The sequence below is a fragment of the Allobacillus salarius genome (genome assembly GCF_007559425.1).
Taxonomy (GTDB): Bacteria; Bacillota; Bacilli; order Bacillales; family Alkalibacillaceae; genus Allobacillus; species Allobacillus salarius.
In genome coordinates this window covers 1-57,671 of the sequence record NZ_VMHE01000007.1, presented here as the reverse complement: position 1 = coordinate 57,671, position 57,671 = coordinate 1, and the positions used below count along the sequence as shown (strand labels likewise).

Here is a 57,671-nt window from a genome sequence, read left to right as displayed (position 1 = left end):
GCGATTGCTTTACAAACTATTCCTTCCGTAAAACAGCTCGTAGATTTAGGATTGGGTTATTTAAGTTTATCGCGAAAAATGGAATCACTATCGGGTGGGGAAGCCCAACGTGTGAAAATTGCGCGTCATTTAGGGAGTAGTTTGAACAACATGACGTTTATTTTCGATGAACCGACTGCAGGTCTGCATCCCGAAGAAGTTGATTTGCTCATTCAAATGCTAAAACGAATTAAAGAGGAACACAACACAGTCATTGTGATCGAACATAATCTATCTGTCATTAAAATTGCCGATGAAATCATTGAAATGGGGCCAAGTGCTGGCGTGAATGGTGGGGAAGTGATTTTTCAAGGAAACAAAGAAGGCTTGGAAGAATCAAGAGCTGCAACGACGCTGCATAAAACACTCGTGATCAATCCAGAACCACGCCCATTTGAAGAAACTTTCACAATCAAACACGCGTCGATGAACAACTTGAAAGATCTCACAGTTGATATTCCGAAAAATGTGCTCGTTTCGGTTTGTGGCGTGTCTGGTTCCGGAAAAAGTTCGTTGATGCTTGAAGCTTTTCCTGAAAAGTACCCAGAAACAATCATGGTTGGACAAGCTCCGATTGGTATCTCCAGTCGCTCAACACTTGCAACGTACATGGGAATTATGGATGATATTCGGGCAATCTTTGCGCGCGAAACGGGGGAACCTGCTGGATTATTTAGTTTTAATTCGATAGGTGCCTGTCCGGTCTGTGATGGTAAAGGGATTACGAAGCCAGATGTAGCTTTCGCCGATCCCGTATCAGTGACTTGTGAAGCGTGTGGTGGAACGAGGTATTCGGATGAAGCTCTTTCACATACGTATAAAGGGAAAAATATCGTAGACGTATTGCAGCTAACGATTGAAGAAGCAAAAGACTTTTTCGATCGGCCAAAAATCATCCATCGCGTCAATACACTAAGAGAAGTCGGACTAGAATATTTAACGTTAGGACAGACGACGAGCTCATTAAGTGGTGGCGAAGTCCAGCGATTAAAATTGGCGAGCCATCTTAAAAAGGAAGGACAAATTTATATTCTAGATGAACCCTCGTTAGGATTACATGCACAAGACAACGACAAACTGTTCGCCGTGTTTCAAAAACTTGTAGAACGTGAAAACTCAGTCATCATTATCGAGCACAATGTCGACTTTATTGCCGCAAGTGACTGGGTCATTGAACTCGGACCAGGTGGAGGAAAACATGGGGGAGAAATCATATTTGAAGGAACTCCGGAACAGATGACCACAGCAGATACACTGACGGCAAAGTGGTTGAGAGATTGAGAAGTTATTTTTACCGAAAGAATCACAATAGTAGTGGAGTATTCTATATCACGGGTAGCGCGCGAAAATGGAGCTCTACCCGTGATTAGGAGAGGTCTAATCAAAGATAGCGTGCAAAAATCATGCCCTATCTGTGAATAGGAGTGGTCTAATCAAAGGTAGCGCTCAAAAATCATGCCCTATCTGTGAATAGAGGTGCTCTAATCAAAGATAGCGTGTAAAAATCACGCCCTACCTGTGATTAGGAGAGGTCTAATCAAAGATAGCGTGAAAAAACATGCTCTACCTGTGAATAGAAGTGCTCTAATCAAAGGTAGCGCGTAAAAGTCGTGCTCTATCTTCGAATAGAAGTGCAATGGGGAGCTTAAAAAATGCTTCCCCATTGTAAACATCCAAATCGCTTTATTTTCCAAACACTACATATCATGATCTGTTTTTTGTTTTTGACCTGAATGATTTTGCTGCTTCACTTTATGCGAGCCTTTCAAAGGTTCTCCATATGGCTGTTTCGGACTCTTCGGTAAATTTGGTTCTTTCTGCTGTTTCGGCCCTTTAGGTTTTCCGCTCATCGTTACCCTCCTTCACTTATTTATGGATAGCTTTTGACGACGTAATGAATCTATACACTGTAAAACCGATATTTTGAACCCTGATTTAGCTAGATCAATGTTTACAAATCCTTCTTGACGGTTAAATAAAAACTGTAAGCTTTCTAAAGCTTTTACTGATTTTAATTGCAACCAGAACATTGCACAACAAGGAGGATTTAATATGTCAGATAAAGGTTTTGAAGAGAACGTAAAAGGTTCATTGGATAAGGCGAAAGGTAAAGCGAAAGAGGAATATGGTGAAATGACAGACGATACTTCGAAAGAAATCGAAGGTAAAAAAGACCAAGTAAAAGGCGAAGCCAAAAAGAAATATGGCGATATGAAAGATAAATTCAGCGATAATGATGAAAAATAATCGTTAAGATGTAACAAAGCAACCTGTTGGTATACAGCAGGTTGTTTTTTATTTGGAAAAAAACGAGGCACTTCAAACATTAGCAATCCATCAGATAACTGAATAACAATTAACCTACATCAGTTTACAAAACCGCTACCCTCACGTAAAATGTCCTATGTACCAATCATCCTACAACTTTTATGGAGGAACAAAATGATTCAGAAAATAAATCGTTTGTCGTTGGTAGAACAGGTTGCTGAACAAATGGAGCAGTTAATTGAACAGAGACAGTGGAAGGTAGGAGAAAAACTTCCGCCTGAAATGGAACTAATGGAAAAGTTCGGCGTAAGTCGTAATACATTAAGGGAAGCCATTCGGGCATTAGTTCACGCTGGTTTATTGGAAACAAGGCAGGGGAGTGGCACGCTCGTTAGATCAACGAGTGTTTTAGGAGCTGCTTTAAAGCGTCATGTAAAAAAATCTACGATGCTGGAAACGCTTGAAGTGCGATTTGCGCTGGAAAAACAAGCTGCTAAAATGGCTGCCGAACATCGAACAGAAGAAGACTTGACGAAGCTTGAAGCAATTGTTTCCGAAACTAAAGTTGCTTCTGAAAAAAAAGACATAGATCAATTTATTACATCTGATATTGAATTTCATAAAGCGATCGTTCAAGCTTCTGGCAATCAGTTACTGATTGATTTGTATGAGCATATGACGGATTTATTATATTCATTTGTCCATGATTTCTTGGCTATGCAGCCTTCTTTTCAGTTGGAACAAGGACTTCACCTGAATGTATTGGATGCGATTCAGAAACAGGATCAAGCGTCTGCTGCAATGTATGTTGAGAATGATATGGAAGTATTAAAAGATTACATATCGAAGATGACGGAGGAGTAGTTTTGAGTAAGCAAACAGGAATACAAACAGACAACAATACTACAAAGGCCAGTTGGCTATTATTAATTGGTGTTATTTTAATCGGTTCAAACTTAAGGGTACCTATTACTTCAGTCGGGGCATTGATTACATTTATCCGTGACGATCTCGGAATTAGTAACTCTGTCGCAGGGTTAATTACAACGTTACCATTGCTCGCGTTTGCGGTGTTTTCACCATTTACACCGAGGATTGCAAGAAAAATTGGTATGGAATGGACAATTGGTTTGTCGATGATGTTGCTAATCGCCGGGATTGCGATTCGTTCAATTACAGGCATTGGTTTCTTATTTATAGGAACTTTATTTATTGGCTTGGCGATTGCCGTTGGGAACGTCTTAATACCAGCAATTATTAAGATGAGTTTTCCTTTTAAAATTGGGCTCATGACAGGTATATATGCTGTATTTATGAACATTTTCGGTGCTTTAGGTTCCGGGTTGAGTGTACCAGCTTCCTCGATTGGCAATATGGGATGGCAAGGTGCGCTAGGTGTATGGGGATTGCTTGCTGTCGTTGCCTTGCTCATATGGATTCCGCAGCTACGCAAAAAAGGTGATTCATCACCGAAAGTGAATGTACAAACGGAGCAAAAAACGAATTTATGGCGTTCTCCGTTAGCTTGGGCTGTTACGGTTTTTATGGGCGGACAGTCTTTGGCCTTTTACACATTAATCACGTGGATGCCAGATGTGTTGAATTCAATTGGTTATAACGCAAGCACAGCCGGTTGGATGGTCTTTCTGTTACAAGCAGCCATTATCCCGACAACACTTGTCATGCCAATGGTTGCAGAAAAAATGAAGAATCAGGTCGGTTTGGCAATTGGAGCTGCTGTCATGTTTATCATCGGATTTTCTGGATTGCTGCTCGGTAGTATGGTGTTTGTACCGATATCAGCCATTCTACTCGGGGTTGCTGGAGGAAGTTGCTTCAGTCTTTCCATGATGTTCTTTACGTTAAGAACAAGAGACGGGAAAGAAGCGGCCGAATTATCAGGAATGGCGCAATCATTTGGATACTTGCTAGCTGCAGTCGGCCCTGTCTTTGTCGGTACATTGTATGACATAAGTGGTAGCTGGACGATGCCGATCGCATTTTTAATCGTAATTTCAATCATCATTCTAATCGCAGGTGTTATTTCTGGTAAGGAAGGTTTAGTCTCTGATCGATCTAAACAACAACATAAAAGAGATTTAGCTGGAGTTAATTAATCTAAAACAACGCTTGGGTATCGATTGCCTAAGCGTTGTTTTTCTTATGGTTTTATTCTTTTGAGATGTATAGGGGAAAACTGGGATTCAAAACTGTGCTAAACTATTAATAGAGGTGTATGTAAAAAATACACGAGCTAGAACCATATTCAATCATTGCTATTCAGTTTACTCACGCTAGAAACATGCTAGTAACAACAAGAAAAGGGAGTTGGAAGCAAAATTGTTTAGGACAAAATCATTCAACACATTTAATCTTTCAGTGTTGATTCTTATCGCTTTGACATTGTTTGTTGCAGGTTGCCAATCTGAAAATTCGTCTACAGAAAAAGAGGAAGATCAGGAGATCAATTATAGTGAAGAAGTAAACCATACAATTATTGGTATAGAGCCGGGAGCAGGTATTACTGTTACAACTGAAAAAGCAATTGATGAATATGAAAGTTTAAAAGGTTGGACGCTCGAGCAATCATCGACCACCGCTATGACAGCAGCACTTGATGATGCTATAGAGAAGGAAGAACCAATCATTATCACAGGCTGGAACCCACATTGGATTTTTGCGAAGTATCCTAACATGAAGTATTTAGAAGACCCTGATAATGTTTATGGTGACGAAGAAGTGATTAAAACGCTTGCACGTAAAGGATTAAAAGAAGATATGCCGAATGCATATAAATTGATTGATCAATTTCAATGGGACATAGAAGATATGGAAGGAATAATGTATGAAACCCACCAAACGGGTGATGAATTAAAAGACGTCGCCAAACGTTGGGTAGAAGATAACCCAGATAAAGTAGCAGAGTGGACTGAAGGTGTTGAAAAAGCAGAAGGTAAATCCATAGAATTAACATCAACACAATGGGATTCTGAACTATCAGCGACTTATGTTGTAGCGGAAGTACTAGAAGAATATGGCTATGATGTTACTGTAACACCAGTCGATTTAGCGATTGTTTATGAATCTGTTGCAAACGGTGATGCTGATGCAACATTAGCGGTTTGGATGCCTATTACAACCAAAGCTTTCTATGACAAGCATGAAGGCAACTTTGATGACTTAGGTGAAAACCTGACCGGGGCTAAAATCGGTTTAGTCGTTCCAGAATATATGGATATCGATTCGATAGAAGATCTGGAGCCAGCAAAATAAAGAGCAATTAAATAAAACGACTTGATCTCTCTATAGAGGTCGAGTCGTTTTTTTGAATCGTGTTTTATTATGAAACTGCTTTTAATCCCGTTACGCCTATGATAATAATAATTAAACTGATAATACGTCCTAAGCTCTTTGATTCATTAAAGAAAATCATGTTTACAATTACTGCAGCCGCGGTTCCTATCCCAATCCAAACGGCGTAAGCTACACTGACCTGAAGGTAATTAAAGGATGTATAGAGAAATAGAAATGCGCCGCCGAAACCACCAAAAAAGAGCAGTGTATGAAAGAAAGTTTTTCGTTCACTGAATTTATTTAAACCGATAACCCCAACTAATTCGAGTATGGCTGCAAAAGATACATAAACCCACCCCATATTAAGCATCTCCTTTTTCAAGTTCTAATTTCGGCTCAGGTTTTTGATCTGCTAGGTTTAAAGCAATAACACCAATGACAAGAATACTGATGAATAAGCCCTTTTCCACACTGAACGATTCTCCAAAAATAAAGACATCCATTAGAGAAGTTCCAACTGCGCCGGCAGCTGCGAAAACAGCATATACCGTTCCTGTCGGTAATAACTCACATGCTTTTGAGAGAATAATAAAGTCTACGACAATGATAGGAATAATAATTGCCCAATGCCACCAAGCATCAGCCACGTTAAACCCGAAAATCCAAAACAATTCTAGTAAACTTGTTAAGCTGACATAAAACCAAGCTCTTTTCATAGAAATTTCCTTCCTTATAATTTTAATGACTGACTGTCATTCATTTTAAGATAAAATAAAAGGACGCTACGTGTTAGCGCCTAAAGCCTTGATTAGAAAGTGATATAATTCTTTTTGGTGTTCTTTGACAGCATTAGCATCTTGCTGATCATAGAGGTATGCTTGCTCTGCCGCTGATTCAATCGTTCCGACGATGATTTTAGCAGTATATTTCACATTTAGTTCCGGATCAATTACCTGGTATTTGATTCCGTTTCGTAATAGCTCTTCTATCCAATCATATAAAGGGGCATAAATAACTTCCCAATTACCTACATACTGCGTTTGCGTTAATCCAGTGTATAGTAGTTTCGTAAGCTCTTTATATGTTTCTGTTAAATCGAAAATGACATGAATCATTTCATTGATCTGCTGTTGAATTGGTCCACTACTTACTTTTTTATGGAGACCTTCTAGTATTTTGTTGACCATCACTTCAGCAATCGCAGGCATAACTGCTAACTTAGAAGAAAAGTACAAATAAAAAGTCCCTTGAGCAATACCCGCTTTCTTCACAATTTCTGAGATTGTTGTTTTCTCAATCCCTTTTTCAGAGAAAACTTCAATTGCTGATTGAATGATTCGTTCCTTTTTATCGATACGACTCACGTCCTTTTTTATTATGACTGACTGTCATTCATTTTAATTATATATCGTTTTTAAAAAAATTCAACCGGTAAGATCAGTTAGTTTTATCCATTAAACAAAGAAGATTGGGATAGGCTACTGTTTTATGCGGCATTATTCCGTGTTAATTCGTAGACCTTCAGTATTCATTTAGGTTTCTTCAGTGTTAATCTGTAGGTCTTCAGTGTTAATTCGCGTTTTTTCAGCATTAATTTACAAACCTTCAGTGTTCACCCACCCAGTATCAACGTTAAGTAACCTATCTATATAAAATTTAACATAAAAACAAGCACCGGAAGTAGCCAGTGCTTGTTTTAAAGATTGTTCAAAGCTCAGAATTACGTTTACTGTGCAGTTAATCCGCCATCGATTACAAATTCTGAACCTGTTGAATAGCTAGATTCATCAGAGGCTAAGAATAGAACCATGTTGGATACTTCTTCAGGCTGTGCGACACGCTTCAATGGAATGCTTATTGAAAACTCTTCCACTGCAGCTTTTGTATCTTCTTGAACAACCATTGGTGTAGCGATGACACCTGGATGTACAGAGTTTACGCGAATGCCCATTGGTGACAAGTTAAGAGCAGCTGCTTTCGTCATACCGCGAACAACGAACTTCGTATCTGTGTAACCGATTGCTCCTCCAACTAAGCCATTCATTGAAGAAATGTTAACAATAGAACCGCCACCTGCTTTTTTCATAGATGGTGCAGTTGCTTTCATTCCTAGGAATACAGATACTTGGTTAATTTCAACAGTACGCTTGTATTCTTCAAGTGTTAGGTCGAACAAGCTTTTTGCCATTGTAATTCCAGCGTTATTCACTAGCACGTTAACTGGGCCAAATGTTTCTTCTGTTTTTTCAATGACAGTCGCCCAATCTTCTTCAGACGTGACATTTTGTTTTACGAAGAGAGCGTTTTCGCCCAGTTCAGTTGCTAATGCCTCGCCCTTTTCTTCATTTAAATCTGTTAGTACGACTTTTGCTCCTTGCTCAATGAATAATTTTGCGTGAGCGGCACCCATACCTTGTGCTGCACCAGTAATGATTGCTACTTTATTTGCTAAACGACTCATAAGGTAATCCTCCCTGAATAATAGTGTGCAAGATTTCTTCGATGTCTTTACACTTTTCATTAAAAAAAATATGTAAGCTTGTTCAATTATTTTGCTCTGCTTAGATAAAGTGTTTTTAATCGAAAAATTCAGAGTGTATATCAAGGTGAGGTTCCTGTTTTTTTATAAAAAAAGTTATTCATAATTCATTGACTTATTCATTTGAAAATAAGATAATAATGTTTGAGATTGAGAATCATTATCAATAACATTCCGGGAGGGAACTATATACCATGTACAAAAAAGTAATGCTTTTTAGCTTTCTGTTATTATCTATGATTACATTAGCTGCTTGTGGTGGCGAATCCGCTGACGGGGGAGATGAGTCAGAGAAGGAAAAAGAAATAAACCTTTATACGAGTCGCCATTATGATATTGATGATGAACTTTATAAACAGTTTCAAGATGAAACGGGTATTAAAGTGAACGTCATTGAAGGTAGTGCTGATGAGCTAATCGAACGTATGAAACGTGAAGGTGAGCAAACAGCTGACTTATTCTACACAGCAGATGCTGGTCGTTTACATCGTGCGAAAGAGCAAGACTTACTACAGAGTGTAGAAAGTGATGTTCTAAGTGAAAATATTCCTGAAAAACTCACTGACGAGGACAACGAATGGTTCGGACTAACTAAACGTGCACGCGTGATTGTTTACCATAAAGACCGTGTTGATCCAAGTGAACTATCTACTTATGAAGATTTAACAGATTCAAAATGGGAAGATCGTATCCTTATCCGTTCTTCTGAGAATATTTATAACCAGTCTCTTGTTGCTTCATTTATCGAGTTGGACAGCCGTGAAGATGCTAAGAAATGGGCTGAAGGCATTGTCAATAACATGGCTCGTGAACCACAAGGTGGCGACCGAGACCAAGCTAAAGGTGTAGCAGCAGGTGAAGGCGATATTGCTGTTATGAACACTTACTATCTTGGTGGAATGTTAAATTCAGAGGATCAAGAAGAAGTGAAAGTAGCTGAACAATTAGGCGTATTCTTCCCGAACCAAGATACGACTGGAACGCACGTGAACGTTAGTGGTATCGGTGTGACGAAACATGCTAAAAACAAAGAAAATGCTGTTAGACTAGTTGAATTCCTTTCCTCTAAAGAGGTGCAGGAGCAATTTGCTAGCGCAAACTATGAGTATCCAGTGAATCCTGAAGTAGAACCAGCAGACACATTAAAAGAGTGGGGCGACTTCAAAGAACAGGATATCAACTTATCTAAACTCGGCGAAAATAATGCTGAAGCAGTGAAAATATTCAATGAAGTAAATTGGAAATAAGACAGTTGGTCAGGTTGTTTATAAAAAGCAGCCTGATTTAACTATTTTTCCTTACAAAATAGTGCAGTAAATTGTATGATGGGTGATGTGGTTGTTGAAAGGCGTGAATGTGTTGAATTGGTTTAGAAATATAAAAAGCAATTGGAACACTTGGACATTATTAAGCATCTTATTTATCGCTCTTATATTGCTACCAAGTTTATCTATCATCCTACAGTTTGCTGCAGAAACAAATGAAAACTGGATTCACATAAAAGAATATATGCTGAATACGTATATCGTTAATTCAGTCATACTTGTATTATTTGTTGGATTGTTCACAGCAATTATCGGTTCAAGCTTAGCTTGGATCATTTCCGCTTACGACTTTCCACTGCGAGGATTCTTTCAATGGGGACTAATATTACCCTTGGCAATCCCGCCGTATATTGGGGCTTATACGTATCATGGAATTCTTAATTATACAGGCGTGATTCAGACGACACTACGAAATCAGTGGGATATTACAGTGGATCAGCAATATTTTAATATTATGAACATGCCAGGTACAATTTTTATCTTTGTGATTTTTTTGTTTCCATATGTATTCACGATAACGAAAGCTTTTCTCGCCAGACAGTCGACAGCATTAATTGAGAATGCTCGAATACTTGGTACAAGTTCATGGCGAATTTATTTCCGTACGGTTTTACCTATTGCGAGAGCATCTATAGTAGCCGGTGTAAGCTTGGTAATCCTAGAAGTACTCAATGATTATGGTGTTGTTAAATATTACGGTATACAGACGTTTACAACGGCTATATTTCAAACGTGGTTTGGTTTAGGTGATCTTGATTCCGCTATTAAGTTATCGGGTACATTGATGCTTCTTATTTTAGGCTTGCTCATTTTGGAAAGATTACTACGTGGTCGTAAGCGGTTTAGTTTTACAACGACGAAAGTTAGATTACTGCAACCTGTGAAATTGCAAGGCAGACGCAAGTGGCTTGCCTTTGCGTATTGTATGTTTATTTTCGGCATTGCGTTTATCATTCCTTTTATTCAATTGATCTCTTGGGCGATTTTAACGTATGATCAAAGTTTTTCAGTAGAATTTTTACAAGTAATCGGTAATACTATAGGTGTTGCCTTCGTAGCAGCGGCGATTATTACGATTATGGCTGTTGTTATCAGTAATGTTTCAAGACTCAATCGAGGTTTGTTTGCCAAAGTATTCCCTAGAGTCACGATATTAGGGTATTCGATTCCAGGAGCAGTTATTGCTGTAGGAATTGTTTCTCTTTTCATCGGCTTAGATAAACGAATTTATGAATGGGGATTTACTTCTTCGTATATATTGAGTACTAGTATCGTCATGTTAATCTTCGCCTATATCGTGCGGTATTTAGCAGTGGCTTACAATTCAGTTGAATCCGGTTTTGAGCGTATCGGAACTCAGTTTACGGATGCATCACGAATACTCGGGAATAACGTGACAAAATCCTTTTTTAAGGTTGATGTCAAGCTAATTAGAGGCGCTATTTTTGGCGGGTTTATTTTAGCTTTTATTGATATTCTTAAGGAATTACCGTTAACATTGATTTTGCGGCCATTTAATTTTGAAACACTTGCGACGAACGCTTTTAATTATGCGACGAATGAAATGATTCACGAAGCGGCTTTGCCATCGATTTTAATTGTATGTATCAGTGCGATATCAATCTATGCATTCCATCATGTTTTAGAAAGGGAGTAATCCTATGTTTGTAAACATAAAAGACTTGTCTTTTAAATATCCGAATTCAACTGCTCATTGCCTTGAGTCATTTAACTTAACGATTCAAAAAGGTGACATCACAACGATTTTGGGAGAATCCGGAAGTGGAAAAAGTTCATTGTTACGCTTAATTGCTGGACTCGAAATGCCTGAACAGGGGAGTATCTCAGTCGATGATCAATTAATGGCCGGTCCATCGACATTTGTACAACCTGAAAAAAGAGGCATCGGGATGGTTTTCCAAGACTATGCATTGTTCCCTCACTTAAAAGTAGAAGACAATATTACATTTGGTTTGCATAAATGGTCTCGCAAAGAGAAAAAACAGCGCTTGAATGAAGTGATTGAGTTAGTAAACTTAAAAGGTTATGAGAAGCGGTACCCTTATGAACTAAGTGGAGGACAGCAACAGCGAGTTGCTTTAGCAAGGGCTCTCGCACCAAAACCGAAGTTACTGCTTTTCGATGAACCATTCAGTAACTTGGATGCTGACTTACAGCTGAAGATTAGGGAAGAGCTTCGTCGAATCTTAAAAGCAACGGGTGTCACCTCTATTTTTGTTACCCATGACCAAGACGACGCACAAGCGTTGGCGGATCAAATTGTCGTTTTAAGAGATGGTAAAATCATTGATTTAGGTACACCACGCGATATCTTTGGTACAGATTGTGATTTCTCCGATCGCATAGCTGTTAAACCAAGAGTTTTATCGAAGGTTTAATAACACTGCATAAAAAATAACGTTAGCGAGAAAATGATGAGCCACCTGTCTAAGATCAAAGTTCAAAAGTTCAGTTGGTCGATGTCGAGCAAGAGAGATTTATTGAGCAAGAAGAAATTCTAATCGATAACAAAGAAAATAGAAATAAAATCTACCGCTTACTACTCGAAAGATTTCAACAACAAGAGGATTCCTATTTATTTGAAGATTTTTTAAAGGAATGGACAGAAAATGAAGATAATCAATTTACAAATATGTTCTTTAAAGATCAGTCTGTTGTCTTTAAGTTTGATAAATATGAGGTGACTGCAGGTGCTGCCGGGTCTCCTGAAATCTCAATTCCTTTTCATAAAATGGAAGATATATTTACGGACGAATGGAAAGAAAAAATTGATTTTGATCATACGGAAAAGCCGGAGCCAAGCAAAGAAGATGAATCGGAAACACCGAAGCCAAGTAAAAAGGATGATCCGGGTAAAGAATCAAAAGAAGATGCAAATTCGAATAAAAAGAAAGTCGCGTTAACATTCGATGACGGTCCACATCCGACGAACACATTGGAGATTCTTGAGTTATTGGATAAACATGATGCGAAAGCTACGTTCTTCATGTTAGGAAACAGGGTTGATTTCTATCCAGATATTGCGAAAGTCGTTGCGGAAAAAGGTCATGAGCTGGGCAATCATACGTGGACACACAAAGACTTAACGACACTCGGGCAAGAAGAAATCAGTGAGGAAGTTGCAGTGACGAATGAAGTGATACGAAACGCGACAGGAGAAGAACCGACTGTTTTCCGTCCGCCATATGGAGCGGTTGATGACCATGTCAGAGAAGTTCTTGGGCTCCCTCCGACGTTCTGGACAATTGACACATTGGATTGGAAATCTCGTGATCCTAATCAAATCGTTAAAATCGTTGAAGACAACGTGAGAGATGGCTCCGTGATTCTTATGCACGATATTCACGAAACAACTGTAACAGCAGTAGAGAGAATTTTAAGCTCATTAGAAAAAGAAGGATATGAATTTGTGACGGTTTCTGAAATAGAATCCAATTGACAAATGACATTTGATTAAAAAATCCGAACGACGATTCTTGAAATAAACGAATCGGTTCGGATTTTTTTAGATGACATTAGGCTTAGTTTCTTCCTTAGATTAATAAAATAACTTTGGACCATGCGTATGGGTATTTGATAAGTGTTGTTTCTTTTTGGATTGGACTTTTTGGCTACTAACGAATCGCAGGAGTCATCGAATTGAAAAGGGATGACTTGTTCATAAGGTGGTGGCGTGAGTTTAACATTTAAAGAGTTACGATAAGGTGTATCGATGCTTTGGTTTTCCGTATCTCGATTTCTTTGCAATTGTCTTGTCACAAGCTCACCGACTTGACTGCCAAGCCGTAATCCTTGCTCATTATCAATCGGGAAATGCACGCCAGCATATAACCTCGATTGTGCCGCTTCTTCTGCTAATTGTTGAAGCTGTCTTCTTTCAGCCGGAAAGTAATAAGACAAAATAACTGCAGCTGCACCAGCAACTGCTGCGTGCCCAGATGGATAAGTAGGATGTCTTGGTGTGCAAAGGAACGTAGCCAATTCATCATCTAACTGATTTGGACGGGCAACTAGCCATTTAAATTTGTAAAACCATGTCACAACAAACGCATCGTTTAATCCAGCGTGCAAAGCAGCTAAAATTCTTGCGCCTCTAGGGGCTTCGACGCCATAAGCATCGATGAGTTGATCTGCTATTGGCGTCCACTGCTTTGTGGCCACGCCCGTTCCCCAGTATGTCGCAATGGCCTTCTGTTCTCTTGTTAAATTTCGTAACGTTCTTTGTACAATCGGTAATTCTCGATACCAATTGATCGTACTTGGATGGCGTACTTGAAAAGGGATCGTTTCACCAGTAAAGGTAGATACCCATTTTTCATCTTCCAACCGAATGAAATATGTCGTCCAGCTCCCTGCAAAAGGAGCTTCGGGATTTTCAACAGGTCTTGACTCCCCCGCGTACGGAAGTTCATCCCAACGAGAGTAATTCGTCGTTCTTGATTTGCTCAATGTGTTGCACCTCTCTTTTAAAAACCTTTATAGTTATCATATGTCGTTATATCACTGTGGTATAGACTGATAAAGGTGGAATTCTTTATAGTTAAAATAAAAGAGAGGAGGGGTTATAAAAGATTTCCGTACACTTACTGAGTAGTTTTCTTTATATTAATCTTGTAATTCATTTTTGAGTATGATAGTCTTAACACAATATATTGATTAGTTTTCAGATGATTTAAACTATATATAGTAATCTAGAGTTAAGGTGACATGTTTGTCTTAATAGGGAATCCAGTGAAATGCTGGAACTGCCCCCGCAACTGTAAGTGTGTAGGATTAGACGTCCACTGTATTGCTCGTTTCACGATGGCAATATGGGAAGGGCCCTAATAATTTTCATCGCACGAGTCAGGAGACCTGCCGTAACTCACAAGTTTCATTTCTCCGGGGTGAGGGATTATGAAACGATAGAAAAGTGTGCTTACAGAGGATATTTCTGTCGTTTTATAGTCGTTCAACTCGCTGAGAGGGACGACTTTTTTTATTGGAAATAATGAGGAGGGACGATGGATGATTACGGATGTAACAGTAAGTGAGGAATCCATTTTACAAATGATTGATGAAGCGACGGATGGACTACCGGTCGAAACCGGTCCATATAAAGAAAAGTCATTAAAGAGCATTCAGCCAGACATGGAACATGAAAAGATAACAGATCTATTAATTAAAAATGCACTTGAAAATATTGATGAAGCAACTCCGGATTGGAAATATGTTGCAGCAAGGCTTTATTTGCGTGAGTTGTATAAAAAGGCAGGAGAAAACCGGAACGTCAATCCAAATATCGGCTATGGGTCTTTCTATCAACTCATCCAAACGTTAACGGAGAAAGGTATTTACTCGGCGTCGATTTTAACGAAGTATACAGAGGATGAGATCAACCATTTTCAAAAAGTCATTGATCCTAAAAAAGATATGTTATTTGACTACTTGGCCTTATATACGTTGGCAACACGCTATACAGCAACAGATCACAATAAAAATGTATACGAATTGCCTCAAGAACGTTGGATGATTATCGCGATGTATTTAATGCAAGATGAGCATCCAGAGAAGCGAAAAGAGCTTGTTTCTGAGGCGTATTGGGCACTAAGCAATCTATACATGACGGTCGCCACACCAACATTGAATAATGCAGGGAAAACACATGGCCAACTATCCAGTTGTTTCATCGATACGGTGGAGGACAGTTTGCAGGGGATCTACGACAGTAACACGGATATAGCTAACCTATCGAAAAACGGCGGCGGTATTGGTGTTTACATGGGGAAAGTAAGAGCCCGCGGAAGTTCAATTAAAGGTTTCAGTGGAATGTCCAGTGGGATCGTGCCATGGGTGAAGCAGCTGAATAATACGGCGGTCAGTGTCGACCAGTTGGGCACGAGAAAAGGAGCTATTGCTGTTTATTTGGACATTTGGCATCAAGATATTGAATTGTTCCTTGATTTAAAGCTAAACAATGGTGATGAACGCATGAGGGCACATGATATCTTCCCAGGTGTAACGCTTCCGGATTTATTCATGGAAACGGTGGAAGAGCGTGGCGACTGGTATTTATTTGACCCACATGAAGTGAAACAAGTCATGGGCTATTCACTGGAAGACTTTTATGATGAAGAAAAGGGAAGCGGATCCTTCCGAGAAAAATACAATGAGTGTGTTCAAAACGACCAATTGAGTAAGAAAAAAGTGAAAGCAATTGATTTGATGAAACGGATTATGCGCTCTCAATTGGAGTCGGGTACGCCATTTATGTTTTATCGGGATGAAGTGAACCGACAAAATGTCAATTCACATACAGGAATGATTTACTGCTCTAACCTTTGTACGGAGATTACACAAAACCAATCACCTACTGAATTAGTGGAAGAATATATTGAAGAAGAAAATACGATTGTTAAAAAATATAGAGCAGGCGATTTCGTTGTCTGTAATCTTAGTTCGATTAACCTCGGCCGTGCGGTACCGGACAATGTCATTGAGCGGTTGATTACGATACAAGTCCGTATGCTCGATAATGTCATTGATTTAAACAACTTGCCGGTGAAACAAGCGGTTGTGACCAATCATAAATATCGTGCCATCGGGCTAGGGACGTTTGGTTGGCACCACTTACTTGCACAGAAAAATATCGAATGGGAAACAGAGGAAGCTGTTCAGTACGCCGATGAACTATATGAAAAGATTGCTTACTACACGATTAAAACAAGTGCCGATTTAGCGAAAGAAAAAGGAAGTTATCCATATTTTGAAGGAAGCAAATGGAGTACAGGGGAATATTTTGATCAAAAAGGTTATTCAAGCGAGCGTTGGACGGAATTAAAAGAAGAAGTTCAAAAGCATGGGATTCGAAATAGTTACCTGATGGCCGTTGCACCAAATTCTTCTACATCAATGATTGCGGGCTCAACGGCAAGTATTGATCCGGTTTTTAAACCTTTTTACAGTGAAGAGAAAAAAGACTTTCGCATTCCTGTGACAGCGCCTGATCTTGACCATCATACGTATCACATTTATCGTCGTTCGGCTTATATTCTAGACCAGCGTTGGTCTGTGACACAGAATGCAGCTCGTCAACGACATGTCGATCAAAGTATTTCGTTTAACTTTTATGTGCCTCATACAATAAGAGCGTCCATCTTGCTTAATCTTCATTTACAAGCATGGAGGGAAGGGTTGAAAACGACTTATTATGTTCGTTCGACAGCGAATGACGTCGAAGAGTGTGAGTGGTGTGAAAGTTGAGGGTCATCATTCCTTATTTATCATACAGCGGGAACACGAAAGAAGTAGCGGAGTTAATTGAGGAACGATTAAAGAAGCGGGATGTTTTTGTAGACATGCACCCAATCGGAATTAGTCCTCCGTTTGACCCGATGGATTACGATTTAATATTTCTCGGTACATTTACATGGGATTACGGAGGTGTACCTGAAGAAGTGAAAGATTTTATTTTGGAAATTGGATATAAGCCTGATCATATTGCTGTTTTCGGTACAGGAGATACTCAATTCGGTGGAGAGGATTTGTTCTGTAACGCCGTAAACAAGCTGACGAAGTTTTATCATAGTCAATGGTCAGGATTAAAGATCGAACAATCGCCTAGAGGAAGTCAGGAAGAAAAAGTACACAAATGGGTTGAAGGAGTGTTACAGCATGGAAAAATCTTTGCTTGAAAGAGCGAAAACACTTGAACCGCAAAACCCGAATAAATCAACAGGATTATTTGGTGGGCAATCAAGTGGGATTTTAAATTGGAATGATATCGCTTATCCACATTGGTATAAAATGTACAAGCGACTATTGGGGAACTACTGGCAAGCGGATGAAGTGAATATGTCTGGTGACGTCAAACAGTTCTCAAACTTAACGGCTGCTGAACAAGAGGCCTACTTAAAAATCATCGGACTACTGTCGACGCTTGATGCACCACAAACGAGAACGGCATTGCTCATCTCTTTATATGCAACAGACGCTTCTGTGCAGTCCATTATGGCGGTTATTGCCCAGCAGGAAGCTGTTCATAATGAAAGCTATTCATACGTGCTTTCTTCCGTAGTTTCATTGGACGAGCAAAATGAATCATTTCAACACGGAAGAAAAGATCCTGTTCTTCTGAAGCGGAATGAGCAGATCATGCATCAATACAATCAATTTGTTGAAGAGCCGACTATTGAAAACATCTTGAAAACATTAGTTTATACGTCATTATTGGAAGGCATGTTTTTCTATTCCGGTTTTGCCTTCTTCTATAACTTAGCACGGAAAAACAAAATGGTCGGTACATCCACGATGATCAGCTATATTAACCGCGACGAGCTTGAACATGGTCGTTTTATTGCCGAACTGTTCCGGGCAACTTTAGCTGAAAATCCTGAACAGAATACGAGTGAACTGACAGAGTGGGTATACACGCATTTTCAACAATCCGTCGAGCTCGAGATTGAATGGTCACATTATGTTCTTCAAGATGTGGAAGGAATTGATCTCGACGAAATGGCAGGCTACATCAAATACCGTGCCAATAAAATGTTGCGGATGATGGGACTTCATGAAATTTATCCTGAACATGTCGAAAACCCAATGAAGTGGATTCGTGCCTATGTCGATAATTTTGATGGTACGAAAACAGACTTCTTCGAACAAAAATCCAGACAGTATACGAAAACAAGTGACTTGAATGGGTTTGATGATTTGTAATTGAATGCAATATCTAAGAAAAAACAATTGAAGCGCCGAACGTAATCAGATGTTCGGTGCTTTTTTTATTCAAAAAAAATAACTTGTATACAAAATACTTGTATACATGATATACTGTAAAAAATAAAACATTCAGAAAATTAAAAAGGTTGGTGGTGGTAATGGAGAAATTCGATTGCTTACATTTTATTCTCGGAAAGGCACTACAACAAGTAAAGCAGCTCAGTAAAGAAAAGTTGTCCTCATACGGAATAACATCCGTCCAGTTTGGAGTACTTTATTTCCTTTGGAAAAAGGATGGTCAACTTGGTTCGGAATTAGGAGAGCGCCTACAAATGGACAGCGCAACTGTAACTGGAATTATTGATCGATTGGAACAAGGTGGTTTTATTGAGCGTAGACTCGATTCTAGTGATCGTCGCAATCGTTTTGTGTTTTTAACAGAAAAAGGTCGTCTTCTAGAAGAACCACTAAGTCACAAAATGGATGAATTAGATTCGGAGTTACTGTCACAGTATGATGAAGAAAAAGTTCAAGAATTTAAGCAAATGTTATTTGATATTGGTCTAGGTCTAAAAAAAGGAACAAAAGCAGGTATGTTTTATTGAAATAGTCGTTATAGAAGTGAATTGTACATTTGATAGCAGAAAAATGAATGCGGTTTCATATTGAAAAGTATATCAAGGTGGAGGAGATTCAGTGAAAAACAAAGTAGTCATTGTAACGGGTGGTAGTAGCGGCATGGGAAAAGGCATGGCGAAAAAATTTGCGCAAGAAGGTGCAAAAGTCGTCATCACCGGGCGTTCGATGGAGCGATTACAGGCCGCTCAAGAAGAGATTGAACAAGTTGAAGGGCAAGTTCTTTGTGTAGAAATGGATGTTCGCGACCCAGACAAGGTGCAATATACCATCGAAGAGACGAAAAAAAGATTCGGTGAAATAGACTTTCTAGTGAATAACGCAGCGGGGAACTTTATGTGCGCAGCAGAAGATTTATCGATCAACGGTTGGAACTCAGTCGTAGACATAGTCTTAAATGGGACATGGTATTGTAGCCAAGCTGTCGGCAAAGAGTGGATAAAAACTGGAAAGAAAGGTCGTATTTTAAACATAGTCACTACTTATTCATGGACAGGTGGAGCTGGAGTTATCCATTCCGCTAGTGCGAAAGCAGGTGTCTTAGCAATGACACGAACACTAGCTGTTGAATGGGGTTCGAAGTATGGAATATGTGTAAATGCTATAGCCCCAGGACCGATTGAAGATACGGGTGGATCTGCTAAGCTTTTACAATCAGAAGAGGCTCGAAAACAAGTACTTAAAGGAGTACCTCTTGGCAGACCAGGTAGACCCGAAGAGATTGCAGGTCTAGCGAAGTTTTTATTTTCAGCTGAGGCAGACTACATCAATGGAGATTGTATAACGATGGATGGCGGGGCTTGGCTCAATCGCAGTCCTTTTTAAAACTTATAAATACTTAAACAAAGAAAGGGATGTTTATAAATGGAACATATGTTATTTAGTGATCCTATTATATTGAATGCTAAGCGTTATGGAGATAAAGAGGCAATCTCCTTTAAGGATAAAAGATTTACGTATGCACAGTTTAATCAGCGAATTAATCAATTAGCACACGCTTTACAAAGTGAAGGAATTCAGAAAGGTGATAAAGTTGCTTTTCAACTGATGAATTGTAATCAACTTTATGAGGTTGTTTTTGCTTGTGGAAAAATCGGCGCTGCTTATGTGCCAATTAATTCTCGTTTTGTATCACAGGAGATTAAGCATGTATTAGATGATTCTGAATCCGTTGCTCTAATATTCGACAGTCGGTTTTCTGATGAAGTAAAAGCTATTCAAGACCAAGCAGAACATACCCATCACTATATAAGTGTCGGTGAATCTGAGGTGTCTACTTTTGAATATGAACAATGGATCTCTCAGTTTCCTACTGATGAACCTATACCATCAGAGCCATTAAACGAATTGGACATATTTTGCATTATGTATACAGGTGGAACCACAGGGCGTCCAAAAGGTGCTGTCCGTTCTCATCGGAGTTTATATTTAGTTGCATTGCTTTTTAGTATCGAATTTTCAATTGGACGAGGTGGCAAAGGATTAGTTGCAGGGCCTGCATATGGTGCTGCTGCACTTTCCATATCGATACCAAACTTCTTTGTCGGTAACCCGGTTCATATTATGGAAAAATTTCACCCGGTGGAGGTTTTGGAAGCCATCGAGCAAGAAAAACCAACGACTACGTTTTTGGCTCCTCCAATGTTTGATGCTATCTTTGCCTTACCAGAAGATGTACGAGATCAGTACGATGTTTCATCAATGAAGAGTCTAATCTCTGTAGGAGCCCCGTTGCACACGAGTACGAAAGAAAAGGTCCTATCATTCTTTGCATCATCAGAATTAAACGAATTTTATGGGGCTACTGAACTCGGGGGAGCTGCAAACTTGTTTCCAGAAGACCAAAAGAAGAAAAATCGCTCTGTTGGACTGCCGATGCTTGGAATGGATGTAAAACTGCTTGATGATGATGGCGAAGAGGTCAAGCAAGGCGAAGCGGGTGCTTTTTATGTGAAAGGTATAACCTTATGTGATGAATATTATAAACGTCCGGAAGCCACAGAAGAAGCCTTTAAAGGTGAATGGCTCGGATTAGGTGATATGGGTATTCAAGATGAAGAAGGGTATTATTATATCGTCGATCGAAAGCAAGACATGATTCTATCGGGTGCGATTAATGTTTATCCAGCTGAAATTGAAGAAGTTTTGCATGAACATCCGAATATTGCGGATGTTGCAGTGATCGGTGTACCTCATGAAAAGTGGGGAGAGGTAGCGAAAGCTATTGTTGTACCTCGCGATGAAGAAAAAGCTAATGCTGACGATATTCTGGAATTTTGTAAGGGAAAGCTTGCGAAATTCAAAATTCCTCACTCAGTGGAATTTACAGATGAATTACCTCGTAGTCTTCAAGGGAAGTTATTAAAATACCAAATTCGAGAGAAATTTATTGAAGAAAAAGCTAGATAATAAAATAAAACCTTGCACGCATAAAAAGCGGCAAGGTTTTATTTTTCATCAAGAAGTTTTTTAACCCAAATCAATCTCGTTCTGAATCACGCATTTTTTTGCGATATTTCTTTTTCGCCTGTTCAATCGATTGGTTCATTAACGTTTCTTTGTCTAAGACAGGTTGGTTTTTATTTAAATGTTCCTTAACTCTTTTCTTCAGTTCTTTGAAAGCATGCTCATCCACTGAATCACCTTCTTTTATAAATAAAAGTTAATAAATCGTATGCTCCCAATAAACATTATAAACTTCTTCTTGTAGTTATTTCATCAATGTTCAATACAGCGCACATTTATCGACAGTCAGGATTGCTGTATCAACAGTTAGGGAGCGCTTATCGACAGTGAGAAGCGTCTTATCAACAGTTAGGCAATTGGAACTTAAGGGTGGTAAATATTGGTACTTTAAAGGCGTGAATCTACGGGCAATTATTGTTTGGCTCGTTGGTGTTATTTTCTACTTGGTGATTAATCCACTACCATTATTCACGGAAACAGTTGGGGCCGTATATCCTATCATTGTGGTAACGGCTGTATTATATTTAATCGTATCAAAAATAAATCCGAAGCAGTAAATTGTCATACCTCAAAAAGTTATTTTAACTTTTGGGGTTTTTTATGAATGATCCAAGCCGCTTTACTAGTAAGCGCCTTTTCATCTTTAAACATACACATCAATTACATATTATCCTCCTCAATGTCCAAAATAACGGTAGATGTTTCAATTGCTGAAAATCAATCCGTTCGATAGAGGAGATTATCATTCATATGAAAAAAGATCCTGTTGTCTTTTATGCCGCACTAGCAATCATGACCGTTATTGTCGTCTTTGGAATTGTCACACCTGACTTAGTGGAGACGATTACGAATCAAACGCAAGGTTTTATCATTAATACGTTTGGCTGGTACTATTTGCTTTCTGTTTCGTTAATTGTGTTGGTGTGTATTTATTTGTTCATTAGTCCGGTCGGTAAAATTAAACTAGGCAAGCCCGATGAAAAGCCTGAATTTAATCGCCCGACATGGATTGCGATGTTATTTAGCGCCGGAATTGGAATCGGATTAATATTTTACGGTGCTTATGAACCATTGAGTCACTATGCGATTAACTCACCTACGGGGGAATTGGGGACAGATCAAGGGATTAAAGATGCGATGCGGTACACGTATTTTCATTATGGCATTCACCCATGGTCAATTTATGGAATCGTTGCATTAGCAATTGCCTATTTTGGATTCAGAAAAGGTGAAATTAGCTTAATTAGTAAGACGCTGCGTCCGATTATTGGCAAACATGCTGATGGGACGACTGGCAAGGTCATTGACATTGTTGCGGTCATTTCAACAATCATGGGTGTAGCAACTTCTTTGGGTTTCGGTGCCATCCAAATTAACGGTGGCTTATCGTTTTTATTCGATATTCCGAAAAATTTAACGTCACAGACAATTATTATCATTATCGTGACGATTCTCTTTATGATTTCTGCTTTAACAGGGATTGGTAAAGGGATTAAGTATCTCAGTAATATTAATATGAGCTTATCATTGCTACTATTTCTCGCTGTGTTTTTTCTCGGCTCGACGTTGTTTACACTAAATCTTTTGGTGACTTCTGTAGGTGGTTATTTTCAAAATATCATTCAAATGAGTTTGCGGATTGCACCATTGAATGAGAATATACGTGGTTGGATTAATGATTGGACGATATTTTATTGGGCGTGGTGGATTGCATGGTCACCTTTTGTTGGATTGTTCATTGCTCGTGTTTCCAGAGGGAGATCGATTCGTGAATTCGTTACATTCGTCTTGTTAGCACCGACTATTATTAGTTTTATTTGGTTTACGACGTTCGGTAGTGCGGCAATTACGACAGAAAGAGCAGGAATCAGCATTTCTTCCTTGTTGCCGGAAGAATCGCTATTTGGTGTATTGGAAACGTATCCGGTCGGAATGGTATTATCCATTTTAACGATCCTCATTATTGTCATTTTCTTTGTGACCTCCGCTGATTCGGGAACATTCGTGTTAGGGATGATGACATCCAATGGGATTCAAAATCCAACCCGTAGAATCAAAGCGATTTGGGGTGTTTTCCTTTCTCTAACGGCATTGGCATTGATCTATTCTGGCGGTTTGCTGGCGCTTCAAAACGCGATGATTGTTGCGGCCTTACCATTTTCAGTCGTTATCATATTAATGGCAATCAGTTTAATTACTTCTTTGCGTAAAGAAGCAAAAGAGTTAGGCATCAGGCATCAAAGACCTTTTAAGAGAAAAGAATAAGAGTTATTTAAAGTACGTCTCAATCATTTCAATAAATCGTTTCACAATCGGTGGCATGTACCGATTGTTTACATAAGCTAAGTATACTGTCCGTGAGATATTGTCTTCCGCAAGCGATTTGACGACTAAATTTGTATGTTTTGAGTAGGTGACATAGTTTTCAGGAACGACAGTGATGCCCAATCCTTTCTCAACTAAGCTACAGCTTGTTTCGAATCGTTCAATCTCAAACTGAATATTTGGTTGGACACCTGCTCGATTGAACGCATTCAAAATGTCTTGTCGTGTTTGAAATCCTTCCTTACAAACAATGAAGCTTTCATTTTCTAAGTCATGTAATTGAATTGTGCGCTTATTAGCCAACCGGTGTCCTGAAGGGATCAGTGTTACGAGCTTTTCCTCATAGATCGGCAATGTTTCAATATCATTTTGAAAAATGTTCTGGTTTGTTATGGCGAGATGAATATCAAAGTTGTATAGAGCTCTCTCGACATCCGACAAACTTAATGTTTCCATCAAACTAACTTTTGCCTCTTCATATTCCTGTTTGAACTGCTTAAGAATTTCAGGCACGAAAAAGATCGTCGATTCGATTAACCCGATGGAAATTTCCAACGGTCCTTGTTGTTTCAATCGTTCCATTTCATCGGTTACATGCTGAAAATGTTGAAGAAATCGACGTGCTTCCTCGTACAATATTTTTCCTTCATGGGTCATATGCAAACTCCGCGAACCTCGATTAATCAACGTTAATCCAACACTCTCTTCAAGTTTTTTGATTGTCGCACTTAATGATGGTTGAGAGATATGTAGCTGTTCGGCAGCTTTTGTATAGGTACCAGCTTCAATAAGTGCAACGTAATAGCGTAATTGTCTCGTATCCATTTCTACTTTTTCACCACCTATAGTTAAAAGTAATAGAAATATAGAAAATATGTATTAGCAATTATACCATAAATAAATTACACTAATTACAATAGTATATATATTCTGAAATTGAGTTTGAAAGGAGAATTACGCAGCATGCGAGCAGAGGAGGATCTCTGGACGGGGAGAATTGACAGTCACGAGAACCCAGAAAGTTTCAGGTTACACCAAGTCGTTGAACGGATGAGCGTCGATCAATTGAAAGATAGCGACCCATACATTGCTTTCATCGGTTTTGAGAGTGATGAAGGTGTGCGAAGAAATAAAGGCCGACAAGGGGCTTCGAAAGCGCCGGATGCAATTCGTAAACACCTTGCTAAAATCCCGAATCACTTGAATACACAGCTTGTAGATGTAGGAAATGTTGTATGTCAGGGGCGTGAGTTGGAAGAAGCGCAATCATCTTTAGGAAATCAAGTGGCCAAGTTACTCGGAAGTCATGGGACACCAATTATTTTAGGTGGGGGTCATGAAACGTTATACGGTCATTATTTAGGGGCAAGAAAATATCTTGGAGCAGATCAATCGCTAGGAATCATCAATATCGATGCACATTTTGATTTGCGCAATGACGCGGAACCTTCATCAGGAACAATGTTTCGTCAAATATTGGGGCAGGATCCAAAAGCGGGTTATTTGTGCTTAGGCGTTCAACGATTCGGCAACACACCGGCGTTGTTTCATACAGCAGATCAATTAGGGTGCGAATATGTGCTAGAAGAAGAGTTGGACCACAACAATATTGAAGATACCTTTAACGTAATTGATACATTTTCATCTCGCTATGACCATATCATTTTAACGCTATGTACCGATTCGATTATTGCTTCATCCGCACCAGGTGTCAGTGCTCCTTCACCGACAGGTATTGATCCGAAAACGGTGAAAAAACTACTTCATCATATTTCCAGAAGGAATAACTTATTGAGTTTTGATATTTCAGAAGTTAATCCAACGCTTGACCACGATGAGCAAACGGTTCGCCTGGCGTCTTATTTAGTGGCAGAAGTGATGGCAGGAATGGATTCTTGGAAAAAATGAAACCGCTTTAAATAATGAAACGGGAGGATTGAGTCAATGAATAAAACAGCAGTTGAGCAATTTCAAGGAACCGAACTACATACGAAAGGGTGGCTTCAGGAAGCGGCATTGCGCATGTTGAACAATAACTTGAATCCAGAAGTAGCTGAAAACCCAGATGAGCTTGTTGTTTATGGTGGAATCGGCAAGGCGGCAAGAAATTGGGATAGCTACCACGCGATTGTGAAAGAACTGAAGCAGCTTGAGAATGATGAAACACTGCTTATTCAATCAGGGAAGCCCGTCGTCGTTTTCAAAACACATGAAAACGCACCGAGAGTCTTGCTGGCAAACTCCAATTTGGTTCCCGCTTGGGCGAACTGGGAGCATTTTAATGAGTTAGATCAAAAAGGATTAATGATGTATGGCCAAATGACGGCAGGAAGTTGGATTTACATCGGCAGTCAAGGAATCGTTCAAGGAACGTATGAGACGTTTGCTGAATGTGCGCGTCAGCACTTCGATGGTAGTTTACAAGGAACAATTACACTGACTGCTGGATTAGGTGGTATGGGAGGAGCCCAGCCACTCGCGGTGACATTGAACCAAGGGGTATGTATTGCAGTCGAAGTCGACCAGCACCGAATCGATCGCCGAATCGAGACAAAATATCTTGATACACAAGCTAAAGATTTATCTGATGCACTTGAACTGGCAAAAAATGCTCGTGATCGTGGTGAGGCGCTATCCATTGGTTTACTTGGCAATGCAGCGGAAATTTTACCTGAAATGATTGAGCGAGGGTTTATTCCAGATGTTCTGACAGACCAAACGTCTGCACATGACCCGAAAAACGGTTATGTTCCAACAGACTTGACGTTAGACAAAGCTAATCAATTAAGAAATGAAAATCCTGAACGATACACTGAACTTTCTAGAAAAAGCATTGCAAAACATGTAGAAGCAATGCTCGATATGCAGAAGAAAGGTGCGATTACCTTTGACTATGGAAACAATATCCGTCAGGTAGCTAAAGATGAAGGTGTTGAAAACGCGTTTGACTTCCCAGGCTTTGTTCCTGCTTATATCCGCCCGCAGTTTTGTGAAGGAAAAGGGCCGTTCCGCTGGGTCGCTTTATCGGGAGACCCGGAGGATATTTATAAAACAGATGAAGTCATTTTAAAGGAGTTCAGCTATAACGAATCACTCTGCAACTGGATTCGTATGGCGCACGAAAAGATTAGTTTCCAAGGGCTTCCTTCACGTATTTGCTGGTTAGGTTATGGCGAGCGTGCCCGTTTCGGAAAAATTATTAATGACATGGTAGCGAGCGGCGAATTGAAAGCTCCGATTGTCATTGGCAGGGACCATTTAGATTCCGGTTCTGTCGCATCACCAAATCGTGAAACAGAGAGTATGAAAGATGGTAGTGACGCGGTCGCCGATTGGCCTATTTTAAACGCACTGATCAACAGTGTCGGCGGCGCAACATGGGTAAGTGTGCACCATGGAGGAGGCGTCGGAATGGGCTACTCGTTACATGCCGGTATGGTTATTGTCGCAGATGGAACGAAAGAAGCGGAAGAACGACTTGAACGCGTATTGACATCAGACCCAGGGATGGGTGTTGCACGACATGTCGATGCAGGCTACGAATTAGCGGAGAAGACAGCTCGTGAAAAAGGCGTTCATATCCCATTACTGGATCAATAAGTCATTTCATAGAGAAGGAGAATTCACATGTCAGAACTACTACTTATCAAAAATGCATCGCAGCTAGTGACGACGAAGGGTTATTCGGATCAACCTGCCAAACGAGAGAAAATGAGCGATTTAACGGTGATTGAAAATGGTAGTGTCTTGATGAAGGACGGAACGATTCAAGCTGTAGGATTATTAGAAGATATCGAAAAAGAGCACGCAGAGTTAGTTGCTCAAGCGGAGGTAATCGATGCGACTGGAAAATTAGTAACACCAGGATTAATCGATCCACATACCCATCTCGTTCACGCTGGAACGCGAGAGAATGAATATGCTATGCGTCTCAAAGGCAAAACGTATATGGAAATTATGAATGCTGGTGGTGGGATTCATGCCACGACTAGAGCGACGAGAGAAGCAAGCTTTGATCAACTTTATGAAGAGTCGAAGAAGCGGCTCGATACATTCTTTGAGTATGGGATCACAACTGTAGAAGCCAAAAGTGGCTACGGACTTTCCCTTGAGCATGAGATGAAACAACTGGAAGTAGCGAAAAAGCTTGCTGAAGACCATGAGATGGATATCGTTTCTACCTTTATGGGTGCGCATGCCATTCCGATGGATGAAAAAGAAAACCCAGAACCATTTGTTAATCGTGTCATTGAAGAGATGATTCCTGAAGTGGCCAAGAAAAAGTTAGCTACATTCAATGATGTGTTTTGTGAAAGAGGTGTATTTACACCTGAGCAATCACGACGTATTTTACAAGCTGGAAAAGAGCACGGCTTGATTCCGAAAATACATGCGGATGAAATTGAACCTTATGGTGGAGCGGAATTAGCCGCTGAAGTCGGAGCCATTTCAGCAGATCATTTATTGAAAGCTTCTGATGAAGGGATCCGGCAAATGGCAGAAAAAGATGTCATCGGTGTGTTATTACCAGGAACAGCATTTTTCTTGATGGCTGAGTATGCCAATGCAAGGAAGATGATCGACCAAGGCGTTGCTGTTGCGCTATCCACAGATGCCAATCCAGGTTCATCTCCGTCATTGTCATTACAATTCATTATGAACCTAGGCTGTTTGAAAATGGGCATGACTCCTGAAGAAGTGTTGGTGGCAACAACGATTAACGCCGCACACGCTATTGGTAAAGCAGAACAAATTGGTAGTTTGGAGGTGGGAAAACAAGCGGACGTAGCCATTTTCAATGTGTCGAACTACCTCAAATTATCGTACAACTATGGCATGAACCATATTGACCAAGTAATTAAAAAAGGGAAAGTAGTCGTAGAAAACTAGATGTTATGTAGTGCAGCTCTGTTAAATCGAAAAGATTTTTAACAGAGCTTTATTTTACCTATGGGAGGTTATGCAAATGGAAGCAGAAAAGCAAGTGCATCAACCACAAGAGGAGCACCACACGAATTGGCATAATATACTTAAGTTTATCGGTTACAGTTTTATAGGGGCGTTTATGTTTTTCATCCCTATTACGATCAATGGGTCATCTAGTATCATGCTTGATCATATGGTGAAATTTATAAGGGAGAATTTCACAGCTGCCGTACCGTATTATATTCTAGCCGTGATCGTTTTCGGAGCGATTTACCCTTTTGCGAATAAAACATGGAACAAAAACAAAGTCGTTATTGGCTTATCGATGTTTAAAGTAGCAGGTGCAATTTTCGCTTTTATGCTCGTGTTCGATTTCGGACCAGCCTGGCTCTTCAACCCGGATCTAGGCCCGTTTCTTTTTAATAGTTTAGTGACTTCGGTTGGCGTCTTGGTCCCAATCGGTGCAGTCTTTTTGGCTCTGTTAGTCGGTTATGGGTTTTTAGAGTTCATCGGTGTCTTGGTTCAACCGATCATGCGACCGGTTTGGAAAACGCCGGGTCGATCAGCAATTGATGCAGTGGCTTCATTCGTAGGAAGTTATTCAATCGGGATGTTGATTACCAACCGCGTATATAAAGAAGGGAAGTACACACTGAAAGAAGCGTGGATTATTGCGACTGGATTCTCGACAGTGTCAGCAACATTCATGGTGGTCGTAGCCAGCACGCTAGACATTATGCACATATGGAATACTTATTTTTGGGTCACTTTATTTGTCACCTTTCTTGTAACCGCTATCACAGTTAGAATTTGGCCATTAAACAAAGTCAGTGAAGACTATTACCAAGGTCAAGAAGGAACGCCAGAAATAGAAGTTAAAGGAAATCGATTCAAAGCAGCGTGGGATGAAGGAATGTCTGTCGCAAATGCTTCCTTACCATTAATGAAAAACGTCTGGATCAATTTCAAAGATGGCGTCATTATGGCAGCATCCATTTTGCCAACCATTCTGTCTGTCGGACTTTTAGGGTTGATCCTATCTACTTACACACCTGTGTTTGATATAATCGGCTATATTTTCTATCCATTTACGTTATTGGTTCAACTTCCAGAGCCTTTATTGGCAGCCAAAGCAGCAGCTGTAGAAATCGCCGAAATGTTCTTGCCGGCATTAATGGTTGTGGATGCCTCCTTAGTAACGAAATTTGTCATGGGAGTTCTATCCGTTTCAGCGATTATTTTCTTCTCTGCAACGATTCCAACAATCTTGGCAACGGACATTGAAGTCAGCATACCTAAATTGATTGTCATTTGGATTGAACGAACAATCCTTACAATTTTAATTGCAACGCCAATCGCTTTTCTGCTTCTCTAGCAAAAATAAAGACATCACAAATGAACCGTGTCAACGAGATTGACGCGGTTCTTTGTTTTGTCTGATAAAACAAGATGTAAAAGTTGGCTTGCTAAGAAGGGGGACTTGTAAAATGAAAGATAGAATCTTCTTTTAGTAGATCTTCGATAAAAACAGAGAAAGGCGGAAGATTGATGATTTCAGAAGTGGATATAAAGCATTTACGTCGCTGTGTTGAATTGGCTAAAGAGGCGCTCGAAAAAGGGGATGAGCCATTCGGTTCCATTCTTGTTTCTGCGGATGGAGAAGTGCTTCAAGAAGACCATAACCATGTGGCTGGTGGAGATCACACCCAGCATCCGGAATTTGCTTTGGCGCGCTGGGCGGCGAACAATATGAGTCCTGAAGAAAGAAGTAAGGCGACGGTTTATACGTCTGGTGAGCATTGCCCAATGTGTGCAGCGGCTCATGGTTGGGTCGGTCTAGGACGAATTGTATATGCGAGCTCGTCTGAGCAATTGGTGGAGTGGATGAATGAGATGGGAGTTGGGCCTTCACCGGTTCGGAACCTTCCAATTCAAGAGGTGATTCGTGACGCGGAGATAGATGGTCCGGTCCCTGAGTTGGCCGCGGAAGTCCGTGAGCTTCATAAGAAGAATTTTTAAATCAAGCCCAACTTCATCTTGACAATCGACGATCACATTGCAATAATGAGTACAATCACATATGGGTACCTTTAATTCAGTCCAGAGAGACTGACAAGGACAACGGTTTAGAAATGGGATACGTGTATGCACGTCGCAACTCGTCATTCTATTTCTAAAAGCTTCTTGTCGGTCGGGCAAGGAGCTTTTTTTATGCGAAAATCTGTAAATCTCCTTGTTCGACTTGGTGCCAGTGAAAAGACAAGGAGGAATTGAATATGGATCATGAATTTTCATTACGCGCAGTACCACAATCTCATCGGGTCGGTTTTATGAAAATGTTTGCAGTGATGATGGGATTAACGTTTTTCTCAGCAAGTATGTTGTCGGGTGGCGAACTAGGATTGGGATTAACTTTCCAAGAGTTCATTTGGATGGTGTTATTAGGAAACTTAATTCTTGGGCTATACACGAGTGGCTTAGCGTATATGGCTGCAAAAACCGGTTTGTCGACACACTTGCTTGCAAGATACGCATTTGGTGAAAAGGGTTCGTATTTAGCTTCATTTTTACTAGGCGCAACACAAGTCGGTTGGTTCGGTGTGGGCTTGGCAATGTTCGCTGTTCCTGTACACAAGGTGACAGGCATTGATATGTGGCTGTTAGTCATTCTTTCAGGTATTGTCATGACGGCATCCGCGTTTTATGGCATGAAGGCCTTGGCCATTTTAAGTTTTATAGCGGTTCCTGCCATCGCGATCATCGGGAGCGTGTCTGTTGGAATAGCAATTGACGATCTAGGAGGTATGGCCCAACTAGCTAACTATAAACCTGAAACGTCACTCGGACTCGCCGTCGCATTGACGATTTGTATAGGGTCGTTTGCAAGTGCAGGTACGCTAACGCCGGATTTCGTTCGGTTTGCGAAAACGAAAAAATCAGCTGTTATCATTACATTGATTGCGTTCTTCATTGGGAATTCACTGATGTTCTTATTCGGGGCAGTTGGAGCGATTTCCACCGGATTTGGAGACATTTCAGAGGTCATGTTTGTCCAAGGTCTAATTGTCCCAGCAATCATCGTCCTTGGGTTAAACATTTGGACAACGAATGACAATGCCTTATACGCATCAGGCTTAGGCTTTTCAAACATAACGAAAATGAAAAAAAGCAAGCTCGTCATTATCAACGGAATCATCGGAACGATTTTTGCGATGTGGTTATACAATAACTTCGTCGGTTGGTTATCCTTATTAGGAGCAGCTTTACCGCCTATTGGCGCGATTTTACTTGCGGATTTCTTTCTTTTAAGAAAAGGGAACTATACACCTTTGAAAGAGACCACCTTCCAAGCTGTTCGTTGGCCGGCGATTATTGCATGGGGCGGAGGCTTTGCGGCTGCACAGTTTCTTCCAGGTATCCCACCGCTAAATGGCATGATTGGTTCGGTTATTATATTTACAGGTTTAACATTCGTTTTGGAGCGCGTTATGGGAACGAAAACGAGTGTCATTGTAGGAAAAGAGGTATAGTAGATGATTATTCAAAATGCTTCATTAGCAAAACGAGAAGGTTTATGGAACATTCATATCGAGAATGGCTTTTTCAAGAAAATCGAAACAGCCAAACCAGTCGATGGCGCAATGGACGTAGGTGGCAAGCTTTTGAGTGCACCTTTCATTGAGCCACACATTCATTTAGATACGACACTGACAGCTGGTGAGCCAAAGTGGAATGAAAGCGGCACTTTATTTGAAGGTATTGAAACATGGGCTGAGCGAAAGCAGTCATTGACGATTGAAGATGTTAAACGACGAGCAACAAAAGCGATTCAGTGGCAGATCAGTCAAGGAGTCCAACACATTCGTACGCATGTAGACGTTTGTGATCCAACATTAACAGCTTTGAAAGCTTTGATAGAAGTGAAAGAAGAGATGAAGGACTATGTTGATCTTCAGTTGGTTGCTTTCCCTCAAGAAGGATATTTATCATATCCGAGAGGGAAAGAGCTTGTGGAAGAAGCTTTAAAGATGGGAGCAGATGTCGTTGGTGGCATTCCACATTTTGAATTCACTCGCGAGTATGGTGTGGATTCGATGAAAATTGCTTTTGACCTAGCTGAAAAGTACGATAAGCTCGTCGACATCCACTGTGATGAAATCGATGATGAGCAATCGCGCTTTATTGAAGTTGTCGCCACCGAAGCATATGAACGGAGTCTAGGCAGCCGAGTGACGGCAAGCCATACGGCGGCCATGCATTCATATAACGGGGCATATGTATCGAAATTAATGAAGATCCTAAAATTATCAAACATCAACTTTGTTGCCAATCCACTCGTCAATACACATTTACAAGGTCGCTTTGATGATTATCCGAAACGTCGTGGTGTGACCCGGGTGAAAGAATTGACGGAAGCGGGCCTTAATGTTTGCTTTGGCCATGATGACATCGTCGATCCGTGGTATCCAATCGGAACGGGGAATATGTTGCAGGTATTGCTTATGGGAATCCATGTGACCCACTTGATGGGCTATCACCAAATCGTTCATTCATTTGATTATATTACAGAAAATAGCGCAGTTACCTTAGACATTCAAGATCAATACGGAATTGAAGAAGGGAAGCCTGCGAACTTTATTATCTTGAATGCGACGAATCGCTACGATGCGATTCGAACCCAAGCAGAAGTGCTGGCATCTTATCGAAACGGAAGAAAAATTGCAGAAACAAAACCTAAGGAAATGTCGCTGTTATTAGATGATGAGAAACGTATTGATTATAGCTTAAATTAATACTTTCATTATAAAAATAAGCCGAAAGACAATAGAATAAATCAATATTTTTTAAAAGATAAAGTTAACCCCTCCCCACGATTAGAACCTTTCTATTCGTGGGTAGTGGGCGTTTTTTACTTGCTACCTTTGATTAGAACGTTTCTATTCGAAGGTACCGTGTGATTTTATCTCGCTTTCCTTGAATAGACCATCATTGGATCTTATGACTTCAGCGTTAAATCGCACGTCTTCATTGTTAATCAGTGTCTCTTCAGTATTAATTCGCGCACCTTCAGTGTTAACCTGCATCGGTTCAGTGTTTTCCTTCACAGGTTCATTAACTTAAAAAAGTCCTCCCGCAACACATGACACCAAAATCACTTTGTGGCATAATACAATTGTTGAAATATGCAACGGATGAGGGGTTTTTATGATTAAGGTTTTACTCATAGCACCATATAATGGTCTGGCCGAAACAGCGAAGAACATCGAGGTTCCAGCTGATATTCAATTGGATACGACAGTCGCAAACTTAGACGAAGGCGTCATGAAAGCAAAGCGTGCTGAAGAGCAGGGCTATGATGTCATTATTAGTCGTGGAGGAACAGCGGCGCTTATTCAAGAATACGTTTCCATTCCTGTCGTCCACATTGAGATTACTGGTTACGATATGCTTCGTGTGTTTACCTTAATCAGTGGGGTAAAATCCGGTGTTGCTCTCGTAGGTTTTAAAAATATATCCGAAGGTTCAGCAACTATTTGTAATATTTTAGATTTCGATGTGAAAATGGTTACGATTCGGTCCTCAAATGAAGTAAAAACTAATCTGGAAAGGTTAAAACAAGAAGGATTCACTGTTGTCATTGGTGATGTGATAACGGTAGAAGTTGCACAGCGACTAGGCTTACGAGGCGTTTTAATTACTTCTGGAAAAGAGGCTGTCATGAATGCGATAGATGAAGCGAAACGAATCCATCACTTCTTTCGAAGAGTAAATTATCGCCATCACATTTATAAGCAAGCCTTTAATGAAATGCCCCTTCCGGTGATGTTAGTGAATGAAGAGGGAAATGTCCTCGAACAGAATGGTTCTTTTGCTGAAGTGGATCCAGCGAAGAAGTTGGTACATGTAGATTCGTTTATTCACCTTGTGAGAAGAGTGCTTGAACAGGAACAAACTCAGTGGGAAGAAATCGAGTGTGAATCGCGCATCTATCAGCTTCAAGGTTTTCTCGTTAGCAAGACTGAGAGAATTGTTGGAATTCAGTTGAATGCAACGACGTATAAGCCTGATGGACAGCAAGTGATATCTCTAATGAGTGAACCAGAAAATCAACCACTGATTGGAGATAGCGATCGCGTTCATGAACTTGAAGAGAAGATTGGTCATGTAGCGGCGTCCGACGAAATGACTTTTCTTGTAGGAGAGAAAGGAACAGGGAAGTTTACAGTCGCCAAACAAATTCATTTGAAACGTTTTGATCAAACAGCACCAATTGTAGTGATTCAAGGATCGCTATTTACAAATAAAAGCTTTAGCTATTTAGAGAAAATACTGCATTCGTTAACAAATGGAACAGTGATTGTGAAAAATATGGATTTGATTTCATCCGAGATCAAAAAAGATCTCATATACCGATTGATTGGTCTATCAAATCGCATAAAAGTCATAACTTTACAAGAAGAATTGCGGGAAACTGATACCGTAAGTAATTATGACGATGAAATCATTTACCTCCCGCCACTAAGAGAACGTAAAAAAGATATATTAGCTTTTATTGATTATTATTTGACGGAAATGCATATGGAAAAGGGTAGTGAGACTGTCGGCGTGAATGATGAAGCGGCTCGGTACTTATTGCAATATGATTGGAAGGGGAATCTTCCTGAATTACGTTCGGTTGTGAAGCAATTAAGTTGTTTAACGAGAGGTTATTACATTGATGTGTCCGACGTGAAAAAGGTTATGAATAAGGATAATCTAGCAAATGAGTCAGTAGAATCATTAACAATAAATGGCACATTGAAAGAAATGGAAAAGCAAATCATTCAGCAAGTATTAATGGAAGAGAATCAAAACCAAACGAAGGCAGCCAAGAGATTAGGGATTAACCGTTCAACATTGTGGCGAAAATTAAGAGATGAATAATAAACACGAATTCATAGAATACTAATATCCAAAGAGAGTCTACAAGGCTCTCTTTTTTGTTTCATTTTGCAACGAATTTAAGAGTTTGAGAACATTTTAGAAAAATATTGTAAGATAATGTTGCAAATTTAATCGGATTAAATTATTATTACACGTGTAACCGCTTTATTGGTGTTAGAAATTTAAACGATTTACATATGAAGGAGGAGAACAAATGAAGATTAAAGCAACATTGGATCGAATTCCAGGAGGCATGATGGTTGTCCCGTTATTGCTTGCTGCAACACTCAATACATTCGCACCAGATTTATTAAGAATCGGTAACTTCACCCAACAGTTGTTTGTGGATGGTGCAGGAACATTAATTGCCCTGTTCCTCTTGTGTACAGGTGCACAAATTAATCTACGAAACGTCGGTGTCAGCCTCGGGAAAGGTGCGACATTGTTGGCAACCAAATGGTTTGTCGGAGCAATATTCGGTTTACTCGCGTATATGTTCGCAGGAGACAACGGATTATGGTTAGGGTTAGCGCCAATCGCAATTATCGCTGCTATGACCAATAGTAACGGTGGCTTGTACGTCGCGCTCGTTGGACAATATGGTGACAAAACAGATCGTGCAGCTTATTCACTTTTAGCATTGAACGATGGACCGTTCTTCACGATGGTTGCATTAGCGATATTCGGTGCAATGGGCTTTGTGGATGGATTGTTCTCTTTCGTATCATTCATATCTGTTTTACTACCAATAATTGTAGGTATGGTTTTAGGGAACTTGGATGACGAAATGCGAAAATTCTTAGATAAAGGTAGTTCAATGCTAATTCCGTTCTTTGCGTTTGCATTAGGTATGGGTATTGATTTCAATGCAATCATTAACGGTGGATTATCAGGTGTTCTACTGGGAGTCGCAACAGTATTCATCACAGGTACTGCGGGTTACTTTGTGTTTAGAGCACTTAAGTGGAATCCAATTGCCGGTGCTGCAGAAGGTTCGACCGCAGGAAACGCTGTAGCAACACCAGCAGCGATTGCAGCGGCAAGTGCAACATTTGCAACACACGTTGACTTGGCGACTGTACAAGTAGCTGCATCTACAGTAACGACCGCAGTTTTACTGCCAATTTACATTGGATTTTTAGTAAAACGTTTGGAGAAAAAAGGCGTGAACATACCAGACGATTATATGGTGCATGAATAATTTTAAAGGAAGTTATCAACAATGAAATTACAAATAGGAATAATAGCGGATGACTTGACCGGTGCAAATGATTCAGGTGTTCAATTAACGAAAAAGGGAATACCTACGTCAGTGTTGTTTGACATCCCGCAAGTATCAAATAAACTCAATCATGGTTTAGTGATTGACACAAATTCACGCGCCTTAACGAAGGAAGAAGCTATATCCATCACAACTCAAGCTGGTGAATACTTGAAGAAATCAGGATTTACCACGATTTATAAAAAAATGGATTCGACATTAAGAGGGCATATCGGTACCGAACTACAAGCATTGGACAACGTTTTTAATCCGGAGTTTATTTTTATTGCACCGGCATTCCCCTCACTCGGGCGGACAACAAGAGATGGAATCCATTATGTAAACGGTGTGAAATTAGCAGATACAGAAACTGCAAAAGATCCGAAGCATCCGGTTAAAAATTCATCAATTCCTACATTGATTGAGGAAGAGACCGGCGTATCGGTTGGCCTGATTCGTCAAGAAGATCTTCACGCAGATCAAGACTCGTTCTCGAAGAAGATTGAGAGCTTTAAGGCTCAAGGAATATCATATCTTGTCTGTGATGCAGAAACTCTCGAGGAACTTCGGGAGGGAGCAAAAAAGATGAGCTCGGTTTCTGGCGATGTCATCTGGGCAGGCTCTGCTGGTTTGGCGGAAGTTATACCGGAAACGTTAGGTCTTCAAAGTGAAGTCGGTGAGCACGTCGAACGAAAAGCAAAACATGTGATGACGGTATGCGGAAGTTTATCACAAGTAACACAAGAGCAAGTTCAATATGCCGCAATTCAACCGCAGATTGAAGCTGTTGAAATCGACCCGACCATCTTCTTCTCCGATGAATGGAATCAAGCTCGACAAACGTATATTGAACGTTGTTTAGATGGATTTGAAAAAGAGAAAGATGTCGTCTTGTATGTACCTTCGGATGAACGTGCGCGCGGTGATGTGAAGGCAATCGGTGCAAAATTGAATTTATCAAAAAACGCAATTGGTGAGCGAATCTCAAACGGCATCGGTGAAATCGTTGAACAAGTAGCTTTAAAAAATAGAGATCTGAGCGGATTTGTTTTAACGGGTGGCGATACGGCAAAAGACACATCCCGCCATTTAGGAGGGCTTGGTTTTCAACTGATTCAAGAAGTGGAAACAGGTATTCCTTTAGGAACATTGATCGGTCCAGAAAAAGACTACTTAGTCATCACGAAAGCAGGTGCTTTTGGAACGGAAGCTTCCATACACCATGCAATGCTTGAATTAAAAGGAGTTCATAACCATGTCTAATAAGCCAATTATAGGAATAACAATGGGTGATGCGGCAGGCGTTGGTCCTGAAATCATCGTTAAAAGTTTACAGACAGAGAGAATATATAAAGAAGCTACACCAATTGTTATTGGTGATGCAAAAATGCTGAAAAAAGCAGTAGAGAGATTAAATATAGAAGCGTCTATTAAAGTGATCGATAAAGATACGGAATTTACAGCAACATACGGTGAAATTGCTTGTATTGATTTAGATATTTTACCAGCAGACCTTCCTTTTGGCGAGGTTTCCAGTGAAGCGGGTCATGCTGCGTTTGAATATCTACGTACAGCAATTGAACTGGCAAACGAGAATAAAATTGATGCAATTTGTACGGCACCATTAAATAAAGAAGCATTGCATAAAGGCGGTCATATTTACCCAGGACATACAGAGATACTGGCGGAATTGACCGATACAAAAGATTTTTCCATGATGCTTTCATCTCCTAAGTTGAAAGTCATCCATGTGACAACCCATGTAGGGTTAATTGATGCGATAAATATGATCGAGCCTGAACGTGTATATAAAGTCATCCAGTTAGCACATGATACATTGAGCAAATCAGGAATTGACCAGCCGAAAATTGGAGTGTGTGGAATTAATCCGCATGCTGGTGAAAATGGATTATTCGGCTATGGTGAGGAAGAAGAAAAGATCATTCCAGCCATCGAACGTGCAACAGGGGAAGGTATTGATGTCGAAGGACCCCTTCCTGCTGACACATTGTTTTTCCGTGCACAACGAGGTGATTTTGATATTGTTGTCGCGATGTATCATGATCAGGGTCACGGGCCAATCAAGGTGTTAGGACTTGAAGCGGGAGTTAATATTACAGTCGGTCTTCCGATTATACGCACAAGTGTAGACCATGGAACGGCTTTTGATATTGCTGGAAAAGGAATTGCAGATGAGAGAAGTATGCTAGAAGCGCTGGATCAAGCCATTGAATTAGCGCCGAGACGATAATCAGAGTTCAACAAGAAAAGCTCGCCTAAACGGGCGTGCTTTTTTATGTTTTTCTAAGCAATATATTCTTCTTTTTCTATATCGTTTGCTTCTTCTGAAATGTAATATTTTCCTTTGGTGGCAATTGCAATAACTACGGTTAAAATTGCTGCCAATACTGAAGCGAAGAAAGCTGCGGTGCTTTGTAAGAAAGGACCGATAAATCCAAGTGCAGCAATGGTACCTAATGTTGTAGAGATGACTAATGCGCCAACACCAACTGGATTCCATTTGTGCAAATTCTCTTGCCTTGCTTCATAATAACCTGGACCGATTTTTAGTATCTTTTTCACAATAACCGCATCAGCAACAAGGACTGAAGCCCATGCCAATAAGAAAACACCTTGGAAGGTCATCACTGTATCGAGGTGATTGACAATCTTACCAAGCATTAATGCAATGGCACTAACACCTGTTACGACAACCCAGAAACGACGTCCTGGTTTGAAGTGAAAGATGTTCTCAAAGAAACTTGATAGTGACAACGAGCCACTATAAATATTCGTGACGTTGATTCGTACTTGTGTAAGCATCGTGAACAATGCTCCCCAAAAACCGAGCAGAAGTACAATGTAAACGCCTGGATTCGGTTCACCTAATCGAACCCCGAACCAAATACCTAGTCCACCCATTACCCCAAAACAAAAAATCTGCGGGATAAAACCGATTGCAAATATTCCAATCTTCGTATCTTTTGGTTTGAGAAAACGAGCATAATCTGAAGCAAGTAACGGGGTTAACCCCATAATTCCATGTTGCATCCCAATACATAGTAATAAGGCCGATCCGCCAACTTGAACATTCTCTGGCATATACGTCCAAAAGTACCCGTCATATTGTGAAGTTTGAAGGGCAGCTAAGACGATTGCTGCAATTAAAAAGACGAAGAATAGTGGTAAAGACCATTTTTGTAGTTTGTCCAATTGTTTAATTCCGAACCAATTTAATGGAATGACAATAGAACCGAAGAAAAGAATTAATATCCACTCAGGGATAACAGGGAAAAATTCATGTACGGCAGAAACTAAAATTAAACCTTCTAACGCACAATACATAATGAAATTAGTAGCGTAAATAAATGAGGTTAATGATGCTCCTATATAGCCAAATCCGCCGCCTCGTGACAATAAGTTAACATTCATCCCAGACTTAGCTGATAAGTAGGCGATGAACGTGCCAAGAATTCCTGCGACGATTATTGCATATACGGCTGAAATGATAGCGTTGATCGCACCGAATTGCAGTGCCATAACACTTCCCATTTGAAAATAAAAAATGGCCGTAGCAATTCCGAACGTAATGTTTGTAATACTCAACCATCCCATGTTTCGTTTGTTGAGAGGTACCCTGTTTAATGAATAGTCATCACTCGTCTGTTCCGTTTGATTCTTATCTGTTATAGAGGTGTTTGTACTCAACTTGATCATCTCCCTTGCATCATTCGTAGTAAATGGAATATTGCATTGAGTGGAGGATCGTTGTTATTGGGATATTAGAAAGCATGAAAGTTAATAGTAAAATCAACCTTCATTGTTGTCTCTATTGTTATGACAATGATTAGAGACACGTTTTTTTCACAAACCTCTATAAACATATCAATAAGCTCAACTGTTCTCAAACACGTTTATGTGTGGTAATTTGCCCTATAACACACCCAGGATTTCCATATCTCTTGAATACTTGTTATATCTAACAAATACCTACCTAATTGCTTTTGATTGATCAATACGAATTGGTTGATGAGTCATCTATCTTTATTTAATGAAATCTTTTCTTGTGTTACTATCAATGAATAATTGAACGATACATAGAAAGAAGGATGACATTTGGGCAAGGTGAAAATTTATTTAATTATCTTTTTAGTTGTCGCTGCGTGGGGATTCAACGTCACAGCCACTAAAATTTTAGTAACGAATTTTACGCCAGTGACGATGACAGCTGCAAGAATATTTGTTGCGGGTGTTTTTGTTTTTATTTTCTTGGCGTTAATGAAAAGGATTCGGCGATTGACGAAAAGAGAATGGCGTACGGTCATTATAGCGAGTTTGTTCAGTGTTGTTGGACACCAATACTTTTTATCTGTTGGATTGACTGAAACAACTGCTTCTAATGGTGGAATGATATTAGGTACAGTCCCTTTGATGACAGCGATTATGGCGGTTATCTTTTTAGGGGATCGATTGACTTTGGTTCGTGTTGTCGGTTTTTTATTAGGATTAATCGGTGTGTCTTTTATAGTCATCGTTGGAAATGAAGGATTAAGTGAGGTATCCATTGGAGATATCCATGTGTTCTTATCGGTGCTTGCTCAGGCAATTAGTTTTATCATCATTGCTAAGGCTTCACCGACGTTAGATCCGAGGTTGCTAACAGGCTATATGTTAATCATAGGTTCGATTGGTTTGTTTGGTATTGGTTTATTCTTGGAACCGAATGGTCTAGATAGCTTGCTCGGTCAATCAAATATCGGAATCTGGGCAATCTTCTTAGCTTCCGCGGTTATTGCAACAGCGCTAGGTCACATGTTTTACAATGATTCAATTGGAAAAGTCGGACCTGCTGCGACGGCTATTTTTCTTAACTTAAATCCATTTTTCGCGTTGATTAGTGCGGTTCTTTTTTTAGATGAAGTTATTGGGATTGCTCAAGTTCTCGGATTCATTTTAATTTTAGCCGGTGTATTTCTCGGCTCAGGTGCATACGAGGAGATACGTCGTAAACGACGACTGAAACAGGTCTGATTTAATGATAATAGGAGTCCAATTGTTGCAGATATGCTCCCCACTAAGGGAAATATGAGTCATTTTTTACGAAATATGCTCCGTTTGTGAAACGATATGTGTCTGATTCGTAAGGAAATGAGTCCAAGCAAAAAAATTATGTGACTAATTTCAAAATATATGAGCTCTTCTTCCTTATAAATACCCCCCCAGTTAGTAAGGTGACTAACTAGGGGGTATTTTCATCACTATGAAAAAGAGTCCAGCCGATTAGTGTGTTGAAATCATTTTCCATCCGAACGATGAGAAAGGACAACTGCCAGCTCCTCAACGAAAATTAATACAATTTATTCGAAATGGTTTGCGCGATTCTTTCTTTTGTCTTTTTGGCGTCTTCATAATTTCTCATCGTGATTCCCGTACATAATAAATCAATGACGAACAGTTGCGAGATCTTCGAAACGAGTGATCCGCTATCTAAAGGATTTTCCTTAGCGGAAGTGAGTAATACAATGTCTGCGTATTTGGATAATGGTGATTCGGTATAGTTTGTAATTGCAATGACTGTTGCCCCGTTATCTTTGCTTGTTTCAACTGCATCAATAATGTCCTTCGTACTGCCGGTTAAGCTGATCGCAATCACAACCGTATCTTTATTTACCGAGTTTGCGCGGAGTACTTGGTTGTGTGAATCGGTAATCGTTTCAATATTAACTCCGATTCGCATAAGGCGATTTTGCATATCCAATCCAGCGATTCCAGAAGAAGAGACACCAAAAACAACGACGTTTGTTGCTTGGTCGATTTTGTCAATGGCCCGTTGCAGCTGTTCGTCATCGACTAGCTTGTACGTATCATCAACTGCTTGGACCATGTTGTTTCTTACTTTATCGATATACGTTTCATCATTAAGCTGCTGGTCACGCATAGAAATTTCTCTTGCTAAAGCTAATTTAAAGCCTTGGTAACCTTTATAGCCCAATTTTCTACAGAAACGTAAAACGGTTGCTTCGCCGACGTGACAGGCATTTGCTAACTCAGTCAACGATTGATAGACGATTTGATCTAAATTATTTTTAATGTATGTATACAGCTTTCGTTCGGATTTCGTAAACGTGTTTTTGTGTTGTTCCATTAAAATAGTCAGATCGATGGTTGTTCGGTTAATGTTCTCAAACATGATAATCCTCCTTTTCTGTCGAATTTATTCAATTATTTTCATTTTAGCAGACTCGGAAATATTTCTTATATAGTTCATATTATACTAGAAATTGTCTGAATGGTGTGTATTTTGGAGTAAACCTCCACTTTTCTAAATTTTATTGACAAAACGCTTTCATATTTGGTATGATACACATAAATCATCAAGAATGAAAGCGCATTCTTAAAATGCTGCTGGATGGAGGTATAGTATGAAAGGGATCATGACAGCTTTGATTACACCATTCAATGAAGATGGAACCCTTAACGACAAAGGTTTACGGGAGGTGGTTCGACATAATATTGACGTAATGGGAGTCGACGGCTTATACATAGGCGGTTCTACTGGCGAAAGTTTCTTAATGGACGAAGCCATGAGAAGTGAACTGCTTAAAATCGTCAAAGAAGAAGCTGGAGATGCAGTTACACTGATTGCACAAATCGGTTCATTAAATATCGAAGAGGCAATCAGATTAGGTAACGAAGCCAAGGAACTTGGATATGACGCATTGTCAGCGATTACCCCTTACTATTACAAGTTCAGTTTTGAAGAAATCAAGTCTTATTACGAAAGAATCACGGAAGAAACGAATCATCCAATGGTCGTTTATTCCATTCCTGTACTTACCGGGACACAAATGACAATCGATGACTACGGTGAGCTATTGGCTATACCAAATGTCGTTGGAGTTAAGTATTCCGACACAAACCTTTCTAGACTTACGAAGTTGAAAGAATTGTATCCGGATAAAGTGTTCTACGGCGGCGCAGATGATATGTTGCTTCAATTTATTATTTCTGGAGCAGATGGGGCAATCGGCAGTACTTATAGCTTACTAGGTAAGCAGGCTAAAGCGTTGTTCGATGCACTTCAGAATTCAGAGCTTAAAGAAGCGAAAAACTTACAGCTAGAAATGAATCAAGTAATCGCTAAAATGGAAAGCATCGGCGTCTATCAGACACTCAAGCACGTATTGAAAGAGCAAGGAGTCGACGCTGGCTTCATGAAGTTCCCTTTCAAAGAATTGACGGATGATGAAAAACGACAAGCATCAGAAATCGTTGACATCTTAGCTTCAGGGAAATAAATCATCTTAGTGGGAGTATAAGTTGATGAGTAAAAAATTAATTGTGTCTTGTCAAGCTTTAGAAGAAGAACCGCTTCACAGCTCGCTGATTATGTCCAAAATGGCATTGGCGGCTTACCAAGGTGGAGCGAGTGGCATTCGTGCCAATTCAGTATCAGACATTCAAGCGATCAAACAAGAGGTTGATCTACCGATTATCGGGATTATCAAGAGAGATTATGGCGACAATGAAGTTCGAATCACCGCAACGTTAAAAGAAGTGGAAGAGTTAGCAACAGAAGGCGTCGAGGTCATCGCGTTTGACGCTACAGATCGAATTCGCCCACACAACAAAAGCTTTGATCAATTCTTTCGTGAAGTGAAAGAAAAGTTTCCAAACCAAAAGTTCATGGCAGATGTTTCGACAGTTGAAGAAGCAGTGCATGCCGAAAAGCTTGGTGTTGATATCGTGGCTACGACATTAGTCGGATACACGCCGTACACAGAAGGTGATGTTCCGCTTGAGGTTTTAGAGAAAACATTGAAAGCGGTTAACGTACCTGTTATAGCGGAAGGCAACATAGATACACCAGAGAAAGCGAAAAAAGCATTGGAATTAGGTGCTTATAAAGTCGTCGTTGGTAGTGCGATCACACGACCGCAAGTAATCACGGAGAAGTTTTCTCAAAAAATGAATGAAGTGGAACCAAATAGGGAGGAAGAAAAATTATGAAAAAAAGATTATTATTTTTCTTAAGTCTAGCTTTATTGTTGGTCATCGCAGCTTGTGGAGGTAATGATGAAGATTCCTCATCAGCTAGCGAAGATGAAGGAAACGGGGAAGAAAGTAGCGAAAGCAGTGACAATGGTGAGAGCAGTGAAGCATCCGGCGAATCATTTGAGTTGGAATTCGGAATGCAGCCAAACACACAGGCAAATGAGTACAAAGCTGCTGAATTTTTAGCAGATTATGTTGAAAAAGAGAGTGATGGCCGTTTGACAGTAACGATTTTCCCGGATGCTCAATTAGGAAATGACTTGTCAATGCTCGGTCAATTGCAAGATGGAACATTGGATATTACGCTAGCTGAGATGGGACGTTTCGGTGAGTGGATTCCACGTGCAGAACTGTTGGCTATGCCTTATGTAATTCAGGATTTCGATCACATTAAAAACGTTGTATATAACACTGAGTTCGGTGAAGAATTACGTGCTGAGTTAGTTGAAGAGCAAGGTTTACGTGTTATTGATAGTGCTTACAACGGAACGCGTGTAACATCTTCTAACTCTCCAATTGAAGAGCTAGCAGATATGGAAGGTATGAGTCTTCGTGTACCAGAAGCACAAACACTACTAGACTATGCAAAATATACAGGTGCAAACCCTACACCAATGGCTTTCGGTGAAGTATATCTTGCATTGCAAACAGGTCAGGTAGATGGTCAGGAAAACCCACTTCCGACAATTGAAGCGCAAAGTTTCCATGAAGTTCAAGATTACATTGCTTTGACGAACCACGTTGTTAACGACAACACGTATGTAGTAAGTGAGAAGACGTATCAAGAGCTTCCGGAAGATCTTCGCAAAATCCTTGAAGAAGGAATTGATGCAGCGACAGATCACCATACAGAACTATTCCAAACACAAGAAGAAGAATTAATTTCCTTCTTTGAAGAAGAAGGTGTAACGATTACTGAACCGAACTTAGATGAGTTCAGAGAAGCTGTTTCTGAAGCTTACCCTAATTATTATGAAGATATCGGTGAAGACGCAGAGAAATATATGGAGATTATTCAAGGGGCAGCAGAATAAACATAAACCGTGAAGGTGATTATTCATGTTAAAGAAAATTTATAACAACTTAGAAGAAATAATCGGCAGTGCCCTATTTCTAGTCATGTTAATTGTTCTAGTTGCTCAAACTCTATCACGCCAAGGGGTCGGTGTACCCCTGGTGTGGTCAGAGGAATTGAGTAAACTTCTTTTTATTTACGCAGGATATTTAGGCATTGTAGCTGGTATTAAAGATAAAGGTCACGTAGCAATTGACGTTTTCGTAAATAAGTTACCAGCTAAAATGCAAAAATGGATTTATTTATTTAATCAACTATTAATCTTAGCCGCATTGATTACGGTGTTTTATATTAGTTTTACAATTGTTCAAAGACAAGAGCATTTAGAAATGGTAACTTTGCAGATTTCATATGTATATATGTATGCAGCCTTACCAATTCTAACTGGTTTAATGATCTTTCGTTTAGTTGAGCGTTTGATTAAAGAATGGCGGCAAAGTAAAGCAGCGGAGGTGGAATAGATGGAGATTGCGATTATTTTTATCATATGGATTCTGTTGCTCTTCATCGGAATTCCAGTCGGTTTTACGTTGCTCATTGCTGCGCTCTCTTATTTTGTATTAGGTGACTGGAACCTGATTTATGCCTCTGGTGCTCAATTAATAGATGGAATAAATAATTTTACATTGTTAGCTATCCCATTCTTTATATTGACGGGTACATTAATGAACGCGTCCGGAATAACCGATCGTATTTTCAATTTCGCTTTAGCTTTAGTCGGTCATATTCCTGGTGGGGTCGGACATGTGAACATTACGGCAAGTTTAATGTTCTCCGGAATGTCAGGATCCTCATTGGCAGACGCGGGTGGTCTAGGTCAATTGGAAATTCGCACAATGCGTAAAGCAGGTTACCATGATGACTTCAATGGTGGATTGACGGCGGCGACTTCCATTTTAAGTGGAATCATTCCACCAAGCTTGAACATGATTATTTATGCCGCGATCGCGAACGTTTCGGTGGCTTCAATGTTCATTGCTGGCTTGGTACCAGGTCTATTAATCGCCGTCGCTTTGTTTATCACGACTTTTATTATGGCAAAAAAACGCGGTTACAAGGTTCTTGAACGTGCAAACTTAAGAATAATCTGGAAGCGTTTCTTGGAAGCGTTCTGGGCATTGCTTACACCGTTAATTATTATTGTAGGTATATTCTCAGGATTTTTCACGCCGACAGAAGCTGCTGTTGTCAGTACAGTGTATGCGATGTTCCTCGGTTTCTTTATTTATAAAGAGCTGACATTGAAGAAGGCATACGAAAACTTCGTTGAATCGTTTAAAATGACGGGTGTTGTCATCTTGATGCTTGCAGCAATTGAATTCTTTGGTCAATTCGTAGCAAGAGAGCGAGTGGCCATTAAAGTAGCTGATGCATTTTTAGGGATAACAGAAGAACCTATTTTCTTATTGTTACTGATCAGTTTATTATTGATTATATTGGGAACATTTATCGACGCATTGGCCTTGTTGGTCCTTGTCGTACCGGTATTGATTCCGGTCGTCACGAGTGTCGGAATTGATCCGATTTTCTTCGGTGCGTTCGTGATTCTAAACTTAATGATCGGTATTTTGACGCCTCCTATGGGAATGGCATTATTCGTTGTATCAAGGGTTGGTAATATTCCGGTTGGAACGATGTACCGAGGTGTCCTGCCGTTTCTTTTACCAATCGTCGTTGTTATGTTATTACTCGTCTTTCTTCCTGGAATTTCAACATTCCTCGTCGACATCTTAAGGTAATAATAGAAAATTGAATGGAGGAAGACAACGTGTTAGCAGGAGCAATTGATATAGGCGGAACAAGTATCAAATATGGTGTCTTGGATAATCATGGTAAGGTTCTAACAAAGTCAAAAACACCAACAGACGTAAAAGGTGGCGGCCCTGCAATCCTTAACCAAGTGAAAGACCTTGTGCGAGCGTTGCAAGCTGATCATGAACTTTCTGGTATTGCTGTCAGTACGGCCGGTCAAATCAACCGAAAAGAAGGAACGGTCATTTATGCGACTGATTCGCTTCCGAATTATACGGGATTAAATATTAAGGAAATCTTAGAATCTGAGTTCGGCGTGCCTGTTACAGTGGATAATGACGTCAACTGTGCAGCTGTTGGGGAGTATTGGAAAGGTGCAGCAAAGCAGGTTGATCAATTTCTCTGCATGACACTCGGCACAGGGATTGGCGGTGCGATTGTTATTAATGGAGAGATCTATGATGGAGCTGCTTATTCTGCCGGTGAATTCGGCCATATGAACCTCTACCCAGGCGGTGAACCGTGCACGTGTGGGGATGAGGGTTGCTATGAACGGTATGCTTCCAGCAAAGCATTAAGCAAGCGGGCTCGAAGTGTCATCGAAGACTATAATTCTTTGCCGAATTTGTTTTGGCGAGCAAAAAATGAAGACAAGCTAGCAGAGTCTGTCATTAACCGCTGGGTAGATGACGTTGCCTTAGGAATCAAAACGTTGGTACATATCTTTAACCCACCTATGATTGTTATCGGCGGTGGCGTTTCAGAACAAGGAGATTATTTGCTGGGGAAACTCGAACAGCGTGTCAATAATCGTATCATGAGTTCTTTTGAAAGATCCTTATCGATTAAGCTTGCTCAAAACGGTAATGATGCCAACTTACAAGGCGCTGTCTATCAACTACTGAAATATATGAAATAAAAATAAGCACGACCCTAAAAATCACTGCATGATGTAGTGATTTTTATTTTACCCAGACGGCATATTTGTGTTTGGCTCATATAATTCGCTTTTAGACTTATATTTCTTTTATTTGGTCACATAATTTGCCGATTAAGTCACATAAATCTGGATTCAGGGAGAATATCAGGTAAATTTGGCTCATATAGTTGCGATTTGGGCGCATTAGCCGGTCAGGGTACATATAAAATTACCAAAGTAAGGTGGTACAGTTATTTATGAGAAAACGGATCGTTTGTTTTGGAGATTCCAATACTTGGGGATTAAACGCAGAAACAATGAAAAGATTTCCTGAAAACGTTAGATGGACTGGTCTTTTACAAGAAAAATTAAGTGATGAATATCAAGTTATTGAAGAAGGGCTACCAGGAAGAACGAGTGTCGTGGACGACCCTTTACTTGAAGGAATGAATGGTATAGATTATATCGTTCCGTGCATAAAAAGTCATGCACCAGTGGAACTTCTCATCATCATGTTAGGGACAAATGATACGAAGGAACGTTTTGGATTGACGGCTCACAATATTGCCCAAGGTATTACTAGGTTAGCTAAAAAAGCTCAAGAAGCACATGAGGAGATCTATGATAAAGCGCTTCAAGTATTAGTAATCGCTCCACCAATGATTGGCTCACATTACAAAAAGACAGAGGTTCGGAAGTCAATGGGTGACAATTGCGACATTAAGTCGAGTGAGTTGCCGGGCTTTTTAAAAGAATTCGTGACGAATACGAATATCTTTTTCTTGGACGCGAGCAAAGAAGTCGTGATGAATGAAATTGATTATATGCACTTAGATGAAAATGGTCATAAGCAACTAAGCGAACTTGTATTGAAAAAAGTCCGATATGTACTAAGTTAATGAAAGTATTCATGTATTCTTTTATTGATCGAAAAGTTAGTCCGTAGCATTCTTGATGAATTCAACGGTATTTTGTAATTTATCAGTTTAGATTGGTTATTTGAAGGGTCAACATAAAATTTGATGGATAAGTAAGGGAAACAGAGATTGTTTCAAAAAGTTGCTACCCGTTACCTTAGAGTGTGTGTTCAAGTTTGCCGCGAAAGTTATGAATAGTAATTGGATACATCAATTTATTGTTGAAAAGGGGATTTTTGTAAATCATGAAGAACTTGAAAAAGTTAGGAATCATAACTGGTCTATCATTAACGCTAGTAGCTTGTGGTGGAGGCGATTCAGAAGAAAGTGATGGAGAACGTGATTCGGATGGCGATGTGAATATTAGTGAAGAAGTGGAATATACAATCACTGGTATCGAACCTGGTGCAGGAATGACACAACAGACGAATCAGTTGTTGGAGGAGTATGATAATCTTGCTGGTTGGAATCATCAAGAATCCTCTACGGCAGCTATGCTAATAGCACTTGACGATGCGATCGAAAAAGAAGAAGAGATTATTGTTACTGGTTGGATTCCGCACTACAAATTTGCGAAATATGACCTTAAATTTATTGAGGAGCCTAAAGAAATTTATGGTGGAGAGGAATATATTACAACAATCGTTCGCAAAGGGTTAAAAAACGATTTGCCTGAAGCGTATGAAATACTAGATAACATTTATTGGGAACCAGAAGATATGGGATCTGTAATGTTGGCTGCACAGGATAAATCTATCGAAGACGCTGCACAGGACTGGGTCAATGAAAATCAAGACACTGTCGATGGCTGGCTAGAAGGTATAGATGCTGTTGATGGACAAGAAATTGAGCTAGTGTATACGCCATGGGATTCAGAACGCTCTTCTGCTCATGTCGCAAGGTTAGCTTTGGAGCAAAAAGGGTTTGAGGTATCTATGACTCAAGTCGATCCACAAATTATCTTCCAAGCTATTGCTAGCGGTGACGCAGATGCTTCATTAGTTCCTTGGATGCCAGTGACGCATGGAGAGTTTTATAAGAACTATGAAGGTGAATTCGAAGATCTAGGACCGAATTTGGAAGGTGCTAGAGTCGGTTTAGTCGTTCCATCTTATATGGATATTGAATCGGTTGAGGAACTTGAACCAGCTGAATAGATAATCGGTTGCATTATCATTTGTCTTTTATCATGCAAGCAGCACCTATCCACATGGGAAGGTGCTGTTTTAATTTCATTTTGTTTATATTTCTGAATTTACCAATTTAACTTAATAAAGCAGAGTGATTATTCAGTAGTAATTTAGACGATTCAAAAGGTATTTTTCAAAATTTCATCATGATATATATATCTGATAACTTAAAAGCTCATTTGTGTGATAATCCTCAAAAATGCGAATTGTTAAGAAAATTATGAAACGGTAAAATGAAAGGGTATGTGGAGATGAGCAGTTGGTCCTGATTTTGAAGACATAAGACATACTTAAATTTTAAAATTTTGAAAGGGAGTATACGTTAATCATGATGAAGTTGAAAAAGATAGGAATTATAGCTGGATTATCTTTAGCACTTGTTGCTTGTGGTGGAGATGATTCAGAAGAGAGTAGCGCTGAGAGCGAATCGAATGGTGAAGTGAATGTCGGTGAAGAAGTTGAATACACCATCACGGGTATTGAACCCGGAGCTGGCATTTCCCAAGCTACGAATAAAGCGTTGGAAGAATACGATAACCTAGAGGGTTGGACGCATGAAGAATCTTCTACGGCAGCAATGCTAACAGAGCTTGGCGAAGCGCTTGATAATGAAGAAGAGATTATTATCGCTGCATGGAACCCGCACTATATGTTCGCTAAATATGACATCAAATATATTGACGATCCAAAAGGTGTGTATGGTGGTGAAGAGTATATCACTACGATTGCTCGTAAAGGATTAAAAGAAGATATGCCAGAAGCGTATGAGATTCTTGATAATTTCTACTGGGAAGTTGAAGATATGGAATCAATCATGCTTGCTGCCCAAGAAAAAGATCTTGAAGAAGCCGCGCAGGATTGGGTTGATGAAAACCAAGAGACTGTCGATAGCTGGTCAGAAGGTGTAGATTCTGTTGATGGTCAGGATATTGAGTTAGCGTTGACACCTTGGGATTCTGAACGTGCATCTGCTCAAGTTGTCAAAATAGCATTAGAATCGAAAGGATTTAATGTTACATTGACACCAGTTGATCCACAAATCGTATTCCAAGCTGTATCTGCTGGAGACGCCGATGCTTCTTTAGCTCCTTGGATGCCACAAACACATAAGGATTTCTATGAAAAATATGAAGGCGAATATGAAGACTTAGGAGCGAACCTAGAAGGTGCAAAAATAGGATTAGCTGTTCCGACATATATGGATGTTGAGTCGATTGAAGACTTAGAACCTAAAGAATAATGGAATAGAACGTTTGTAAAGGAGCTAGGGAATGAATTTCCTGGCTTCTTTTTTATATTCTGAAACATAACATGAAACTATAGTAGACCATCAATAATGCTTATATTAAACAAAAATAAATGATGAAAAAACGCTTTTGTTCTTGTCGTGATTTTGTTTCAATGCTATACTACGTCAAAAATGGAAACGGGGAATTCAAGTGAAGTTAATCGTAAAATTACTGATTGGAGTCGTTTTAGGAATTGCTGTGGGCTTGGTTGCTCCTGAATTTCTAATTCGTATCATTGTCACATTCAAAGAGATTTTTGGTCAATTTTTAGGATTTACAATTCCGTTAATTATCGTTTTCTTCATTATTAGTGGTCTAGCGAGCTTCGGGAAGGAATCAGGGAAGATGCTTGGCGTGACTTCCGCAATCGCTTACTCATCAACAGTCCTAGCGGGAACACTGGCATTTTTCATTGCAATGATTATCATCCCAATGCTTGTTAATGACGGTGGAGGAAATGCTGAAGAGACTGCTGGCTTTGAGCCATACTTTGAGCTGACCATTGATCCGATTATGGGAGTCATGACGGCGCTTGTATTGGCATTTGTCTTCGGTATAGGAATTACGCGCATACATACGCCGACAATCAGAGCTTTTTTTGACGAAGGTAAAGAAATAGTAGAGCGGTTAATCTGGAAAATTATCATTCCACTGTTACCGTTTTACATTGCGAGTATTTTTGCCGAGTTAGCTGCTGATGGAGCAGTATTCAGAACGCTTCAGACATTCGGAGTCGTCCTCATCATGGCAGTGATCGTCCATTGGATTTGGATATTGATTTTGTATATAGTTGCGGGAGGGCTTACAGGAAGAAATCCATTCCTTGCATTAAAAACGATGTTACCAGCTTACTTTACAGGATTAGGAACAATGTCCAGTGCGGCGACGATACCGGTAACTGTACGACAAACGAAGCAAAACAATGTCGTTGATGGGGTAGCAGATTCAGCAGTTCCATTAAGTGCAACAATACACTTAGCGGGTAGTACAATTACGATTGTTACTTGTTCCGTCGCTGTTATGATGCTGACAGAAGGACTCTCATTACCAAGCTTCGCTACAATGCTTCCATTTATTATGATGCTTGGAATCATTATGATTGCTGCACCGGGTGTGCCAGGTGGAGCGGTTATGGCTGCTTTAGGACTACTTGGTAGTATGCTAGGATTTGGCGAAACCGCTTTAGGATTGATGATTGCATTGTATATGGCGCAAGATAGTTTCGGTACAGCTGCAAACGTTACTGGTGACGGTGCAATTGCAATAATGGTCGACAAGTTCACAAAGAAAATGAACTAAATAGAGTAAAAAACAAACCTGAGCCTTCAAATGAAGGATCAGGTTTGTTTACTGTTAACTTATTTTTTGTTTACTGATGCATCATAAATGGAATCAACAGCTTCTTGAAGTGTTTTATTAAACTCTTCATCTGTTTGATCAACATTCAAATCGCTGACAAGTGCACGTGAGAAACTAGCGATCATGCCATCGTTTTCTTTCAGTTTTTCGTTTGCCTCTTCGCGTGAATAACCACCAGAAAGAGCAACAAAACGAACGACACGAGGGTGCTCGATTAATTCTTTATACAAGTTCGCTTTCGTTGGGATTGTTAGTTTAAGCATAATGTTTTCGTCTTCAGATAGTGCGTTTACATGTTTTAGAATTTCTTCGTTCAACATCTCTTCGCATTTCTCTTTGTCAGAACTGTTAATATCAACTTCTGGCTCAACGATTGGAACGAGTCCAGCATTAATAATATGCTTCGCTACTTCAAACTGCTGATCGACAACCGCTTTAATTCCTTCTTCATTTGGTTCGTGGATGACTGAACGCATTTTCGTTCCAAACATATTACGCTCATTCGAACGACGTAATAGTTCGTCCAACTCAGGCATCGGCTTCATCATTTGAACGCCGTTTTCTTTTTCGGCTAACCCTTTATCAATTTTTATAAATGGAACGATACCTTTATCTGCAAGGTAATCGCCAGTGTATTTACCTTCGACTTTACGATCCATCGTTTGTTCGAAAAGAATCGCGCCTAAAATTTTATCCGAAGAAAATGCAGGGGAAGTGACGATGCGTGTCCGGAGTTCGTGGACAAGGTCAAACATTTCCTCTTCGTTAGAATATGCATCCTCTTTAATACCGTAAGCAGCAAGTGCTTTTGGTGTACTACCACCACTTTGGTCTAATGCAGCAACGAATCCATCATCATTTTTCATTCTGTTGAAATGATTCTCGTTCATTTAACTCACTCCTATTATTGATAGTCCATATCCTTTTACTATTCTAACATTTTCTGCCCATCTAATACAGTGACACACAAAAAGTTGAGAAAGAGTTTATTTGTTTGGTGACTGATTATGGTTGTCTATTACGAAGAATTCTAGGTTTGTTGAATAATTATGCTTCTATGTAAAAAGAAAACTGCTTTAAGAATACGGTAGTTAAGCTCAGTTATTCATCATTTCTAACTTGCATAATTTTTAATTAAAATAAAGTTGATTATTTATACACTTTTATGATACATTATTCAACATAGTTAAAACGGAGAGGGAAGAAGGAGGATCACGATGGAAAAAGTTCAACATGTTGAGGAATTCGGTGTGAAGAAAGGGTATTCGGTAAAACAAACATTGAAATTTCTAATCCCATCATTGATTGGGGTGCTTTTGTTTTTAGTACCACTCTCAGTTGACGGGACGGTGACGATTGGGCTCGGTGTAATGGCTGATACATTGCAAGCGGCTACTGCAGATTATATTCCAATGTTTATAACAGGGGTCATCGTTATCTCGGCTTTAGCATCTGTTTGGATGAAGGTTGTTCCGAACAATACAGCGAAAAACAGTACTTTTTTGACAGCTTTATTGGATGTATCGCCGATTTGGTTAGTTTTGCGTGTCATCGGCGCAGTGTTTGCAGTTCTTACACTGACTGAGCTTGGTCCGGAAGTTATATGGTCGGGATTGACTGGAGGAACCGTGCTATTTGATTTAGGTCCAGTTTTGATGGTTTGGTTTTTGTTTGCATGTTTATTCATGCCACTGTTATTACAATTCGGTTTGATGGATTTCATCGGGACGGTCGTCCGTAAAGTAATGGCACCATTGTTCAAGCTTCCTGGTCGTTCATCAATCGATGCGCTTGCTTCGTGGATGGGAAGTGGAACCGTCGGTGTACTGTTGACGACACAGCAATATGAGTCTGGTTATTATACAAAAAGAGAAGCGGCAGTCGTAGCAACAAACTTTTCAATCGCTTCCATTGCATTTAGTTTAGTCATCGCACGGTTTTTAAACATTGATCACTTATTTGTTCAGTTTTATGCAACGGTCGTTGTTTGTGGAGTTGTTGCCGCAATCGTTTGCCCAAGAATTCCACCTCTTTCATGGAAAAAAGATACGTATTACGGTCCCATCGGTAAACAGATTGATGAAGAAGTACCTGAAGGAATCTCTACTTTTCAATGGGGTTTCCAAAAAGCGGTTGAAAAGGCTGAGGAAGTCAAAAGCTATAAAAGTGTCGTCAAAAGTGGCGTTCAAAATGTGACTGATATTTGGTTCTCTTTAATTCCTCTCGTCATGGCACTTGGTACAATCGCTTTGATGATTGCTGAATTCACACCGATCTTTGATTACTTGTCTTATCCGTTCGTTCCGTTCCTTCAGCTATTACAAATACCTGAAGCTCAAGCAGCAGCTCCTGCCATGCTCGTCGGATTCGCAGACATGTTCTTGCCAGCTGTTGTCGGAAGTGGAATTGAATCTGAATTGACTCGTTTCGTGATCGGAGTGATGTCTTTATCTCAGCTCATTTACATGTCTGAAATCGGGATTTTGCTAATTAAATCTAAAATTCCTGTTTCTTTGGTTCAACTTTTCATCATTTTTATTCAACGTACGGTAATTACGTTGCCAATCGCTGCATTAATGGCACACGTGCTTTTCTTTTAATCTGTAATTGAAAGTAAACGGTAACTGCTTTATCTTTAGAACAGAAGGTAATCTGATTTTTTGGATACTTTCTGTTCGTTTTTGTGATTAAAGATTTTTAGAAGAGTAAAGTAAGACGGCAATATCTCACAGGGGGCATATAATTTAGATTCGGAACCATATATTTTCGAGACGGGCGTATAAATTGTTCGAAAGGTCGCATATTTGTGCAATTTAGGAGCAAATTGACGTCGTGCATGGACATATTTAAAAGAATAGGTCGCATATTTCAGGGGGAATGAATTTTCGAAGTAGTTATAGAGATTCATTCAAACTAGTGGACCACTCCCCCTTCAGCTATAGCAACATTGCCGAATATAAATTTACATTGTTGATCTTATAAAACCTAACGGAAAGGTAGATACATAATGAATCCTGAACTATTTTTCACGAAAAATACGAAAGCTGCACTTCAGAATGATCCTCCTGGTGAGTGGATGCCACCAGTCCCTAAATATTGCATCCCACTCAGCGCAGGTTATCCGGCGCAAAGTCTTGTTCCTTATAATGAGATGAACGAGGCCGTAAAAGATTTAATTGAGGAAGAGAAAGACCTGCCTTTTCAATATTTAGGCAGTAAGAAAGTCAATACAGTGAAAAAATTTGTTCGTGAGCGGCTCGTGGAGCGCGGGGTTGTACTGTTGGAAAAAGAAATATTAGTGACCGCGGGCGCGATACAAGGCATCGACTTAATTTCAAGAACGTTTATAGACCGAGATACTTGGATTGTCGTTGAATCTCCAAGCTACATGGAAGGGTTAGAAGTTTTTCGGAATTATACGGATCATTTCATTACTGTCCCTATTGATGAATATGGTATGCAAACGGAAGAACTTGAAAAGACATTGAAGAATCGAAAAGAGAAGAACTTGCCGATGCCAAAACTCGTATATACGATTCCAAGTTTTCATAACCCGACAGGAACGACGATGTCGATTGATCGCAGAAGACATTTATTGGAGCTTGCAAGCGAATTTAACTTCTTGATCATTGAAGATGATGCGTATGGTGAATTGTATTTTGATGAGCGACCAACACCAATCAAAGCAATGGATAGTGGAAGTCGTGTGTTTTACCTCGGATCTTTTTCTAAAACGATTGCACCAGGATTGCGAGTAGGCTATGTGGCGGCGAGAAGTGATCTAATTGAGCCACTCGCTTGGTTTAAAAAAGATTTGGATCATCCATTTGCAGAAGCAACGCTTGGTTCTTACTTAATTCAAACAGACATGAAAAAACGATTCGAGATGCTTCGAAAAGTCTATCAACAAAATTGTAAAACATTAATCTCATCTTTAGAAAAATATATGGGGGAACTTGCTACATGGCAGCAACCTTCCGGTGGATACTTCGTATGGGTCAATATTCCGGGAATAAATACATCGGAAATATTAGTTGAGGCGATGCAAGCAGGCGTTTCCTACGTGCCAGGAAAGCATTTTTTCGTTCATGAACAAGAAGGACTATCCTATTTAAGACTATCATTTAGCTTCGTCAGTCGAGAAGAAATGGTATCGGCAGTTGAGATTTTAAGTCAGGTCGTTAAAAAGCATCTAAATAATTAAAGAATAGGGTTGTTGTGTGATGCTCTGATTGCGTCTCAACAACCTTTTTGGCATTTAAGCAGTTCAATTTGTCATCGAGAACGCATCTCGATGCACTTTTCGTGTATAAGGCAGTTCGATTTGTCATCGAGAACCTATCTCGATGCACTTTTCATGTATAGTGCAGTTCAATTTGTCGTCGAGAGCA

52 protein-coding genes and 1 riboswitch (1 of these 53 running past the window's edge) are annotated in these 57,671 nt (G+C 39.8%); of the genes, 41 read left to right on the top strand and 11 right to left on the bottom strand.

Features of this window, described 5'->3' with window-relative positions:
- A protein-coding gene (locus tag FPQ13_RS05910) for an ATP-binding cassette domain-containing protein (RefSeq protein ID WP_144088407.1) crosses the window boundary here: on the top strand, nt 1–1,320 show its 3' portion. It extends 933 nt beyond the left edge of the window; the window shows 1,320 of its 2,253 coding nt (coding positions 934–2,253); its start codon lies off the left edge, out of view; the stop codon is at nt 1,318–1,320.
- 416 nt (nt 1,321–1,736) lie between these two features.
- On the opposite strand, the gene FPQ13_RS05905 is transcribed toward FPQ13_RS05910, so the two are convergent.
- The gene (locus FPQ13_RS05905; RefSeq protein WP_144088406.1) at nt 1,737–1,889 is read right to left on the bottom strand and encodes a small acid-soluble spore protein P; all 153 of its coding nucleotides are present in this window, start codon (nt 1,887–1,889) and stop codon (nt 1,737–1,739) included.
- Between the two features lie 202 nt (nt 1,890–2,091).
- On the opposite strand from FPQ13_RS05905, the gene FPQ13_RS05900 reads away from it, so the two are divergent.
- The 4 genes from FPQ13_RS05900 (at nt 2,092) to FPQ13_RS05885 (ending at nt 5,580) form a co-directional block, all read left to right on the top strand.
- Nucleotides 2,092–2,286, top strand: coding sequence for a CsbD family protein (locus FPQ13_RS05900; RefSeq protein WP_144088405.1), 195 nt, complete (start codon nt 2,092–2,094; stop codon nt 2,284–2,286).
- A 195-nt stretch (nt 2,287–2,481) separates the two neighbouring features.
- Nucleotides 2,482–3,171, top strand: a complete 690-nt coding sequence (locus FPQ13_RS05895; RefSeq protein WP_144088404.1) for a FadR/GntR family transcriptional regulator — start codon at nt 2,482–2,484, stop codon at nt 3,169–3,171.
- A gap of 2 nt (nt 3,172–3,173) precedes the next feature.
- Complete coding sequence (locus FPQ13_RS05890) at nt 3,174–4,424, top strand: CynX/NimT family MFS transporter (protein WP_144088403.1); 1,251 nt, start codon at nt 3,174–3,176, stop codon at nt 4,422–4,424.
- A gap of 223 nt (nt 4,425–4,647) precedes the next feature.
- Nucleotides 4,648–5,580 (top strand): glycine betaine ABC transporter substrate-binding protein, encoded by a 933-nt coding sequence (locus FPQ13_RS05885; RefSeq protein ID WP_144088402.1) that lies wholly within the window; start codon nt 4,648–4,650, stop codon nt 5,578–5,580.
- A 67-nt stretch (nt 5,581–5,647) separates the two neighbouring features.
- Here the strand turns inward: FPQ13_RS05885 and FPQ13_RS05880 are convergent, their stop codons facing one another.
- The 4 genes from FPQ13_RS05880 to FPQ13_RS05865 all read right to left on the bottom strand — a co-directional run bounded on the left by FPQ13_RS05880 (nt 5,648) and on the right by FPQ13_RS05865 (nt 8,062).
- Nucleotides 5,648–5,962 (bottom strand): DMT family transporter, encoded by a 315-nt coding sequence (locus tag FPQ13_RS05880; RefSeq protein WP_144088401.1) that lies wholly within the window; start codon nt 5,960–5,962, stop codon nt 5,648–5,650.
- Nucleotide 5,963: 1 nt separating this feature from the next.
- Nucleotides 5,964–6,317 carry a DMT family transporter gene (locus FPQ13_RS05875; protein ID WP_144088400.1) on the bottom strand — a complete coding sequence of 118 codons (354 nt, stop codon included), beginning with the start codon at nt 6,315–6,317 and terminating at the stop codon, nt 5,964–5,966.
- 66 nt (nt 6,318–6,383) lie between these two features.
- Entirely contained in the window at nt 6,384–6,965 is a 582-nt protein-coding gene (locus FPQ13_RS05870) for a TetR/AcrR family transcriptional regulator (RefSeq protein WP_246065381.1), read from the bottom strand.
- Between the two features lie 362 nt (nt 6,966–7,327).
- Nucleotides 7,328–8,062 (bottom strand): glucose 1-dehydrogenase, encoded by a 735-nt coding sequence (locus tag FPQ13_RS05865; RefSeq protein WP_144088399.1) that lies wholly within the window; start codon nt 8,060–8,062, stop codon nt 7,328–7,330.
- 272 nt (nt 8,063–8,334) lie between these two features.
- On the opposite strand from FPQ13_RS05865, the gene FPQ13_RS05860 reads away from it, so the two are divergent.
- The 4 genes from FPQ13_RS05860 to FPQ13_RS05845 all read left to right on the top strand — a co-directional run bounded on the left by FPQ13_RS05860 (nt 8,335) and on the right by FPQ13_RS05845 (nt 12,925).
- On the top strand, nt 8,335–9,387 hold the full coding sequence (locus FPQ13_RS05860) for a Fe(3+) ABC transporter substrate-binding protein (RefSeq protein ID WP_144088398.1): 1,053 nt from the start codon (nt 8,335–8,337) through the stop codon (nt 9,385–9,387).
- A gap of 103 nt (nt 9,388–9,490) precedes the next feature.
- Nucleotides 9,491–11,122, top strand: coding sequence for an ABC transporter permease (locus FPQ13_RS05855; RefSeq protein WP_246065386.1), 1,632 nt, complete (start codon nt 9,491–9,493; stop codon nt 11,120–11,122).
- A 4-nt stretch (nt 11,123–11,126) separates the two neighbouring features.
- Nucleotides 11,127–11,864: an ABC transporter ATP-binding protein gene (locus FPQ13_RS05850; protein WP_144088397.1), complete on the top strand. Its 738-nt coding sequence runs from the start codon at nt 11,127–11,129 to the stop codon at nt 11,862–11,864.
- Between the two features lie 74 nt (nt 11,865–11,938).
- The gene (locus tag FPQ13_RS05845) at nt 11,939–12,925 is read left to right on the top strand and encodes a polysaccharide deacetylase family protein (RefSeq protein ID WP_144088396.1); all 987 of its coding nucleotides are present in this window, start codon (nt 11,939–11,941) and stop codon (nt 12,923–12,925) included.
- A gap of 14 nt (nt 12,926–12,939) precedes the next feature.
- Here the strand turns inward: FPQ13_RS05845 and FPQ13_RS05840 are convergent, their stop codons facing one another.
- Nucleotides 12,940–13,935, bottom strand: coding sequence for a vanadium-dependent haloperoxidase (locus tag FPQ13_RS05840; RefSeq protein WP_144088395.1), 996 nt, complete (start codon nt 13,933–13,935; stop codon nt 12,940–12,942).
- 234 nt (nt 13,936–14,169) lie between these two features.
- Nucleotides 14,170–14,362: riboswitch (cobalamin riboswitch) on the top strand.
- Between the two features lie 131 nt (nt 14,363–14,493).
- Between FPQ13_RS05840 and FPQ13_RS05835 the strand changes: the two genes are divergently transcribed.
- The 6 genes from FPQ13_RS05835 to FPQ13_RS05810 all read left to right on the top strand — a co-directional run bounded on the left by FPQ13_RS05835 (nt 14,494) and on the right by FPQ13_RS05810 (nt 21,231).
- Nucleotides 14,494–16,728: a ribonucleoside-diphosphate reductase subunit alpha gene (locus tag FPQ13_RS05835; RefSeq protein ID WP_144088394.1), complete on the top strand. Its 2,235-nt coding sequence runs from the start codon at nt 14,494–14,496 to the stop codon at nt 16,726–16,728.
- Nucleotides 16,725–17,159: a flavodoxin gene (locus tag FPQ13_RS05830; RefSeq protein WP_144088393.1), complete on the top strand. Its 435-nt coding sequence runs from the start codon at nt 16,725–16,727 to the stop codon at nt 17,157–17,159. Before FPQ13_RS05835 ends, FPQ13_RS05830 begins: the two co-directional genes overlap by 4 nt.
- Nucleotides 17,140–18,183 carry a ribonucleotide-diphosphate reductase subunit beta gene (locus FPQ13_RS05825; protein WP_144088392.1) on the top strand — a complete coding sequence of 348 codons (1,044 nt, stop codon included), beginning with the start codon at nt 17,140–17,142 and terminating at the stop codon, nt 18,181–18,183. The genes FPQ13_RS05830 and FPQ13_RS05825 overlap by 20 nt, the downstream gene beginning before the upstream one ends.
- 161 nt (nt 18,184–18,344) lie before the next feature.
- Nucleotides 18,345–18,791, top strand: coding sequence for a MarR family winged helix-turn-helix transcriptional regulator (locus FPQ13_RS05820; protein ID WP_144088391.1), 447 nt, complete (start codon nt 18,345–18,347; stop codon nt 18,789–18,791).
- Between the two features lie 91 nt (nt 18,792–18,882).
- Entirely contained in the window at nt 18,883–19,647 is a 765-nt protein-coding gene (gene fadH, locus FPQ13_RS05815) for a 2,4-dienoyl-CoA reductase (protein WP_144088390.1), read from the top strand.
- Between the two features lie 39 nt (nt 19,648–19,686).
- A complete protein-coding gene (locus FPQ13_RS05810) occupies nt 19,687–21,231 on the top strand; it encodes a class I adenylate-forming enzyme family protein (protein WP_144088389.1) in 1,545 nt (514 codons plus the stop codon).
- Between the two features lie 70 nt (nt 21,232–21,301).
- Here the strand turns inward: FPQ13_RS05810 and FPQ13_RS13415 are convergent, their stop codons facing one another.
- Nucleotides 21,302–21,457 carry a hypothetical protein gene (locus FPQ13_RS13415; RefSeq protein ID WP_186278611.1) on the bottom strand — a complete coding sequence of 52 codons (156 nt, stop codon included), beginning with the start codon at nt 21,455–21,457 and terminating at the stop codon, nt 21,302–21,304.
- A 157-nt stretch (nt 21,458–21,614) separates the two neighbouring features.
- Between FPQ13_RS13415 and FPQ13_RS05805 the strand changes: the two genes are divergently transcribed.
- Both FPQ13_RS05805 and FPQ13_RS05800 read left to right on the top strand, forming a co-directional pair.
- Nucleotides 21,615–21,845: a hypothetical protein gene (locus FPQ13_RS05805; protein ID WP_186279564.1), complete on the top strand. Its 231-nt coding sequence runs from the start codon at nt 21,615–21,617 to the stop codon at nt 21,843–21,845.
- 193 nt (nt 21,846–22,038) lie between these two features.
- Nucleotides 22,039–23,553: a BCCT family transporter gene (locus FPQ13_RS05800; RefSeq protein ID WP_144088387.1), complete on the top strand. Its 1,515-nt coding sequence runs from the start codon at nt 22,039–22,041 to the stop codon at nt 23,551–23,553.
- 3 nt (nt 23,554–23,556) lie between these two features.
- On the opposite strand, the gene FPQ13_RS05795 is transcribed toward FPQ13_RS05800, so the two are convergent.
- Nucleotides 23,557–24,438: a LysR family transcriptional regulator gene (locus FPQ13_RS05795; RefSeq protein ID WP_144088386.1), complete on the bottom strand. Its 882-nt coding sequence runs from the start codon at nt 24,436–24,438 to the stop codon at nt 23,557–23,559.
- Between the two features lie 138 nt (nt 24,439–24,576).
- On the opposite strand from FPQ13_RS05795, the gene hutG reads away from it, so the two are divergent.
- The 11 genes from hutG to pdxA all read left to right on the top strand — a co-directional run bounded on the left by hutG (nt 24,577) and on the right by pdxA (nt 38,975).
- Nucleotides 24,577–25,521 carry a formimidoylglutamase gene (hutG, locus tag FPQ13_RS05790; protein WP_144088385.1) on the top strand — a complete coding sequence of 315 codons (945 nt, stop codon included), beginning with the start codon at nt 24,577–24,579 and terminating at the stop codon, nt 25,519–25,521.
- A 36-nt stretch (nt 25,522–25,557) separates the two neighbouring features.
- Nucleotides 25,558–27,213: a urocanate hydratase gene (gene hutU / locus FPQ13_RS05785; protein ID WP_186279563.1), complete on the top strand. Its 1,656-nt coding sequence runs from the start codon at nt 25,558–25,560 to the stop codon at nt 27,211–27,213.
- A 27-nt stretch (nt 27,214–27,240) separates the two neighbouring features.
- Nucleotides 27,241–28,503 carry an imidazolonepropionase gene (gene hutI, locus FPQ13_RS05780; RefSeq protein WP_144088383.1) on the top strand — a complete coding sequence of 421 codons (1,263 nt, stop codon included), beginning with the start codon at nt 27,241–27,243 and terminating at the stop codon, nt 28,501–28,503.
- A 76-nt stretch (nt 28,504–28,579) separates the two neighbouring features.
- The gene (locus FPQ13_RS05775) at nt 28,580–29,914 is read left to right on the top strand and encodes a YjiH family protein (protein WP_377863232.1); all 1,335 of its coding nucleotides are present in this window, start codon (nt 28,580–28,582) and stop codon (nt 29,912–29,914) included.
- Nucleotides 29,915–30,087: 173 nt separating this feature from the next.
- Nucleotides 30,088–30,558, top strand: coding sequence for a nucleoside deaminase (locus tag FPQ13_RS05770; protein ID WP_144088381.1), 471 nt, complete (start codon nt 30,088–30,090; stop codon nt 30,556–30,558).
- Nucleotides 30,559–30,815: 257 nt separating this feature from the next.
- Complete coding sequence (gene codB / locus FPQ13_RS05765; protein WP_144088380.1) at nt 30,816–32,069, top strand: cytosine permease; 1,254 nt, start codon at nt 30,816–30,818, stop codon at nt 32,067–32,069.
- 3 nt (nt 32,070–32,072) lie between these two features.
- Entirely contained in the window at nt 32,073–33,332 is a 1,260-nt protein-coding gene (gene codA / locus FPQ13_RS05760) for a cytosine deaminase (protein WP_144088379.1), read from the top strand.
- Nucleotides 33,333–33,744: 412 nt separating this feature from the next.
- Complete coding sequence (locus tag FPQ13_RS05755; RefSeq protein WP_144088378.1) at nt 33,745–35,463, top strand: sigma-54-dependent Fis family transcriptional regulator; 1,719 nt, start codon at nt 33,745–33,747, stop codon at nt 35,461–35,463.
- A 214-nt stretch (nt 35,464–35,677) separates the two neighbouring features.
- Nucleotides 35,678–36,664 carry a 2-keto-3-deoxygluconate permease gene (locus tag FPQ13_RS05750; RefSeq protein ID WP_144088377.1) on the top strand — a complete coding sequence of 329 codons (987 nt, stop codon included), beginning with the start codon at nt 35,678–35,680 and terminating at the stop codon, nt 36,662–36,664.
- A gap of 21 nt (nt 36,665–36,685) precedes the next feature.
- Nucleotides 36,686–37,987 (top strand): four-carbon acid sugar kinase family protein, encoded by a 1,302-nt coding sequence (locus tag FPQ13_RS05745; RefSeq protein ID WP_144088376.1) that lies wholly within the window; start codon nt 36,686–36,688, stop codon nt 37,985–37,987.
- Nucleotides 37,980–38,975: a 4-hydroxythreonine-4-phosphate dehydrogenase PdxA gene (pdxA, locus tag FPQ13_RS05740; RefSeq protein ID WP_144088375.1), complete on the top strand. Its 996-nt coding sequence runs from the start codon at nt 37,980–37,982 to the stop codon at nt 38,973–38,975. Before FPQ13_RS05745 ends, pdxA begins: the two co-directional genes overlap by 8 nt.
- Nucleotides 38,976–39,028: 53 nt before the next feature.
- Here the strand turns inward: pdxA and FPQ13_RS05735 are convergent, their stop codons facing one another.
- A complete protein-coding gene (locus tag FPQ13_RS05735; protein WP_246065379.1) occupies nt 39,029–40,432 on the bottom strand; it encodes a purine-cytosine permease family protein in 1,404 nt (467 codons plus the stop codon).
- Nucleotides 40,433–40,849: 417 nt separating this feature from the next.
- Between FPQ13_RS05735 and FPQ13_RS05730 the strand changes: the two genes are divergently transcribed.
- The gene (locus FPQ13_RS05730) at nt 40,850–41,755 is read left to right on the top strand and encodes a DMT family transporter (protein ID WP_342778579.1); all 906 of its coding nucleotides are present in this window, start codon (nt 40,850–40,852) and stop codon (nt 41,753–41,755) included.
- 316 nt (nt 41,756–42,071) lie between these two features.
- On the opposite strand, the gene FPQ13_RS05725 is transcribed toward FPQ13_RS05730, so the two are convergent.
- Nucleotides 42,072–42,914, bottom strand: coding sequence for a MurR/RpiR family transcriptional regulator (locus tag FPQ13_RS05725; protein ID WP_144088372.1), 843 nt, complete (start codon nt 42,912–42,914; stop codon nt 42,072–42,074).
- A 232-nt stretch (nt 42,915–43,146) separates the two neighbouring features.
- On the opposite strand from FPQ13_RS05725, the gene FPQ13_RS05720 reads away from it, so the two are divergent.
- From FPQ13_RS05720 to FPQ13_RS05680, 10 genes are all read left to right on the top strand, one after another.
- The gene (locus tag FPQ13_RS05720) at nt 43,147–44,022 is read left to right on the top strand and encodes an N-acetylneuraminate lyase (protein ID WP_144088371.1); all 876 of its coding nucleotides are present in this window, start codon (nt 43,147–43,149) and stop codon (nt 44,020–44,022) included.
- Nucleotides 44,023–44,047: 25 nt separating this feature from the next.
- Complete coding sequence (locus FPQ13_RS05715) at nt 44,048–44,734, top strand: N-acetylmannosamine-6-phosphate 2-epimerase (RefSeq protein ID WP_144088370.1); 687 nt, start codon at nt 44,048–44,050, stop codon at nt 44,732–44,734.
- Complete coding sequence (locus tag FPQ13_RS05710; RefSeq protein WP_144088369.1) at nt 44,731–45,813, top strand: sialic acid TRAP transporter substrate-binding protein SiaP; 1,083 nt, start codon at nt 44,731–44,733, stop codon at nt 45,811–45,813. The genes FPQ13_RS05715 and FPQ13_RS05710 overlap by 4 nt, the downstream gene beginning before the upstream one ends.
- 25 nt (nt 45,814–45,838) lie before the next feature.
- Entirely contained in the window at nt 45,839–46,315 is a 477-nt protein-coding gene (locus tag FPQ13_RS13620) for a TRAP transporter small permease (RefSeq protein WP_212370515.1), read from the top strand.
- Nucleotides 46,316–47,593 (top strand): TRAP transporter large permease, encoded by a 1,278-nt coding sequence (locus FPQ13_RS05705; protein WP_212370512.1) that lies wholly within the window; start codon nt 46,316–46,318, stop codon nt 47,591–47,593.
- A 29-nt stretch (nt 47,594–47,622) separates the two neighbouring features.
- Entirely contained in the window at nt 47,623–48,525 is a 903-nt protein-coding gene (locus FPQ13_RS05700) for an ROK family protein (RefSeq protein ID WP_186279562.1), read from the top strand.
- Nucleotides 48,526–48,782: 257 nt separating this feature from the next.
- Nucleotides 48,783–49,424, top strand: coding sequence for a GDSL-type esterase/lipase family protein (locus FPQ13_RS05695; protein ID WP_144088367.1), 642 nt, complete (start codon nt 48,783–48,785; stop codon nt 49,422–49,424).
- 263 nt (nt 49,425–49,687) lie between these two features.
- A complete protein-coding gene (locus FPQ13_RS05690) occupies nt 49,688–50,599 on the top strand; it encodes a glycine betaine ABC transporter substrate-binding protein (RefSeq protein WP_144088366.1) in 912 nt (303 codons plus the stop codon).
- Nucleotides 50,600–50,960: 361 nt separating this feature from the next.
- Complete coding sequence (locus tag FPQ13_RS05685) at nt 50,961–51,872, top strand: glycine betaine ABC transporter substrate-binding protein (RefSeq protein WP_144088365.1); 912 nt, start codon at nt 50,961–50,963, stop codon at nt 51,870–51,872.
- Nucleotides 51,873–52,071: 199 nt separating this feature from the next.
- Complete coding sequence (locus tag FPQ13_RS05680) at nt 52,072–53,220, top strand: dicarboxylate/amino acid:cation symporter (RefSeq protein ID WP_144088364.1); 1,149 nt, start codon at nt 52,072–52,074, stop codon at nt 53,218–53,220.
- Between the two features lie 59 nt (nt 53,221–53,279).
- On the opposite strand, the gene FPQ13_RS05675 is transcribed toward FPQ13_RS05680, so the two are convergent.
- Nucleotides 53,280–54,170, bottom strand: coding sequence for a fructose bisphosphate aldolase (locus FPQ13_RS05675; RefSeq protein ID WP_144088363.1), 891 nt, complete (start codon nt 54,168–54,170; stop codon nt 53,280–53,282).
- Nucleotides 54,171–54,497: 327 nt separating this feature from the next.
- On the opposite strand from FPQ13_RS05675, the gene FPQ13_RS05670 reads away from it, so the two are divergent.
- Complete coding sequence (locus FPQ13_RS05670; protein WP_144088362.1) at nt 54,498–55,880, top strand: YjiH family protein; 1,383 nt, start codon at nt 54,498–54,500, stop codon at nt 55,878–55,880.
- 407 nt (nt 55,881–56,287) lie between these two features.
- Nucleotides 56,288–57,484 carry an aminotransferase-like domain-containing protein gene (locus FPQ13_RS05665; RefSeq protein ID WP_144088361.1) on the top strand — a complete coding sequence of 399 codons (1,197 nt, stop codon included), beginning with the start codon at nt 56,288–56,290 and terminating at the stop codon, nt 57,482–57,484.
- The last annotated feature ends 187 nt before the right edge of the window (nt 57,485–57,671 follow it).

Bases quoted from the DNA above. Each gene is read 5' to 3' on its own strand.
- FPQ13_RS05905 (WP_144088406.1), bottom strand. From the start codon at position 1,889: ATGAGCGGAAAACCTAAAGGGCCGAAACAGCAGAAAGAACCAAATTTA.
- FPQ13_RS05900 (WP_144088405.1), top strand. From the start codon at position 2,092: ATGTCAGATAAAGGTTTTGAAGAGAACGTAAAAGGTTCATTGGATAAG.
- FPQ13_RS05895 (WP_144088404.1), top strand. From the start codon at position 2,482: ATGATTCAGAAAATAAATCGTTTGTCGTTGGTAGAACAGGTTGCTGAA.
- FPQ13_RS05880 (WP_144088401.1), bottom strand. From the start codon at position 5,962: ATGGGGTGGGTTTATGTATCTTTTGCAGCCATACTCGAATTAGTTGGG.
- FPQ13_RS05875 (WP_144088400.1), bottom strand. From the start codon at position 6,317: ATGAAAAGAGCTTGGTTTTATGTCAGCTTAACAAGTTTACTAGAATTG.
- FPQ13_RS05865 (WP_144088399.1), bottom strand. From the start codon at position 8,062: ATGAGTCGTTTAGCAAATAAAGTAGCAATCATTACTGGTGCAGCACAA.
- FPQ13_RS05860 (WP_144088398.1), top strand. From the start codon at position 8,335: ATGTACAAAAAAGTAATGCTTTTTAGCTTTCTGTTATTATCTATGATT.
- FPQ13_RS05850 (WP_144088397.1), top strand. From the start codon at position 11,127: ATGTTTGTAAACATAAAAGACTTGTCTTTTAAATATCCGAATTCAACT.
- FPQ13_RS05835 (WP_144088394.1), top strand. From the start codon at position 14,494: ATGATTACGGATGTAACAGTAAGTGAGGAATCCATTTTACAAATGATT.
- FPQ13_RS05825 (WP_144088392.1), top strand. From the start codon at position 17,140: ATGGAAAAATCTTTGCTTGAAAGAGCGAAAACACTTGAACCGCAAAAC.
- FPQ13_RS05820 (WP_144088391.1), top strand. From the start codon at position 18,345: ATGGAGAAATTCGATTGCTTACATTTTATTCTCGGAAAGGCACTACAA.
- FPQ13_RS05810 (WP_144088389.1), top strand. From the start codon at position 19,687: ATGGAACATATGTTATTTAGTGATCCTATTATATTGAATGCTAAGCGT.
- FPQ13_RS05800 (WP_144088387.1), top strand. From the start codon at position 22,039: ATGAAAAAAGATCCTGTTGTCTTTTATGCCGCACTAGCAATCATGACC.
- FPQ13_RS05795 (WP_144088386.1), bottom strand. From the start codon at position 24,438: ATGGATACGAGACAATTACGCTATTACGTTGCACTTATTGAAGCTGGT.
- hutG (WP_144088385.1), top strand. From the start codon at position 24,577: ATGCGAGCAGAGGAGGATCTCTGGACGGGGAGAATTGACAGTCACGAG.
- hutU (WP_186279563.1), top strand. From the start codon at position 25,558: ATGAATAAAACAGCAGTTGAGCAATTTCAAGGAACCGAACTACATACG.
- hutI (WP_144088383.1), top strand. From the start codon at position 27,241: ATGTCAGAACTACTACTTATCAAAAATGCATCGCAGCTAGTGACGACG.
- FPQ13_RS05775 (WP_377863232.1), top strand. From the start codon at position 28,580: ATGGAAGCAGAAAAGCAAGTGCATCAACCACAAGAGGAGCACCACACG.
- FPQ13_RS05770 (WP_144088381.1), top strand. From the start codon at position 30,088: ATGATTTCAGAAGTGGATATAAAGCATTTACGTCGCTGTGTTGAATTG.
- codB (WP_144088380.1), top strand. From the start codon at position 30,816: ATGGATCATGAATTTTCATTACGCGCAGTACCACAATCTCATCGGGTC.
- codA (WP_144088379.1), top strand. From the start codon at position 32,073: ATGATTATTCAAAATGCTTCATTAGCAAAACGAGAAGGTTTATGGAAC.
- FPQ13_RS05755 (WP_144088378.1), top strand. From the start codon at position 33,745: ATGATTAAGGTTTTACTCATAGCACCATATAATGGTCTGGCCGAAACA.
- FPQ13_RS05750 (WP_144088377.1), top strand. From the start codon at position 35,678: ATGAAGATTAAAGCAACATTGGATCGAATTCCAGGAGGCATGATGGTT.
- FPQ13_RS05745 (WP_144088376.1), top strand. From the start codon at position 36,686: ATGAAATTACAAATAGGAATAATAGCGGATGACTTGACCGGTGCAAAT.
- pdxA (WP_144088375.1), top strand. From the start codon at position 37,980: ATGTCTAATAAGCCAATTATAGGAATAACAATGGGTGATGCGGCAGGC.
- FPQ13_RS05725 (WP_144088372.1), bottom strand. From the start codon at position 42,914: ATGTTTGAGAACATTAACCGAACAACCATCGATCTGACTATTTTAATG.
- FPQ13_RS05720 (WP_144088371.1), top strand. From the start codon at position 43,147: ATGAAAGGGATCATGACAGCTTTGATTACACCATTCAATGAAGATGGA.
- FPQ13_RS05715 (WP_144088370.1), top strand. From the start codon at position 44,048: ATGAGTAAAAAATTAATTGTGTCTTGTCAAGCTTTAGAAGAAGAACCG.
- FPQ13_RS05710 (WP_144088369.1), top strand. From the start codon at position 44,731: ATGAAAAAAAGATTATTATTTTTCTTAAGTCTAGCTTTATTGTTGGTC.
- FPQ13_RS13620 (WP_212370515.1), top strand. From the start codon at position 45,839: ATGTTAAAGAAAATTTATAACAACTTAGAAGAAATAATCGGCAGTGCC.
- FPQ13_RS05705 (WP_212370512.1), top strand. From the start codon at position 46,316: ATGGAGATTGCGATTATTTTTATCATATGGATTCTGTTGCTCTTCATC.
- FPQ13_RS05695 (WP_144088367.1), top strand. From the start codon at position 48,783: ATGAGAAAACGGATCGTTTGTTTTGGAGATTCCAATACTTGGGGATTA.
- FPQ13_RS05690 (WP_144088366.1), top strand. From the start codon at position 49,688: ATGAAGAACTTGAAAAAGTTAGGAATCATAACTGGTCTATCATTAACG.
- FPQ13_RS05685 (WP_144088365.1), top strand. From the start codon at position 50,961: ATGATGAAGTTGAAAAAGATAGGAATTATAGCTGGATTATCTTTAGCA.
- FPQ13_RS05675 (WP_144088363.1), bottom strand. From the start codon at position 54,170: ATGAACGAGAATCATTTCAACAGAATGAAAAATGATGATGGATTCGTT.
- FPQ13_RS05670 (WP_144088362.1), top strand. From the start codon at position 54,498: ATGGAAAAAGTTCAACATGTTGAGGAATTCGGTGTGAAGAAAGGGTAT.
- FPQ13_RS05665 (WP_144088361.1), top strand. From the start codon at position 56,288: ATGAATCCTGAACTATTTTTCACGAAAAATACGAAAGCTGCACTTCAG.